This is a genomic window from Gilliamella sp. W8126 (assembly GCF_016102185.1).
Lineage (GTDB): Bacteria > Pseudomonadota > Gammaproteobacteria > Enterobacterales > Orbaceae > Gilliamella > Gilliamella apis_A.
Genome location: NZ_JACFPE010000004.1, coordinates 1 through 57,671 on the forward strand (window position 1 = coordinate 1; position 57,671 = coordinate 57,671).

At 33.7% G+C, this 57,671-nt stretch carries 55 protein-coding genes and 1 pseudogene (1 of these 56 running past the window's edge); 18 read left to right on the plus strand and 38 right to left on the minus strand.

Translation table 11 applies throughout. From position 1 onward, the window contains the following. Positions 1-183: 183 nt before the first annotated feature. The 10 genes and pseudogenes from purT to tsaE form a co-directional block, all read right to left on the minus strand. The gene (purT, locus tag H3S74_RS08340) at positions 184-1,365 is read right to left on the minus strand and encodes a formate-dependent phosphoribosylglycinamide formyltransferase (RefSeq protein ID WP_198201472.1); all 1,182 of its coding nucleotides are present in this window, start codon (positions 1,363-1,365) and stop codon (positions 184-186) included. 90 nt (positions 1,366-1,455) lie between these two features. Continuing rightward, positions 1,456-2,754: an adenylosuccinate synthase gene (locus tag H3S74_RS08345; RefSeq protein WP_198247659.1), complete on the minus strand. Its 1,299-nt coding sequence runs from the start codon at positions 2,752-2,754 to the stop codon at positions 1,456-1,458. Positions 2,755-2,773: 19 nt separating this feature from the next. Further along, a complete protein-coding gene (gene hflC / locus H3S74_RS08350) occupies positions 2,774-3,736 on the minus strand; it encodes a protease modulator HflC (RefSeq protein WP_110446881.1) in 963 nt (320 codons plus the stop codon). Positions 3,737-3,750: 14 nt separating this feature from the next. Continuing rightward, the gene (gene hflK / locus H3S74_RS08355) at positions 3,751-4,962 is read right to left on the minus strand and encodes an FtsH protease activity modulator HflK (protein ID WP_110446880.1); all 1,212 of its coding nucleotides are present in this window, start codon (positions 4,960-4,962) and stop codon (positions 3,751-3,753) included. A 23-nt stretch (positions 4,963-4,985) separates the two neighbouring features. Continuing rightward, positions 4,986-6,281 carry a ribosome rescue GTPase HflX gene (gene hflX, locus H3S74_RS08360; protein WP_110446879.1) on the minus strand — a complete coding sequence of 432 codons (1,296 nt, stop codon included), beginning with the start codon at positions 6,279-6,281 and terminating at the stop codon, positions 4,986-4,988. Positions 6,282-6,302: 21 nt separating this feature from the next. After that, positions 6,303-6,548 carry an RNA chaperone Hfq gene (gene hfq / locus H3S74_RS08365; protein ID WP_065555596.1) on the minus strand — a complete coding sequence of 82 codons (246 nt, stop codon included), beginning with the start codon at positions 6,546-6,548 and terminating at the stop codon, positions 6,303-6,305. Between the two features lie 317 nt (positions 6,549-6,865). Continuing rightward, positions 6,866-7,777, minus strand: coding sequence for a tRNA (adenosine(37)-N6)-dimethylallyltransferase MiaA (gene miaA, locus H3S74_RS08370; RefSeq protein WP_198222526.1), 912 nt, complete (start codon positions 7,775-7,777; stop codon positions 6,866-6,868). Continuing rightward, positions 7,774-9,633 carry a DNA mismatch repair endonuclease MutL gene (gene mutL, locus H3S74_RS08375; RefSeq protein WP_198247660.1) on the minus strand — a complete coding sequence of 620 codons (1,860 nt, stop codon included), beginning with the start codon at positions 9,631-9,633 and terminating at the stop codon, positions 7,774-7,776. The genes miaA and mutL overlap by 4 nt, the downstream gene beginning before the upstream one ends. A gap of 20 nt (positions 9,634-9,653) precedes the next feature. After that, positions 9,654-10,358 (minus strand): annotated as a pseudogene (locus H3S74_RS08380) (N-acetylmuramoyl-L-alanine amidase); the annotation flags it as partial. Between the two features lie 59 nt (positions 10,359-10,417). Continuing rightward, a complete protein-coding gene (gene tsaE, locus H3S74_RS08385) occupies positions 10,418-10,891 on the minus strand; it encodes a tRNA (adenosine(37)-N6)-threonylcarbamoyltransferase complex ATPase subunit type 1 TsaE (RefSeq protein WP_198201478.1) in 474 nt (157 codons plus the stop codon). Positions 10,892-11,036: 145 nt separating this feature from the next. Between tsaE and tusB the strand changes: the two genes are divergently transcribed. From tusB to H3S74_RS08400, 3 genes are all read left to right on the plus strand, one after another. Beyond that, complete coding sequence (tusB, locus tag H3S74_RS08390; protein WP_198222518.1) at positions 11,037-11,318, plus strand: sulfurtransferase complex subunit TusB; 282 nt, start codon at positions 11,037-11,039, stop codon at positions 11,316-11,318. A 154-nt stretch (positions 11,319-11,472) separates the two neighbouring features. After that, complete coding sequence (locus H3S74_RS08395; protein ID WP_198247661.1) at positions 11,473-12,036, plus strand: Sua5/YciO/YrdC/YwlC family protein; 564 nt, start codon at positions 11,473-11,475, stop codon at positions 12,034-12,036. A gap of 4 nt (positions 12,037-12,040) precedes the next feature. Continuing rightward, a complete protein-coding gene (locus tag H3S74_RS08400; RefSeq protein ID WP_110446873.1) occupies positions 12,041-13,147 on the plus strand; it encodes an anhydro-N-acetylmuramic acid kinase in 1,107 nt (368 codons plus the stop codon). 6 nt (positions 13,148-13,153) lie between these two features. On the opposite strand, the gene kdgR is transcribed toward H3S74_RS08400, so the two are convergent. The 4 genes from kdgR to H3S74_RS08420 form a co-directional block, all read right to left on the minus strand. Then, positions 13,154-13,948, minus strand: a complete 795-nt coding sequence (gene kdgR / locus H3S74_RS08405; RefSeq protein ID WP_110446872.1) for a DNA-binding transcriptional regulator KdgR — start codon at positions 13,946-13,948, stop codon at positions 13,154-13,156. Between the two features lie 117 nt (positions 13,949-14,065). Next, the gene (locus H3S74_RS08410) at positions 14,066-14,386 is read right to left on the minus strand and encodes a cupin domain-containing protein (protein WP_110446871.1); all 321 of its coding nucleotides are present in this window, start codon (positions 14,384-14,386) and stop codon (positions 14,066-14,068) included. 95 nt (positions 14,387-14,481) lie between these two features. Continuing rightward, positions 14,482-15,276 (minus strand): gluconate 5-dehydrogenase, encoded by a 795-nt coding sequence (locus tag H3S74_RS08415; protein WP_110446884.1) that lies wholly within the window; start codon positions 15,274-15,276, stop codon positions 14,482-14,484. A gap of 49 nt (positions 15,277-15,325) precedes the next feature. After that, positions 15,326-16,498, minus strand: a complete 1,173-nt coding sequence (locus tag H3S74_RS08420) for an oligogalacturonate lyase family protein (RefSeq protein ID WP_198222514.1) — start codon at positions 16,496-16,498, stop codon at positions 15,326-15,328. Positions 16,499-16,748: 250 nt separating this feature from the next. Between H3S74_RS08420 and H3S74_RS08425 the strand changes: the two genes are divergently transcribed. Continuing rightward, on the plus strand, positions 16,749-17,384 hold the full coding sequence (locus H3S74_RS08425; RefSeq protein WP_198247662.1) for an RpiB/LacA/LacB family sugar-phosphate isomerase: 636 nt from the start codon (positions 16,749-16,751) through the stop codon (positions 17,382-17,384). A gap of 281 nt (positions 17,385-17,665) precedes the next feature. On the opposite strand, the gene H3S74_RS08430 is transcribed toward H3S74_RS08425, so the two are convergent. The 4 genes from H3S74_RS08430 to H3S74_RS08445 are packed head-to-tail and all read right to left on the minus strand — an operon-like array spanning position 17,666 to position 24,315. Further along, positions 17,666-19,909: a hypothetical protein gene (locus H3S74_RS08430; RefSeq protein ID WP_198247663.1), complete on the minus strand. Its 2,244-nt coding sequence runs from the start codon at positions 19,907-19,909 to the stop codon at positions 17,666-17,668. Positions 19,910-19,944: 35 nt separating this feature from the next. After that, positions 19,945-21,111: a polysaccharide lyase family 1 protein gene (locus H3S74_RS08435; RefSeq protein ID WP_198247664.1), complete on the minus strand. Its 1,167-nt coding sequence runs from the start codon at positions 21,109-21,111 to the stop codon at positions 19,945-19,947. Between the two features lie 14 nt (positions 21,112-21,125). Beyond that, positions 21,126-22,694: an SGNH/GDSL hydrolase family protein gene (locus H3S74_RS08440; protein ID WP_198247665.1), complete on the minus strand. Its 1,569-nt coding sequence runs from the start codon at positions 22,692-22,694 to the stop codon at positions 21,126-21,128. Positions 22,695-22,746: 52 nt separating this feature from the next. After that, positions 22,747-24,315 (minus strand): oligogalacturonate-specific porin KdgM family protein, encoded by a 1,569-nt coding sequence (locus H3S74_RS08445; RefSeq protein WP_198247666.1) that lies wholly within the window; start codon positions 24,313-24,315, stop codon positions 22,747-22,749. Positions 24,316-24,613: 298 nt separating this feature from the next. Between H3S74_RS08445 and H3S74_RS08450 the strand changes: the two genes are divergently transcribed. Further along, positions 24,614-26,125, plus strand: a complete 1,512-nt coding sequence (locus H3S74_RS08450; protein WP_110446868.1) for an MFS transporter — start codon at positions 24,614-24,616, stop codon at positions 26,123-26,125. A gap of 65 nt (positions 26,126-26,190) precedes the next feature. Here H3S74_RS08450 and H3S74_RS08455 read toward each other — a convergent pair whose 3' ends face one another. The 3 genes from H3S74_RS08455 to H3S74_RS08465 all read right to left on the minus strand — a co-directional run bounded on the left by H3S74_RS08455 (position 26,191) and on the right by H3S74_RS08465 (position 28,878). Next, positions 26,191-26,970 carry a Cof-type HAD-IIB family hydrolase gene (locus H3S74_RS08455; protein ID WP_198201482.1) on the minus strand — a complete coding sequence of 260 codons (780 nt, stop codon included), beginning with the start codon at positions 26,968-26,970 and terminating at the stop codon, positions 26,191-26,193. A 2-nt stretch (positions 26,971-26,972) separates the two neighbouring features. After that, positions 26,973-27,656 (minus strand): DnaA inactivator Hda, encoded by a 684-nt coding sequence (hda, locus tag H3S74_RS08460; RefSeq protein ID WP_065651976.1) that lies wholly within the window; start codon positions 27,654-27,656, stop codon positions 26,973-26,975. A gap of 202 nt (positions 27,657-27,858) precedes the next feature. Continuing rightward, on the minus strand, positions 27,859-28,878 hold the full coding sequence (locus H3S74_RS08465) for a putative type VI secretion system effector (RefSeq protein WP_198247667.1): 1,020 nt from the start codon (positions 28,876-28,878) through the stop codon (positions 27,859-27,861). 512 nt (positions 28,879-29,390) lie between these two features. Between H3S74_RS08465 and mnmG the strand changes: the two genes are divergently transcribed. Continuing rightward, positions 29,391-31,283, plus strand: a complete 1,893-nt coding sequence (gene mnmG, locus H3S74_RS08470; protein ID WP_198247668.1) for a tRNA uridine-5-carboxymethylaminomethyl(34) synthesis enzyme MnmG — start codon at positions 29,391-29,393, stop codon at positions 31,281-31,283. Continuing rightward, complete coding sequence (gene rsmG, locus H3S74_RS08475; RefSeq protein WP_110448842.1) at positions 31,261-31,860, plus strand: 16S rRNA (guanine(527)-N(7))-methyltransferase RsmG; 600 nt, start codon at positions 31,261-31,263, stop codon at positions 31,858-31,860. The genes mnmG and rsmG overlap by 23 nt, the downstream gene beginning before the upstream one ends. 29 nt (positions 31,861-31,889) lie before the next feature. Here the strand turns inward: rsmG and H3S74_RS08480 are convergent, their stop codons facing one another. Next, positions 31,890-33,119: an N-acetylmuramoyl-L-alanine amidase gene (locus tag H3S74_RS08480; RefSeq protein ID WP_198201486.1), complete on the minus strand. Its 1,230-nt coding sequence runs from the start codon at positions 33,117-33,119 to the stop codon at positions 31,890-31,892. 254 nt (positions 33,120-33,373) lie between these two features. Between H3S74_RS08480 and miaB the strand changes: the two genes are divergently transcribed. From miaB to H3S74_RS08510, 6 genes are all read left to right on the plus strand, one after another. Then, a complete protein-coding gene (gene miaB, locus H3S74_RS08485) occupies positions 33,374-34,801 on the plus strand; it encodes a tRNA (N6-isopentenyl adenosine(37)-C2)-methylthiotransferase MiaB (RefSeq protein WP_110448840.1) in 1,428 nt (475 codons plus the stop codon). Between the two features lie 65 nt (positions 34,802-34,866). Further along, positions 34,867-35,340: a hypothetical protein gene (locus H3S74_RS08490; RefSeq protein WP_110448839.1), complete on the plus strand. Its 474-nt coding sequence runs from the start codon at positions 34,867-34,869 to the stop codon at positions 35,338-35,340. 31 nt (positions 35,341-35,371) lie between these two features. Then, the gene (locus H3S74_RS08495; RefSeq protein WP_232354881.1) at positions 35,372-36,385 is read left to right on the plus strand and encodes a PhoH family protein; all 1,014 of its coding nucleotides are present in this window, start codon (positions 35,372-35,374) and stop codon (positions 36,383-36,385) included. A gap of 29 nt (positions 36,386-36,414) precedes the next feature. After that, on the plus strand, positions 36,415-38,355 hold the full coding sequence (gene mrdA / locus H3S74_RS08500) for a penicillin-binding protein 2 (protein ID WP_198201611.1): 1,941 nt from the start codon (positions 36,415-36,417) through the stop codon (positions 38,353-38,355). A gap of 2 nt (positions 38,356-38,357) precedes the next feature. Next, on the plus strand, positions 38,358-39,464 hold the full coding sequence (mrdB, locus tag H3S74_RS08505) for a peptidoglycan glycosyltransferase MrdB (RefSeq protein WP_065579035.1): 1,107 nt from the start codon (positions 38,358-38,360) through the stop codon (positions 39,462-39,464). Positions 39,465-39,478: 14 nt separating this feature from the next. Continuing rightward, the gene (locus H3S74_RS08510; RefSeq protein ID WP_198222506.1) at positions 39,479-40,660 is read left to right on the plus strand and encodes a serine hydrolase; all 1,182 of its coding nucleotides are present in this window, start codon (positions 39,479-39,481) and stop codon (positions 40,658-40,660) included. A gap of 186 nt (positions 40,661-40,846) precedes the next feature. Here the strand turns inward: H3S74_RS08510 and fliR are convergent, their stop codons facing one another. The 13 genes from fliR to fliF form a co-directional block, all read right to left on the minus strand. Further along, a complete protein-coding gene (gene fliR / locus H3S74_RS08515) occupies positions 40,847-41,650 on the minus strand; it encodes a flagellar biosynthetic protein FliR (RefSeq protein WP_198247669.1) in 804 nt (267 codons plus the stop codon). 5 nt (positions 41,651-41,655) lie between these two features. Further along, positions 41,656-41,925: a flagellar biosynthesis protein FliQ gene (fliQ, locus tag H3S74_RS08520; protein ID WP_198247670.1), complete on the minus strand. Its 270-nt coding sequence runs from the start codon at positions 41,923-41,925 to the stop codon at positions 41,656-41,658. 21 nt (positions 41,926-41,946) lie between these two features. Further along, on the minus strand, positions 41,947-42,687 hold the full coding sequence (gene fliP / locus H3S74_RS08525) for a flagellar type III secretion system pore protein FliP (RefSeq protein WP_370547590.1): 741 nt from the start codon (positions 42,685-42,687) through the stop codon (positions 41,947-41,949). Between the two features lie 6 nt (positions 42,688-42,693). Then, positions 42,694-43,095, minus strand: a complete 402-nt coding sequence (locus tag H3S74_RS08530) for a flagellar biosynthetic protein FliO (RefSeq protein ID WP_110448832.1) — start codon at positions 43,093-43,095, stop codon at positions 42,694-42,696. Positions 43,096-43,115: 20 nt separating this feature from the next. Further along, the gene (gene fliN, locus H3S74_RS08535) at positions 43,116-43,496 is read right to left on the minus strand and encodes a flagellar motor switch protein FliN (protein WP_034900937.1); all 381 of its coding nucleotides are present in this window, start codon (positions 43,494-43,496) and stop codon (positions 43,116-43,118) included. Continuing rightward, positions 43,489-44,526 carry a flagellar motor switch protein FliM gene (gene fliM, locus H3S74_RS08540; RefSeq protein WP_198247671.1) on the minus strand — a complete coding sequence of 346 codons (1,038 nt, stop codon included), beginning with the start codon at positions 44,524-44,526 and terminating at the stop codon, positions 43,489-43,491. The genes fliN and fliM overlap by 8 nt, the downstream gene beginning before the upstream one ends. Before the next feature lie 5 nt (positions 44,527-44,531). Further along, positions 44,532-44,999 (minus strand): flagellar basal body-associated FliL family protein, encoded by a 468-nt coding sequence (locus tag H3S74_RS08545; RefSeq protein ID WP_034900941.1) that lies wholly within the window; start codon positions 44,997-44,999, stop codon positions 44,532-44,534. A gap of 214 nt (positions 45,000-45,213) precedes the next feature. Beyond that, positions 45,214-46,392, minus strand: coding sequence for a flagellar hook-length control protein FliK (locus tag H3S74_RS08550; RefSeq protein WP_198247672.1), 1,179 nt, complete (start codon positions 46,390-46,392; stop codon positions 45,214-45,216). After that, a complete protein-coding gene (gene fliJ / locus H3S74_RS08555) occupies positions 46,382-46,846 on the minus strand; it encodes a flagellar export protein FliJ (protein ID WP_110448829.1) in 465 nt (154 codons plus the stop codon). The genes H3S74_RS08550 and fliJ overlap by 11 nt, the downstream gene beginning before the upstream one ends. 17 nt (positions 46,847-46,863) lie before the next feature. Continuing rightward, positions 46,864-48,207, minus strand: coding sequence for a flagellar protein export ATPase FliI (gene fliI, locus H3S74_RS08560; RefSeq protein WP_232354882.1), 1,344 nt, complete (start codon positions 48,205-48,207; stop codon positions 46,864-46,866). Between the two features lie 22 nt (positions 48,208-48,229). Continuing rightward, positions 48,230-49,006: a FliH/SctL family protein gene (locus tag H3S74_RS08565; protein ID WP_198247674.1), complete on the minus strand. Its 777-nt coding sequence runs from the start codon at positions 49,004-49,006 to the stop codon at positions 48,230-48,232. After that, a complete protein-coding gene (gene fliG, locus H3S74_RS08570; protein ID WP_086358416.1) occupies positions 48,999-49,997 on the minus strand; it encodes a flagellar motor switch protein FliG in 999 nt (332 codons plus the stop codon). Before fliG ends, H3S74_RS08565 begins: the two co-directional genes overlap by 8 nt. Further along, the gene (fliF, locus tag H3S74_RS08575; RefSeq protein WP_198247675.1) at positions 49,997-51,697 is read right to left on the minus strand and encodes a flagellar basal-body MS-ring/collar protein FliF; all 1,701 of its coding nucleotides are present in this window, start codon (positions 51,695-51,697) and stop codon (positions 49,997-49,999) included. The genes fliG and fliF overlap by 1 nt, the downstream gene beginning before the upstream one ends. 175 nt (positions 51,698-51,872) lie before the next feature. Here fliF and fliE point away from each other — a divergent pair, with 175 nt between their 5' ends. Continuing rightward, positions 51,873-52,175 carry a flagellar hook-basal body complex protein FliE gene (fliE, locus tag H3S74_RS08580; protein ID WP_034900954.1) on the plus strand — a complete coding sequence of 101 codons (303 nt, stop codon included), beginning with the start codon at positions 51,873-51,875 and terminating at the stop codon, positions 52,173-52,175. Between the two features lie 338 nt (positions 52,176-52,513). Here fliE and fliT read toward each other — a convergent pair whose 3' ends face one another. From fliT to fliD, 3 genes are read right to left on the minus strand one after another with little or no spacing between them, the layout of a single operon-like run. Next, positions 52,514-52,861 carry a flagellar protein FliT gene (fliT, locus tag H3S74_RS08585; RefSeq protein WP_181414715.1) on the minus strand — a complete coding sequence of 116 codons (348 nt, stop codon included), beginning with the start codon at positions 52,859-52,861 and terminating at the stop codon, positions 52,514-52,516. A 17-nt stretch (positions 52,862-52,878) separates the two neighbouring features. Next, entirely contained in the window at positions 52,879-53,256 is a 378-nt protein-coding gene (gene fliS / locus H3S74_RS08590) for a flagellar export chaperone FliS (protein WP_086360376.1), read from the minus strand. Between the two features lie 9 nt (positions 53,257-53,265). Further along, positions 53,266-54,699, minus strand: coding sequence for a flagellar filament capping protein FliD (gene fliD, locus H3S74_RS08595; protein ID WP_198247676.1), 1,434 nt, complete (start codon positions 54,697-54,699; stop codon positions 53,266-53,268). Between the two features lie 557 nt (positions 54,700-55,256). On the opposite strand from fliD, the gene H3S74_RS08600 reads away from it, so the two are divergent. From H3S74_RS08600 to flhC, 4 genes are all read left to right on the plus strand, one after another. Continuing rightward, complete coding sequence (locus H3S74_RS08600) at positions 55,257-56,069, plus strand: flagellin (RefSeq protein ID WP_034900970.1); 813 nt, start codon at positions 55,257-55,259, stop codon at positions 56,067-56,069. A 186-nt stretch (positions 56,070-56,255) separates the two neighbouring features. Beyond that, positions 56,256-56,972 carry an RNA polymerase sigma factor FliA gene (locus H3S74_RS08605; RefSeq protein WP_086358410.1) on the plus strand — a complete coding sequence of 239 codons (717 nt, stop codon included), beginning with the start codon at positions 56,256-56,258 and terminating at the stop codon, positions 56,970-56,972. A gap of 192 nt (positions 56,973-57,164) precedes the next feature. Beyond that, the gene (gene flhD, locus H3S74_RS08610) at positions 57,165-57,485 is read left to right on the plus strand and encodes a flagellar transcriptional regulator FlhD (protein ID WP_034901072.1); all 321 of its coding nucleotides are present in this window, start codon (positions 57,165-57,167) and stop codon (positions 57,483-57,485) included. Positions 57,486-57,498: 13 nt separating this feature from the next. Next, positions 57,499-57,671: the beginning of a flagellar transcriptional regulator FlhC gene (gene flhC, locus H3S74_RS08615; RefSeq protein WP_198201501.1), read on the plus strand. 433 nt of this gene lie beyond the right edge of the window; 173 of the gene's 606 nt are visible here — the first part of the coding sequence; its start codon is at positions 57,499-57,501; its stop codon lies off the right edge, out of view.

A 57,671-nucleotide genomic window follows, 5' to 3' on the forward strand; every position in this document is an offset into this window, starting at 1 on the left:
CAGATTGTCTGTTTCTTCTTTTTAAAGAGCTGACAGCTTTTTAATTTACTTCACAATTTCTTGTTTCAGTTTGCTGTCTCAAGGGTTGCGTATGTTACGCATTTCACTTGCCTACGTCAACCCCTATTTTACAAAATTTGCTTTTTTTTCTTCAACCGATTGCTTTTTAATCAAAAAGGCTATTTAAAAGGTTATTTTTAGCTGTTTAATAGCATTAACAGCTTTTTCAACCGCTTTCTCTACAGTTGGCGCTTTAGCTAATGCAACACCCATTCTTCTTATACCTTTTACTTCAGGTTTACCAAATAAACGTAGATCAGTGTCTGCTTCACTTAATACTTTATCTAAATTCGAGAATGTAACTGTGTCAGAATCACCATTTGCAATTAATACTGCTGATGCACTAGCACCATATTGTTCTATTAAAGGTATTGGTAACCCTAAAATTGCTCTAGCATGTAATGCAAACTCAGAAAGATTTTGCGATATTAATGTTACCATGCCGGTATCATGCGGTCGAGGAGATACTTCGCTAAACCAGACTTGATCACCTTTTACAAACAATTCAACGCCAAATAATCCATAACCACCTAAAGCTTCAGTTATTTTGGTAGCAATATCTTTCGCTAAAGATAATGCATTTGCCGACATCGGCTGAGGTTGCCATGATTCTCGATAATCACCATTTTCTTGTCGATGACCAATAGGCTGACAATATGAAACACCATTAATATGTCTAACGGTTAATAACGTTATTTCATAATCGAAGTCAACAAATCCTTCAATAATAACTTTACCACTTCCGGCACGACCGCCTTCTTGAGCATATTTCCATGAAGATTCAATATCAGCGTCACTTCTTAATAAAGATTGTCCTTTACCAGAAGAACTCATAACCGGTTTAACTAAGCAAGGAAAACCAATTTCTTTAACCGCAAGTTTATATTCACTTTCAGTTGCAGCAAAACGATATGGAGAGGTTGGTAATTTAAGTTCTTCAGCAGCAAGACGACGAATACCTTCACGATTCATCGTTAATTGCGTCGCTTTAGCAGTAGGGATTACAGTAAAACCTTCTTTTTCTAATTCTACTAAGGTGTCAGTAGCAATTGCTTCTATTTCAGGAACAATATAATCAGGCTTTTCTGCTTCAATTATTTTTCTTAACTCATTGCCATCTAGCATGTTGATAATATGATAACGATGGGCTACTTGCATAGCGGGGGCATTGGCATAACGATCAACTGCAATAACTTCGCAGCCAAAACGTTGTAATTCAATAACAACTTCTTTGGCTAATTCACCGGCACCACAAAGTAATACTTTGGTAGCACTTGATGAGAGTGGTGTCCCTATTTTTGCCATAGTATCCTCTTAGAGATTTAATGATTATACTTTATTAACAAGCAAAAAATAAAAAATCGGGATAATTACCCCGATTTTCTGTATGCAAAATTAGACTGAATATGGATCACGTAAGATCATGGTTTCACTTCGATCCGGTCCAGTTGATATAATGTCAATTGGTGTTTCAGTTAATTCTTCAATTCGCTTAATATAGGCTTTAGCTGCTGCCGGTAATGCGTCATAACTTTTGACACCAAAAGTTGACTCACTCCAACCAGGCATAGATTCATATACTGGTTTGACTAAACTCCAATCTTCAGCCGCCGCTGGTGCATTTTGGATAACATCACCATTCGGTAATTGATAACCAACACAGATTTTGACTTCTTTAAGTCCATCTAAAACATCTAGCTTAGTTAAACAAAAACCTGAGACAGAGTTAAGTTGCACTGCTTTACGTACCGCAACAGCATCAAGCCAACCGGTACGACGACGACGACCGGTGGTTGCACCAAATTCGTTACCTTGCTTACAGAGATATTCACCAACATCATCAAACAATTCTGTAGGAAAAGGGCCAGCTCCTACACGGGTAGAATAAGCTTTAACGATTCCTAATACATAACCAACATAACGCGGACCAAATCCTGATCCTGTTGCTACGCCACCAGCAGTAGTATTTGAAGAAGTCACATAAGGATAGGTACCATGATCAATATCGAGTAAAGTACCTTGCGCACCTTCAAACATAATTCTTTCGCCATTTTTGCGCGCATTTTCAAGTAGTGCTGGGATATCAGCAATCATTGCCACTAAAATATCAGCAATCGCTAATGTGTCATCAAGCACTTTCTGATAATCAACAGCTTCTGATTGATAGTAATTGACTAAATGGAAATTATGATATTCCATAACTTCTTTTAATTTTTCAGCAAATGCCTGACGGTCACGTAAATCACCAACACGCAATCCTCGACGAGCAACTTTATCTTCATATGCAGGGCCAATACCGCGACCAGTCGTACCAATCGCATTTTTACCTCGGGCTTTTTCTCGTGCTTGGTCTAATGCAATATGATAAGGCAAAATCAACGGACATGATTCTGAAATAAGTAGCCTTTCTTTCACCGGAATACCGTTATCTTCAAGCTCTTTCATCTCTTTCATAAGTGCATCAGGGCAGAGTACAACACCATTAGCAATAATACTTATGACATCATTACGTAAAATACCTGATGGTATTAAATGTAATACTGTTTTTTCACCATTAATAACTAAAGTATGACCGGCATTATGTCCGCCTTGATAACGTACTACATATTTGGCTTTTTCTGTGAGTAAATCAACAACTTTACCTTTGCCTTCATCACCCCATTGTGTACCTAGCACAACAACATTATTACTCATAGTTTATTTACTCATTGTATTATTTGTTAGACTTTAATTTCATGTATTGGAAAAATTCACTATCAGGGCTAATGACCATAACATCATTACCTGTAAAGCTTTGTTCATAAGCTTTTAAACTACGAATAAAGCTAAAAAACTCAATATCTTTACCAAAAGCGTCAGCATAAAGTTTAGCTGCATTAGCATCACCTTCACCGCGAATTGAGCGAGATTGACGTTCGGCTTCTGATATAATTTTGGTTTTTTCAAATGTAGCTTCAGCTCTTATTTCTTCAGCTTGTTTGATACCATCATAACGTTTGTCACGAGCAATAACTTCACGTTCAGCTCTCATGTTAGCATAAATCGATTCAGAGACTTCAGCAGGGAAGTTAATTTGTTTAATTCGAACGTCAATTACATCAACACCGAAAGCCCTTAAACTGGTTTTACTGTTTTCAGGATCTTTTTTCGCGTCAGTAACTAATTTATCAATCGGTAAATTTTCTTCACCATCTTGTGATGAACCATTTAACGAATCTTTAACTCGCGCCATTAATGAATTTCTTGATTTGGTATCGGCATTAGAATCATTAATGATATCTCGATTACTTAATTTACCAATCTCAGAACGTAAACGACCATTTAACCGAGCCAAAATTAAGTCGTTAACATCGTTACCACCAGCAATAGTTTCATAATAACGGTTAAAATCAACAATTTTCCATTGCACAAAATAGTCCACAATTAGTTCTTTCTTTTGTACATTAAAAAAACGTTGTTCATTATTATTATTTGAACTATTGGTAGTTTGGATTTTAGCATCAATCGTTTTAACGCTATCGATTAGAGGCATTTTAAAATGTAATCCAGGTTCAGATAAACCAATAATTTTATTAAAACGTAAAACGACACCACGAGTACCCTCTTCTATCACATAGATACTTGAAAAAAGTACGCCAATTAAAATTAAAACTATAGGAATCAATAATTTTCGCATATTCTTTTTTCTCCTTATCGACCCATAGTCCGTCTAGTGCGATTATTAGAATTATTATTAGTCGTTGAGCTATGATTTTGCACATCAATACTATTTTGTTGAGCACTTTCTGCATCCAAAGGATTTGGCAGATTAATATTATAATCACTGTCTGAATTTGCTGTGATTGATTCAGATGATTGCTCATTTTTATTTTTTAATAATTGTTCTAACGGTAGTACTAATAAATTACCACTCTTATCATTAACAATAACTTTCTGCGTTTTAGCTAATATTTTTTCCATCGTTTCAATATATAAACGATCTTTAGTAATTTCGGGCGCAGCTTTATATTGTGGTAATAATTTTTCAAACCGAGCAACATCACCAATTGCTTCTAATTCTACTTTTACTTTATAAGCATTTGCATCGGCCAAAATGGTCGCCGAACGACCTTCTGCTTGCTGAACTAATTGAACTTTATCAGCTTTAGCTTGTTTTATTTCGCGTTCACTATCATTCTGAGCTCTAATTGCATCTGCATAAGCATCTTGCACTTCTACAGGTGGACGAGCAACTTGGAAGTTAAGATCGACAATAGTAATCCCCATATCATAATGAGAAATAACATTAATTAATTCATCTTTAGTACTATCTTCTAAATCTGAACGACCATCTGAAATGATAGCATCAATGTTAGAACTACCTACTGAAGTCCTAAGTGCACTATCCGCAGCTTGACGTAAACTATCTTCAACATTAGTCACATTAAATAAGTATTTAACTGGATCACTAATACGATATTGTACGTTCATTTCAACAAAGACTAAGTTTTCACCTTTTTCACTTGTTGTAATGATATCGCCATGCACATTGAAGTTATAAGTACCTTGCGTATCGACTTTATAAACTTTATCAATAAATGATGGATTCCAATTCAAACCAGGTTGAATAATTTCAGGTTGAACTTGCCCAAAACGAGTTATCACACCTCGTTGATTTTGTTTGATAGTATAAAAACCACTTACCGCCCAAATTAGGATAAGAACAACTATCACTGCCAAAATAATTTTCGAACTATTCATTGATAGCTTAATATCAGAAGGTCCTCGATTATTACCTGAACTCCCTTTTTTAAAGAGATCTTTGAGTTGGTTAAATATCCCTCCAGTTGAATTGGAAGGTTTCTTATTATTTCCCCATGGGTCGTTATCTTGTCCGTTATTGCCGGGCTGATTCCACGCCATATTTTATATGCTCCATTTAACAATTAGTTGTTATTTTGCGTATTGATTAAGTATAACAGATCTGGCTCTTGTTTACAGAGGCGATTCCATTCAATTAAAGGCATTCTTATATTTAGCAGAAAACTACCGTCATCATTGATGACTTCATGTTCTACCGCATTTAATTTATATAAACGGCTTCTAAGTTTTGCTAGATGGATAGGCAAGTTTAATTGACAAACTTGAATCTTACCGGCAAGCCTTTCTTTTAATGCAGTAAATAAGAGATCTAATCCTAAACTATTTTGTGCTGAAATCCAAACTCGAATTGGCACGCCATTTTCATCACGATCAATACTTGGTTGCTTACCTTCCATTAAATCAATTTTATTCATTACCAACAAAGTAGGAATATCATGGGCATCAATTTCAAGTAAAACTTCATCAACAGCTTGAATGTTATCTAATAAATTAGGATCAGCAGCATCAACGACATGTAATAGCAGTGATGCTTCTTGTGTTTCAAGTAAAGTCGCTTTAAAAGCAGCAACCAGATCATGGGGTAAATGACGAATAAATCCAACCGTATCAGCTAAAACTACTTCGCCAACATCATCAACTATAATGCGTCTTAAGGTTGGATCCAGCGTAGCAAATAATTGATCGGCAGCATAAACATCAGCGTTAGTTAGTGCATTAAATAGTGTCGATTTGCCAGCATTGGTATAACCAACTAGTGATACTGTTGATAAATCTGCTTTTTGTCTAGATTGACGATTTTGATTGCGTTGTTTTTCAACTTTCGCAAGTCTTGATAAGATTAACTGAATACGATGACGAATTAATCGTCTATCGGTTTCTAGCTGAGTTTCCCCAGGACCTCGTAAGCCTATACCACCTTTTTGACGTTCTAAGTGAGTCCAACCTCGAACTAAACGTGTTGACAGATATTGTAATTGCGCTAATTCAACTTGCAACTTACCTTCATGGGTTCGAGCTCGTTGGGCAAAAATATCCAGAATCAATCCTGTTCTATCCACTACACGACATTCACATAGTTGTTCTAAGTTTCGTTCTTGAGTTGGGGTTAAGGTATGATTGACTAGAATAACTGAAGCATTCAGCTCTTTTACTTTATCGGCGATTTCTAACGCTTTTCCTTCACCAATAAAATATTTAGCTTGCGGAGACTTTCTTGAGGTTGTCACAATATCGAGAATTTCAATTTGAGCTGAAGAAACTAACACTTCAAACTCTTTTAAATCCTCGATATCGCTTTCTTGAGGGAAGAATACATGGACTAATAAAGCGGACTCGCCGCCTTTATATCGCTCAAACAATCACATTCTCCACTCAAATAATTAGCTTTCGCTTTCCTCTTCAGGTTGAGACACCAAACCAGAAATAGGTCTTGAAGGAACAACTGTAGAGATTGCGTGTTTGTATACCATTTGACTAACAGTATTTTTTAATAAAATAACAAACTGATCAAATGATTCAATTTGTCCTTGTAATTTAATACCGTTAACAAGATAAATTGATACTGGAATATGCTCGCGACGAAGCAAATTCAAATAAGGATCTTGTAATGACTGCCCTTTTGACATGAGTTTATCCTTTAAGATGAAATAAAAATATAAAGATAAAGATAAAATAAATTTACAATCAAAATGATGATCTATCCGATTGCAACATAACATACTTATGTAGTAAGTATCAAAATAACATAAAAAACCCAGCTCTTAAACTAATCAACTGCAATTTATGCACAAATAACTAAAAATTTAATAAATTAACGAAATTTATACAAAAAAATACGCATGATAGATATCATAAATTTAGAAAGGCTTTCGAAATGAAAAATTTCTGTTTAGTATTATAATCAATAGAAAAAACACTAATACCTATCGCTGCAATTTATAATTTAAAAAATATGCTTAAAAACGGTATCTTTGTTATCTTGATTTAACCATGTTATCGGTTGTTTCCAACCTCTAAGCCAAGTAATTTGCCGTTTCGCTAATTGACGAGTAGCACAAATACCCTTGAATACCATCTCATCATAACTGATATCACCATTAAGATATTCCCACATTTGACGATAGCCAACACAACGGATAGAAGGTAGATTGGTATGCAGATCAGATCGCAACATAAGTGTTTTTACTTCATCTTCAAAGCCTTGATCTAGCATTTGTAAAAAACGCTGCTCAATACGTTGGTGCAACTCAGCTCTATCTTCCGGCATAATAGCTAGCTGCATGATGTCATAAGGTAATGCTTCGCCACTTTCTTGAGTAAGCTCGGTTAAACTTTTACCAGAAATGAGATAAACCTCTAATGCGCGATTAAGCCGTTGCGGATCATTCGGATGAATTCGCTGAGCTGACACAGGATCAACCTTCTTTAACTCCTCATGAATCGCTTGCCAACCTAATTTATTGGCTTTTTCTTCAATTTGCTGCCGTATATCACTATCCGCAGCAGGAAGAGGTGAAAGTCCTTCAATTAAAGCTTTAAAATACAGCATCGTTCCGCCAACTAGTAATGGTGTTCGACCATTACTTAACGATTTTTCAATTTCTTCAATCGCATCATGCCGAAAATTAGCTGCCGAGTAACTTTCAGCAGGATCACAGATATCAATCAGTTTATGTGGATATTCTTGCTGCTCTTGTTTAGTGGGTTTCGCACTGCCGATATCCATACCCCGATAAATAAGTGCCGAATCAACACTAATAATATCAATCGGATACTTGTTATAAAGTTCCATGGCAAAAGCCGTCTTGCCGGATGCAGTAGGCCCCATTAATGAAATAATTTTTGCTTTATTCATGATAAAATTGATTGTGATAAAGATTGAAGATCAATCGGATATAAAAATGTATCTTGCTGTAATAAATTAATATCTATCTGTTCTAGTTGTGCTAATAACTGAATAACTTTCGTTACGCTCCAACTCTCCGCATAATTATCACTACTATTTTCTGCCAACCACATCGCAATTTGCGTAGGATCGATAACAGCCGATTGATCAGATAAAAGAAAAGCAATTAAACTTGGTAATAATTGTTGCCAATTAGTAGTTCGTAACATTTTCGGCACATTATGCAAATGTAATTTAGCTTTATCAATATAAAAATCAAATCCTAAAAAAATTAATTGCGGACGATAATCACTTAATACCTGTTGTTCTTTTTGATTGACCAAAATTGTTAGTGGAATCAGTAATTTTTCTGACTCTTGAGTTAATAATTTTATTGCTTTTACTTTTTGCTGAGCAATATTTAACTTCATAAGCATAAATGTTTGCTGACTATCTTGTAATTTTTCAAGTAAAGCAATATCAGGTTGAATAACGGTTAATACTCGACCAAACTGTACTAATGAAGAACTATCAAGCTGCTGTTGCAGTGATTGTAATGGTACATTTCGTTTAGGAAACAGCGTCTCAATAACCGCTTGTTGCGGTGCAGTTATTGAACCATTATCACCGGCTAATGGCAATTGATTAGACTGCGTCTTTTCAATTTCAAAGCTTGCTTTAGTATCGATTAACTGACCATAAATTACATTTTCTTTAACATGATTAATCGGTTTTTTGGGTAATATGTTAGTCGCAGAATAGCCTTTAGGCTCCGTAGCTATTTTTTGATTAAAAATATTTTCACCAGCAGCTTGTCGATTTGGTGTTATTACCACTTTTTCATCATCGGTAAGCTGTTGGTTTGATTCGAGAGCCATAACAATAGCTTGATAAACAAAATCATGTACTAATCTTGCTTCATGAAAACGCACTTCGTGTTTAGCTGGATGAACATTAACATCAACCTGTTTGGGATCGATTTGTAGAAAAACCACATAACTTTGTTGTTCATTAGTTCGACTAATATAAGCTTGGCGCAGCGCATGATTAATTAATTTATCTTTTATTACTCGACCATTAACATAAAAATATTGCAGATCACTAATTTCATTACTTGCTACCCACCCTTGAATTAATAAATCATCATGTTGCCAATCTAATTTTACTGCTTTTTGTACAAATGTACGTCCACAAACTAATTCAACGCGTTTTTCAAGTGCAGATGCTCGATACTGTTTAATTAGTTTTCCATTATGTTGCAGATTGAAAGTGACATCAGGCCGAGCCAGAGCTATACGCCTAACAAATTCTTCAATATGCATAAATTCAGTTTTTTCGGTCTTTAGAAAACGACGCCGAGCAGGGGTGTTATAAAATAAATCCAGAACTTCAACCGAAGTACCAACAGGATGTGCCGCAGGTTTAATGGTTGGTTTCATATCTCGACCTTCAGCATAAACTTGCCATGCCTCAGATTGATCGGCAGTACGTGACGTTAAAGTTAACCTAGCAACAGAACTAATACTGGCTAGCGCTTCACCACGAAAACCTAGGCTCATTATGGTATCTAAATCATCCAACGAGCTAATTTTACTAGTCGCATGGCGTGCTAAAGCTAATGCTAATTCGCTTTTAGCAATACCACCACCATTATCACGGATGCGAATTAATTTACTACCGCCTTGTTCAATATCGATATCAATTTGTGTACTACCTGCATCAAGGCTGTTTTCAACTAACTCTTTAATTACCGATACAGGTCGTTCTACCACTTCACCAGCAGCAATTTGATTCGCTAGTTGAGGTGATAGAATTTGAATTGCCATTAATGCTGTTCTCCAAAATTAGGATTTTTTTTGACATAATTTTTTATGCCTTGATAAATCAGTTTAGCGATCTTGTCTTGATGAGCATTACTAGCCAACAAACTTTCTTCAGCTTGATTAGTAATAAATCCAACCTCAATCAATATTGAAGGGATATCAGGTGAACGTAATACGCCTAAACTAGCATGTTCAGGTACACCTTTATGCAATTTAATAACACCTTTCATCTCTTTTAAAACCTGAGTAGCAAGTTCATAACCAACACGCTGCGAATAAGAGAATTGTAAATCGAGTACTGCTTGGCTTAAATTTTGGTCGTGATCATCACTTAATGCATCACCAGCGCCACCTAATAACTGTGACTGTTTTTCATCTTGTTCCAACCAACGACCCAATTCAGTATCAGCTCGTTTGGTAGATAATACCCAAATTGATGCACCAGAAGCATTACGATTCGGTGCGGCATCAGCATGGATAGAAATTAGCAAGTTCGCTTTATTTTTACGCGCAATATCAGAACGCTGAGGGACTGAAATAAAATTGTCGGTATTACGGGTTAATACCCCTTTAAAATTAGGATCTTTATTTAATAAATTAGTTAATTTTTTCGCTATCGATAAAGTTACATTTTTTTCATATAACTTATTCTTACCAACAGCACCAGAATCCTTACCACCATGCCCAGCATCGACGGCAATAACAACTTTTGCAGCATAAGCTGAACTACATAGTAGTAATAATATAAAAAAAGTTAATATTTTCTTCATTGTTTTTTCACTAATTTTTATAGTAATGGGTTGATAATAGCTCGACCTTTTTCACTATTAGCTTGCACACAAACCGTACGTTCAAGCGCTAAATATGCCAAATGAATTTCAATATCGGCAGCAGGTAACATACCTCTTGCCTGCATAGGCCATTCAATTAAACAAATAGATCTTGAGGAAAAATATTCGCGAATGCCCATAAACTCTAACTCTTCTGGATCACCAAGGCGATATAAGTCAAAATGATAAACTGAAAATGTATCAAATTGATAAGGTTCAACTAATGTATAAGTTGGACTTTTAACATTACCTTGATGACCCAATTGTTGCAAAAAACCACGACTAAAAGTGGTTTTACCAGCGCCAAGATCACCAATCAGATAAATGACAATTGTACTATCATGATTAGATAAATAATTTAAACACTGTTTTGCCAACTGTTTACCAAACAATATTGTCTCTTGCTCGTTAGCTAAAATAATGGGTTTCATAACGAATTCTTTGCTCAATAAATAGCCCTTATTATATACTAATAACCATTAAAGATGTACCAACTAAGATTAAGTTGAATTTTTACCAAAAAAATTTTGAGGAACGGGGTTTTTTGAGGGTAAATTTAACGCTAAAAGAGGAAAAATGTTACATACCATTGCAACACCGAACCAATCAACAATCGATACAACGTTAATTTCAGCGCAAGATGCCGTACTATTTTGGCAAAATGGTGTAATTATGTGTTGTCAAGATAACTCTACATTAAATGCTATTTTGCAAAACACCCATCATTGTTATGTACTTGATAACGACATTAATGCTCGAGGCTTAGGCGACTTAATCGATTCACGAGTTAAAATTATCAACCTGCAACAGGTTATTGATTTAACAGTTAACTATTTTCCGCAAATGAATTGGGAATAATTTTGCTATTTTCGATAAATGCTAATTTATCTATCACAGCAAATAAGCGATATTCATTGTAATAACATTATTAATTCTTTTGTTGCCAATTTGCAAATAGTCTTACCTCAGTTTAATATAAATTTTAATGATATTGGGTAAACATAAAAATTTGATGGCAAACTTATTAACTCTACTAGAAATTAATCAACTGTTACAAAAAGGTGAAGTTGTTGCTTATCCAACTGAAGCCGTTTTTGGTTTAGGTTGTGATCCTGACAGTGAATCAGCTGTGTATAAACTGTTAAATCTAAAACAACGTTCAGTTGATAAAGGATTGATTTTAATTGCCAGTCATTATCAACAACTGATCCCTTATATTGATCAATCGGCAGTAACGAAAGAACAAATACAAATGGCGTTTAACAGTTGGCCGGGACCAAATACTTGGATTTTTCCCAAGAATCCTAACACTCCTGATTTTTTAAGTGGAAAATATCAGTCCATTGCTGTTCGTGTTACCGATCATCCTTTAGTTTGTAAATTGTGTGATTTATTTGCTAAGCCATTAGTTTCAACCAGTGCCAATCTTTCTGGCCATCCAGCTTGTAAAACAGCGTTAGAAGTGGCGAACCAATTCGGTAATAATTTCCCCATTTTAGCTGGTCAAACAGGCAATCGTTCACAACCATCAATCATTCGCGATGTGCAAACTGGCACTATCATTCGGCAGGGGTAATATTATGCAAAATTTATATATTGGTGTCATGTCGGGTACCAGTATGGATGGAGTAGATATCGCATTAGTTGATATCAGCAATGGAAAAATTACCGCTATTGCTAGTGATTGCTATCCAATGCCAAACGAAATTAAAACTCGATTATTAACGCTTTGTAATAGTAAACAAACAACATTACAAGATTTAGGCGAACTTGATCATCAACTTGGCATAATTTACGCTAAAAGTATTAATCAATTTTTAAAACAAAATAATATTGATAACAAACAAGTTAAAGCGATTGGCTGTCATGGACAGACTATTTATCATTCGCCGAATGGTGATAATCCATTTACCATGCAAATAGGTGATGCCAATATCATCGCCGCCCAAACAGGTATTACGACTATTGCCGATTTTCGTCGTAAAGATATGGCTTATGGAGGTCAAGGTGCGCCATTAGTTCCTGCTTTTCATAAAGCAATATTTTTAAACTCGGCAATTAACTGTGTAGTCTTAAATATTGGCGGTATCAGTAATATTTCTGTGTTAATACCTGACCAACCAGTAATTGGCTACGATACCGGCCCTGGTAATGTATTACTTGATGGCTGGATAAATAAAAGCCTCGGAACAAGCTATGATAAAGATGGTTTATGGGCAAAATCAGGTAAAGTAAATCAAAACTTATTAAGTGCGTTATGTAATGAAGATTATTTCCAATTACCAGCGCCAAAAAGTACTGGCAGAGAATTATTTAATTTAGCTTGGCTGATGCAAAAATTAACTGACTTTGCTTTAAATGGCCAAGATATTCAAGCGACATTGGTTGAATTTACCGCCATTACAATTGCCAATGAAATTGATAAATTACCGATAAAAAATAACTTGCCATGCCAGTTATTAGTCTGTGGTGGTGGCGCCAAAAATCCACTTATTATGCAACAATTATCAGCATTACTACCGAAATGGCAAGTTTCTGCTACAGATAAAAAAGGAGTAAACAGTGATGATATGGAAGCGATCGCTTTTGCTTGGCTTGCTTATTGTAGAATGAATAATATTCCTTCTAATATTCCAGAAGTTACTGGAGCAAGCCAATCTGTATGTTTAGGGGTTATTTATCAATAACCACCTTTAGTCCGTTGATTTTGATTGCTTAACATAACCAATTAATTCAGATATTTTAGCTGCACATTGGCTAATTTCACTGACTAAATTAGCTTCATCTTCAGCTGTACTACATCTAAAGATAGAAGTTGATAAACTTAAAGCAGCAATAATATTACCTAAACGATTGTAAATTGGTACAGCAAAGCAACGTAAACCTAGTTCAGACTCTTCATCATCTTTACCATAACCAACACGTTTTACTTCATCAAGTTCAGCTAAAAATGCGTCTTTATTAGTAATGGTGTTAGCTGTATATTGAACAAAATCGATGTTGTTTATTAAGCTTTTTTTGCTTTCATCATCTAACCATGCCAATAAAACTTTACCTAGACCGCTAGCATGAACCGTCGCTTGATTACCTATTTTAGATGTCAAACAAAGACTATATTGTTCTGATGCCACTTTATTAATATAGATAATTTGATCACCTTCACGAACAGCTAAATGGATTGTTTCTTTCGTTTTGTCCCTTAGCTTTCTCATTTCTAAATCAGCAATAGCCAAAAAGTTTTGGTGATAAAGCACTCGATTACCTAAATCAAGTAATTTTAAATTAAGAGAATATTTATCTGAATCTTCTTCTTGATTAACATAACCTAATGATTTCATGGTTTGTAAAAAGCGATAAGCAGTGCTTTTTGGCATCATTACTTTTTGCGATAATTCCGAAATAGCAATGTCTTTAGATTCAGATAAAGCTTCTAAAATTCCGAAAACTTTTAAAACCGAAGCAACCGATTCTGGTGAGCTATCATTCATGATTAGCACATCTCCTTACTAAAAAATAGTCATTATTCTATTATTTAATGATCAATTAGAACAACACAAAATTATCGAAAGTATATCATAATTAATAATGACTAGTTACTAGCTATTTTATAAAAAGTCCAATCTCTGCGGAGTAAACATATCAAGTAGCACACCAGCTTGTTTACAAATACAACCATGTTCAATATTTGGTTTTTTATACAAAGTATCACCAGCACGAACAATTTTGGTCTCAGTGCCAATAGTAAATTCAAATTCACCCGATAAAACATAAGTTAATTGTTCATGTGGGTGATGATGCATGGCTCCAATAGCGCCAGTTTCAAAATGAACTTCAACAGCCATCATATTACCATCATGAGCTAAAACTTTACGTTTAACACCATTTCCTAAATCAATTAATTCAATATCTGAATTAAAACAAAACATCGCATTACTCCTAAATTTATAAAATAAACAGAGATAATAAAAACTTCCCTTTAATTTATTATCTCTTAAATCAATTAATTTTCAATGTTATGGCATTAAGGTTGTTTACCAATATAGGCTAAGATACCACCATCAACATAAAGAATATGACCATTTACAAAGTTTGAAGCTTCCGATGCTAAAAATACTGCTGCACCCGCTAAATCATCTGGAGTTCCCCAGCGTCCAGCTGGTGTTTTAGCAATAATAAACTGATCAAAAGGATGACGAGAACCATCAGCCTGTTTTTCGCGTAATGGTGCCGTTTGTGGAGTTGCAATATAACCAGGACCAATACCATTACATTGAATATTGGCATGACCAAATTCAGAACAAATATTTTTAGTTAACATTTTTAAGCCGCCCTTAGCTGATGCATAACCAACAACGGTTTCACGGCCAAGCTCACTCATCATTGAGCAGATGTTAATAATTTTACCACTGCCTTTTTTGATCATGGAAGGAAGCACTGCTTTTGCCATAATGAATTGACCTGTAAGATCAATATCGATAATTTTTCGATAATCGGCAGCACTTGTTTCAAGCATTGATTTGCGTTGAATAATGCCGGCATTATTCACTAAAATATCAATCACACCATGTTCTTTTTCAATTTGCGCAATTGATTTTTCAACCGCAGCTTCATCGGTTATATCAAATAAATAGCCATGTGCATCAATGCCTGCTTCTTTATAAGCTTCAAGACCTTTTTGTAAATTTTCAGGTACCACATCATTAAATACGATTTTCGCTCCGGCACCAGCTAATGATTTTGCTATTTCAAAACCGATACCATAAGAAGCGCCGGTAACCAGCGCTATTTTATTATTGAGTGAAAATTTATTTAAAATCGACATAATCATATTCTCCGTTATAGTTGTGACAGACAAAATCGCTCTATCACATTTCTTCTAATATGTTAGCTGGCACTTTGGTTAAATAAAGTGCAGGTTTATCTTGTGCATCACAAGAATATAAAACGTATTTATTATCAGGTGAAAACGATGGATGAGGGTGAGTAACTTGACGGTCACCATCTAAAACTCGCCATGTACTATTATGTTTAACGAGTTTATGTGCTGTTTTGGTTTTAGGCGCTAAAATATAAAGCCATGGATCATTTTCAATTTTATAACCACTAGTATCAATAACATCAACAGGGCTTCCTGTTCCATCACCGATATAAAGCGTGCCATCAAAATTGCTCATTAAATGTGAACAGGCAGGCATTTCCATAATCTCTTTATCTTCATTGGTTACTGGGTTATAAAGACGAATATAGCGCTCTTGTTGTCCTTTCATATAAGATACATAAGCTAATCCTGAACCATCTGGTACCCAAAACTCATGCGTACAACTTTCACCAGGTAAATTATCATGAGCTTTTCGTTCATTTTTACCATCACGATCAACTAACCAAATTCGTGCATCAACTAAATCATGCGGCCCTTCATGACAAAATGCGATAGTTTTATCATCAAAAGGTCTAAAGATTGGATGGCCCAACCATACATTTTGATCAATAACCGTTTTAGCAACACCAGTTTCAATATCAATTTTGATTAAACGGCAGTGTGGGTTTTTATCGTAAAACGCTTTAAATATTGTCCAGTCAGTGAGTGGTGTCCAATCTTTTTTATCAATTTCAATGCCAACAATTTCATTACAATCGCTATTAGCAACCCATGTACCATAACCAACCCATTCATCGGGTACTGTATAAACATTTTTTTCTTCTAAAGTTTCAAGATTGACTTGTTGTAAGTTACGTTCATTTTTGACATAGTATAAAAATTTATCATCTGGTGATAAAAAACCACCAAAGGTATTATCGCCAGGTCCTTCAGTAAGTTGTTTTGCTGTTTGATTTTCAATATCAAGCAAATAGTAGTTGCGATTAGAGTCAAATTCACCGGCAAAGAGTAACTTTTGACCATCATTGGTAAAGCATTTTTGATAAAAATAGTTACGATGGCATAAAACACCTTCTGGCGTTAACCGGATAATTTCATTTTTTGAATCTTCATCAGTAAATGATGAATATGATAGCTTTACGATATTTCCCTTAGCCATATAAACTCCCTGAATATAAGTATAATAAAAAGTTCAAAATATTATGATTTGTTAAATATAGTAATATAAAAACTATGATGGTTTTGTGACTTTCATCACATTGCAATAAATTTATTAAAACATCGTTTTATTTTAGTTAAAAAAATTGATATATTTTTTTGCGAGCTTATAATTAAAGCGTAAGTACTAATAACAAATGACAAAATTGTTAGGTGGTTTGTTATTATTTCAATGAAAATAGAGGGAAATCATGAAAATAGCACTAATGAACGAGTTTAGCCAAGCAGCTAAAAATCCAATTATTTTAAATGAATTAAAAAATGCAACTGAGAAATATGGACATACTGTTTTTAATGTTGGCATGGATGGCGACAATGATAAAAAATTAACTTATGTTCATTTAGGTATAATTAGCGCTATTTTATTAAACAGTAAAGCAGTTGATTTTGTTATCACCGGATGTGGCACAGGCCAAGGCGCATTAATGGCATTAAATGCATTTCCTGGTGTTAATTGTGGTTATTGTATCGAACCTACTGATGCTTATTTATTTGCACAAGTGAATAATGGTAATGCATTATCACTTGCTTTTGCTAAAGGCTTTGGTTGGGGTGCAGAACTTAATGCTCGTTATATTTTTGAAAAAGCATTTGATGGCGAAAAAGGTTTAGGTTATCCACCTGAACGCCGTGAATCTCAAAATGCTAATGCGGTAATTTTAAATGATATGAAAAATGCTGCAGGAAAAAGTTTAATCGAAGCATTGAAATCAATTGATCAATCATTACTTAAAGATGCAATCAAAGGCGAACGTTTCCAAAAATGTTTATTTGAAAACAGCCAAGATCCTGAAATAACAACTTATATCAAAAGCCTATTAGCTTAATTGATATTAATTATTTACTACATCCTATAATGTCAGTGTCATTTCAACTCAATTGATGAAATGACACTTTTTTATTTCTACATTTCTTCATAACAATTAAATTAATATTTAAGCTAAGATTAGCAATAAACTTAAATATCCTTATTAATAATAGCTTATTGAACAAGATTAAAAACTAACTGACGAATAGAAATAAGTAAAATTGAATTGATAATAAAAAGAATAAAAACGCTAAATCTGATTATTAGACTTAGCGTTCTTATAGATTGATAACTCTTTAATTATTTAGCTTTATTCTTTTCAATTAAGATTTTTAACTCTTTTGGTAAAACTATATTACCATTTTGATCACGAGTTATTTTAAAATCAACATTGTCTTTCCATAATTCACTGCTGGTCACAGATTTAAAATCTTTACTTTTAATCTGTGGTCCAAATGAGTCTTTTATTGCGGCTTGCCAACTATCACGAATAGAGTAATTATGTTCAAACGTGACCTCTGGTTTAAGAAATTCATAAGGGTTAGCTCGTAGAATATAATTATATCTGGCACTGTTAATTGAAATATTATTGTTCATAATATAAGAACCAGTATTAAAATTATCAGTAAACCCATCCATATTGTTATTTAACGAAATTGAATTAATAATTTTATGATTTACTGGCTGGCCTTCAGCACCTAATTTAAAGCCGTTACCAATACTACCTTTAGCAATATTTGGCTTTGAGAAAGGAAACCCATTCGAATAAGTAACAGAACTATCAATTAATACCGGATCATTTGGACCATCTTCAATTTTATTATAAAGATCAAATCCATCATCGGTATTATTATGAGCAATACATCCTCTAAAGACATTACCTTTACCTACACCTAACTTAGCGGCAAATCCATCTGCATTTTTTCCTGATTTATCCATATTATTATAAGAATCAGAATTAATGATTAAGTTATAGGATGGCCAATAAATTCTGTTTTGATTTTTAGTTTTTGCTGATATTGCTAGTCCAGTATCACTATTATTACGAGTAATCACTTGATCAATCACATTATGACTACCTGAAATTCTTAAATAAGCGGGCTTATTATCTTTATTATCAATATTTCCATCAAAGATAACATGTTTAATAGACCAATAATGACTATCCAAATTAAAGGTACTATTGATAAAAATTGCTTTATGCTTATTAATGGCTTGTATCGTTTTTAATTTATCAGGTAATCCACTTAATTGAGCAGGAAGTGTAACACCATTATAATAGCCATCCATTAAATAAATAACACCACCCGGCTCAACACTATTAATTGCGGTTATAAAATCAACAGGGGATTGATTAGTACCTTTATTATCCTTTTTACCTTCTGGTGAAACGACAATATTAGATAAATTTTCAATCGATGATTTATTTAGATTAACGGTAAACGTTTGGGTATTAGTTTTTGCCTTATCTTTAAACTCAACAGTAAAAGTATTACTTCCATCTTTTAATTGAGTTGAAAACTGTAATAATTTACCTACTTCCGCCTTCAATGTTTTATTAATTTCCTTAACTAAAACAGTACCTGAAGTATTTGGGAAAAATTGTAATGTATAATTTTTACTATAAGCATCTTGTGGTGATGATAAAATTAACGTTGGCTTAATATCAATAACTACTACTGGTTTAGTAGGTAATTTATCATAATTAACTTTTTCATCATGGAGAGTTAATATAGAATTTTTAAATTCAACTTTTGCATTTCTAGAAGCAAAAAAACCAACATAAATATTTTTGCTATCTTGTTGATTTAAAAAACCGGCATAATCATTGGTTGTCCACTGTTTCTCTTCACCTGTTGCATTATTTTTCATCGATAAAATAAATTGATTGGCTGTTCTTGTCATTGTCAAATGCATACTTTTAACATCTACATAATTAACATTTTCAACATAACCAACTTTTTCTATTGAAATGCCTTCATTACCCCATGCCTTGTTAACCCCATCACGTACTAAGCCAGTTACTTTTACTAAATTATCATTTTTCTGATTTTGAGTAATTAACGCATTCATAATAACGTTGGAAGCATTTGGAAATTCTTCATAACCAGCTGGCTGAGGTTCACTTCTAGCAACACCTATAGTATCGCGAGCAAATAAACCAACAGCTTCTTGAGCTGCAGGTGTTTTACCGTCGACTTCCGGCCCTATTTGTTCCAAAGTAACATCACTTTCTAAAGTAAAAGTCTGATTTACCGGTAATTGGGTATAAAACACCACCATTCCATCATGAGAGTTAGCGATTTTACCTCCACGACTTTCTAGGTAAAAATCTGATGGTAATTGATAAGGTTGATTTGGAACTAAATAATCTTTTTGACCAGCAATCCAAGCATTATTGGTCCCTACTTTCTCCGGCTTAATCAGTGAAGCAAAATTTAAATCTGTTGATTGACCAAAAGCTATCGCTTTCCATTCTTGTGCTGAAGCAGCATTAACATAAAGCGTAGACAAACAAAGTATTGAAGTTAATATTTTTTTCATTATGGATCCTAACATATTTGTTTAATTCAATAATTTTAAAGATTTCCAGCACCGACTAGTCGGCTATAATTTTTGCTAAACTGCTTAATATCATCCATGCTGTATTGATAAGGTACTGACCAATTCAAATGCTCATCAAAACCACAAGAGGATAATTTCAATTTAGATTGATTAAATAGAGAGTTGTTATCTTGTAGACTAGATCCTTTAAATTGTTTTACCACTTTGCAGTTATCTTTCAGACCATCAATCATAAATAGGTTATTTTCTGAAAGAACACTACCTTTATAGCCTAAGCCAATAGAATATTGATATGGATATACTGTTTTAGATTTATTAACTGACCCTTTAAAAAGGTTGTTATAGAGGTGGATTTTACCAAATCTTACACGCGGAGCCCGTTGAGTAATATCACTAAAAACATTATGATGAAGCGTGATATTCAACTTACCTTCATCTTGCTCAGCATTTTTATCACTATGACCAATTAACATAGTTTTATCATGGTTTTCAAATAAACAATAAGAGATAGTAATAAAATCACTACCACGCTTAATGTCTAACAAACCATCATGTTGTACATATTTCCAGCCATCTTTTTCATGGTACATATCATCGGTAAAATTACCATCAGTTAAAGTAACATGATCAACCCAAACATAAGTAGAGGAAATAATATTTATACCATCCCATTCAGCATTCCAACCATCACCATCCTCAAATTTAGGTTCAACATCTATCGGGGCTTCAATTTTTAAATTTCGAATAATGACATTATTTACTTTCGATAACATAATTGAGCCATTGATAAAACCTGCGTTATCACCAACACCAATTAACGTTGTGTTACTAGGAATTTTGATCAAGGAGCGAGCTTTCTGGTCATCAAAATTTTTATAAGGTTTATTTTCACTAATATCAATTATCCCTGATATTTGAATAATCCGCGGTTGATCTTTATTGATCGCAATGGCATCTAAAAGATCCTTCTTATTGTTAACCAAAAAGATCATGTTTTTTTTAGCTTTAGATCCCCCCGTTGTACCACTATTATTAGCTATATCAACTCCAGCAAAACCATTTTGTGGAGCAACATCCAGAGCCTGTGAAACTTTCACCGGAGCAGGCGATAAAGCATGACAAGTTAAACTATATGAGTTAATAGTCAGTGGAATTAACATTGCGATTAGTAATTTTTTCATTTTAATTTAATACCTTAATTTTTATTGATAAATTTTTTTACATCAACAAGATTCTGTTTTAATTGCGGATGGTTGCTAATTGCTGTCGCAATAATTTTAGCTATCGCATGCGCACCCTTTTCTTGAAAATGCGTAGCATCAGGATTGCCAATCACACCAGATGATTGGGTTTTGTAATAGGGATAGTTAGGATCATTAGGATCAACTACCAACCAATAAGACTGCCAGTCATCTTTATGTTGATTAGCGAAATCAATACTTAATGATTCCAAATCAATTAAAGCGACTTGGTTAACTTTAGCTGTATGTTTAATGGTACTAGAATAATCGCCCCAATAAGCAAAACCTGATTTATTGGTGGTGTAATGCAGATGACTAACAGGATTTTTATTCTGATCTTGATAAGCTATTTTATTATTTTTATCTTTATAACGAGTGACAGGAGTCATTAAAATTGGCGTCATATCTAACTCTTTCGCCACAGCAAGGTAACTTTCTAATGAAGCTTGAAACGACATATTTTCTTGATTTGATGGATACTGTTTTTGGTTATTAGCATCATTAGGATAAGTACACAAATTAGCAACATCCACTTTACCTCGTTTAGGGTTGCTACTGTCACATTTTTCATCATTATGACCAAAAGCGATGATCATATAATCACCGTTTTTCATAAAAGGTTTAATTAAATCAAACCAACCTTCGGTTTTAAAACTACGACTTGAACGACCTGATTGTGCACCATTAATAACAATGGTATCTGTTTTATCATCAATATACTGATCAAAAACTTGTCCCCACCCCATTCGCGGATAAACTTTTTTATCATAATTAGAAGCTGTCGAGTCACCTAAGATAAAAATACGCTTTTTAGCATTTATATTTTTTTCTTTTTGCTTAGCTGCTTGATAGTAATCTAAAGGGGCGTCTTGGCTAATTGGTACTAAACGCATATCGAACAATATTGTTTCAGTTACTTTACCTGTTGCCGAACTATATCCTCGATTAAATAACAGCACATCCAGTAGTTTAGTAATATCTTGATTTATATTCGTAATAGGATCAAAAGATTTATCTTCAATACCTATTTGATGTAATGCTTTATCAAATAATAGATTAAATTTATTATAAGTAGAGCTTAATGCAGCATCATCTATTGGAAAAGATGATTGATTATTAACCAAATCTTCTGAACCTAAAAGATTTACTTTTTTAGCTAATTCACTAGCTAAAAAATCAGTTAATGGATTAATATTAACCGTATTTTTCCGATCTTTTTGTAAACTATGGACATATGAAACTAAACAATTACCACTACAAATTAGGTTGTCATCCGCTTTTCGGGCAAGAGAGTTTTCATTAGTAAAAACAATTAGTGGTGGCGTTAGATTTGATACATCCTGCTGATAAAATCCTGCTTTATTACTGGTTGTTTGCAAAATTTTATTATTAGCATCACGAATAATTACCGATGAACTAATTGGTTTATTCACATAAATATAACCTTGTATTTCAGTACTTGCTAACACTTGGCTGATTGAAGTTGTAATCAATAACAGTCCAAAAAAGGTTTTCTTTATCATCTTTTCACCACTAACCGTTTTTTTAACACATCGCTTTATTAACTAGCTAAAATTAAAACAAATATGATAATCCTAGTGCTAATTTAGCTTCCCTTGCGTCAGAATGAACACTTTTTGCTACGTCTTCAGCAGCAAAATTCACTTGCCAAGCTTTAGTTGCTTGCCAGTTTATATCCAATTCTTGTTGATAATCGTGCCGTTTATCATTGTGTAGTACATAATTTCCTTTTAAGTATGAAAAGCGATAGCCAATATTCCAATCATCAGACAAGTTGATATCGGTACCTATATCAAAACGGTTACGTGATCGGTTATCAACATAGCCTTGGACACTATCTTCACGTTTACTTCTTGAAACCTTTCGATATTCAAACCGATATTGGCTATAAAACGATACATCATCACTTTGTAACCAAGTCAATTTTAAAGCAGGGGAATAACGAACACCTGGTCGTTGTGAGTCACTTACATCACCTAATTGATAATAAGGTAAGTTTTCTTTACTTTTAGCTTTATAACCACCACCAGAATAGAACCTAACTTCCATATTTGGAGTCAGTACCCACTGATCAGCTAAATAAAAATTGTAACCGCCATATATTTGATAATGGCTTGAAACAACATCATCAAAGAATAATCTATTTTTTAATTGGTTATAGGTATTTACACTAAGACCAACATAGCCTTTTTTATCAAAATCAGTATATAAACCAAAGCTATCACCATGATAATGCGAACTTAAACCATAATGATGTGCATATTTAAAATAGGTGTTGTAAGCAAAATCAGAGTTTTTACTATTTGATTGACCAAAAGCATAATTGAAACCAACTTTAAACTTAGCTTGTCTAGTATCAGTTGTTTTATTTTTTGATACATCAGAAATAGAAAAATAAGGACGGAATAATTTTGAATAATTATAGGTAATTTTAAATTCTTGCTCATAATCTGTTTTTTTATTGTTATAAACTTTATATTTATTTTTAACAAAAACTTTTTTTTCTACTTTATAAGAATTGTTAGTAAAATCACCAATATAATAGTTGAATGTATAAGCAAAATTAAATGCCTTAATGCCTGAGTACATTAATGCCCAATCTATACGGTTCCGCCCAGAATTACTGCTAGCAACATATTTAACTTGTTCACCAGATACTTTAGCTGTTTTATAACGTTCAGCATGAGATATTTTTTTCCATTCATAGCGATAACGTAAACTAGTTGCCCAATCACTATTAATTTTATAACTATATTTTAAACCCGGTTGGTAAAGCGTTGAATCTTTGGAAAAACCTAATTCTAATGACGGAATAATTGCTCCCCAGTTGTTATCAAGGGTATAAGTTTTTTGAATAACTACACCACCGGAACCACCATACATATCATCATATAAAACATCACGTTTATTTCCACCTCCTTCATTGACACCAAATTTAAATTCATACTGCCAATTATCATCAGTTTTATGAATTAACTTAATAGTATCACCGTGAATTCGATCCATTGATTTCCAGTTATGTTCATATTGAAAGGTTGTTTGACTTGAACCAGCAAAAGAATAGATAGGAAAGGTGGATAGAAACATTAAAAGCGGTATTTTTTTTAATTTAAAATGACTCATTATTGTTTTCCTATTTTTAATATATTTTTTGAAATACTGTTTTATATTTTTTATTATTTTTTTAATATTTTCTGTTAATAAGATCACAATTTCAGGAAACAATTTCAGAAAAACAATAACACTATGATATTTATCAATTTAATTTAAAATAATATCAACATATTAACTTTTCAAATTAAATAAATTGTTACCAACGTCACATTTCTTAAAAAATTTTGAAATAAATTTGTATAAATTTAGTATCATTCTAATAATATTTTTAAAACGGTATTTCATAATTATTAAAGGAAATAAATTTATGGCTGACAATCAAAAGAAAATAACCACACTAACTCGATTTTCGTATGGTAGTGGTAATTTGATAGGAAGTGGGGCGCTAGCAATTAGTGCTGCTTGGTTACTATATTTTTATACAACATTCTGTGGTCTTTCTGCATTTCAAGCAACATTAATTTTTTCAATCGCTACTTATTTAGATGTCATTCTAAATCCATTAATGGGATTTATTACTGATAATTTTAACCACACAAAACTTGGCCGTCGATTTGGCCGTCGCCGATTTTTCATTTTATTTGCCGTTCCATGTATGATTATTTACCCATTACTTTGGGTTGATGGCATGAATTTTTGGTACTACTTAACTACCTATATTTTATTTGAATTCATCTATACCATGATTATGATTCCATATAATACTTTACCGGTAGAGATGACCAAAAACTTTGATCAAAGAACTTACTTAGCCGGTTCTAAAGCAATGTTTGGTAAAGTTGCTAATTTCTTAGCTGCAGCAATTCCAGGGGTATTTTTCTATCTATTTGATGGTAAAGACTCCCCATTACCGTTCTTACTAACAGGTATTACTTATGCAACTATTATGGCTATTGCATTAATCTTGCTTTACCTAAATAGTTGGGAAAAATCAATTGATGAAATTGAAGATGAAACAACTTCTGGTCTTTGGGAAAGCATTGTTAAATTATTCTCAGATGTGTTTTCAACCTTCCGTTTAAAAACATTTAGAAACCATTTAGGTATGTATCTATTTGGTTTTGGTGCTGAATGGCTATTCGCGGCAACATTTACCTATTTTGTAGTATTTAACTTAGGCCAACCTAAAACTTTTGTTTCACAAATGAATAGTTTAAGTAGTATATGTCAGTTAATTTCAACGGCATTCTTTATGGCTTGGTGTGTAAAACGAGGATTCAAAAGACCATTTGTTATTGCAATACTAATCGTAATATCTTCAGTAATTGGTTATATCGGAGTCTATTATTTTAACATGCCTCATGTTACTTGGATTGTTATTGGTATTACAATTTGGTTTGGCTTAGGAACTGGTGGGGTTTATTACATTCCGTGGAGTGTATACACCTTCTTAGCTGATATCGATGAAGTATTAACCGGAAGACGTCGTGAAGGTATCTATGCAGGTGCAATGACCATGGCTGGAAAACTAATGCGAGCGACCATTGTATTTATTCTAGGGATTGTATTGAAATACTCAGGTTTTGTCTCTGGTGTAAATACCGTTCAACCAGATAGTGCAGTGACTGCAATCAACTTAGTTCTTATCTTTGGTGTGTGTGGAATGGCATTATTAGGTATTTTCTTTACTTACCGAATGAAATTAGACAAATCTACTCATGCACTTATTATTCAAGAACTTGATAGATTAAAAACTGGTGGTAAAAAAGAAGATGCAACACCAGAAATAAGAAGCTTAGTTAAAGAACTAACTGGCTTTGATTATGATAACTGTTTTGGTAACAATAATGTTGGTTTTAAACAACATCATCCAAAATAACGATTTATAATTAAATAAAAAATCATCTAATTGATAAGATTAGATGATTTTTTTTATATCTAAATTTAAATTAAACCAAATTTTTGCAGCGCTTTAGCAATACCATCATTATCATTATTATCGGTTATATACTCAGCTTTATCTTTCAAATCATCAACTGCATTAGCCATAGCAATTGGATGATCAACGGTTAAGAACATTTCTAAATCATTCATGCCATCACCAAATGCATAAGTAGGCACATTATCAAAACCTTTGGTTTTTAATAATTCATTAATGCCGTTACCTTTCGATCCACCATGGTTAAAGACATCAACACAATAATGAGTATTACGAATAAAAGTTAATTCAGGAAAAGCTTCTCGATAAGGCGATTCGCCTTGCTCACAAAGCAATAACAACATCTGAATCTGTTCTTTTAAATAAATTTGATCATCAACCGGAGGAATTTCTAGTTTTAAAGAACGATAAAACTGTTCGGTAGCTTGATTAATTTCACTGACTCTCATCTTATTATAATTATAAAAAGACAAAGGAATATTCATTTTTTCCCTTGAAAATTCATATAATCTAGTAATAACATTTTTATCAATATTATTGGTAAATACGACTTCTTTTTCATAAATAACAGCTTGGCCATTCATTGCTATAATCGAATTTATGCCCGTCTCTTTCATCAATTTAGCGGCTTCCATAGGGGTTCGGCCTGTTGCTAGCATAGGTATAATATTATTTTGCTTTAATCTTTCAATTGCAGCATAAGAACTTGGCAACACTTCTATATTACTATCAAATAAAGTACCATCTAAATCGAAAAAAACGATAGCATCAGGTTTTTTAGTCATTTTTACAAATCCAAAATATTTTTAATAAAAGGAATAGTTAATTTGCGTTGTTGAGCTAATGTTGCAACCTCAAATTTTTCCATTAAAGAAAACAATGTTCGCATATCGCGATTAACACGTTTTAACAAAAACAAACCAACTTCAGTTGATAACTCAAAGCCACTTAATTGCGCTCTAAGTTGCAGAGCTTTTAGTTTATCTTCATCACTTAATTCTTTTAGCTGATAAACCTGTCCCCAAGTTAATCTTGAAGCTAAATCAGGCAAGATAAAAGGAATTTGTTTAGGCGGAGCACAAGCAGTAATTAAAAGTTTACTAACATTTTTTTCAGTTAAACGGTTAAATAAATCAAATATTGCCTCTTCCCAATCTCGATGACCAGCTATGGCATCAATGTCATCTAAACAAACCAAATCATAATTATCTAAACCTTGTAAAATTTCAGGAACCAATAAAACATGTTGCTTTAATGGAATATAACTAGCTAATTTATTTTGGCTTGAAGCATGCAATAGATGCGTACGACCAGCTGCGCTTGCTGACCATATATAAAAGACATTAAAACCTTCCCTATCAAGTAAGGTTTGCAAAGAATCAAACAATAGCTGATTATCACCCACATAGAAACTATCAAATGTTTCGTTATTAGGTAATATAAAAGGTAAAGGCAACTGTGAAAGAGTAATAAAATGACCTCACAATAAAAATACAATCATACTAAGTATAAATTTGCTTTCACAAAAATCAATTACTTTTATAGAGAACAAAATAAGTTAGCAAAAGCAGCTATTAAAAATCGATATACAAAAACTAGTTAACCTACAAAAAAACAAATAATAACATAACTAAAATGCTATTTAGTTATAAACTTTAACTTATTATTATTCATTAATAATAAAATAAATTATTTTCATTTTTTCCAAGAAAGAACCTTTTAGAAGGTTTCACACTATTATGCTGCTTTTTTTGTTTTAATTTAGCGACTTTTTTATTAGTAAAACGTCTTAAATCCATTCTAGCTATTTTCGGCAGATTTAAAGTTTTAAAAATTTTCTCGGCTATTTTTGCTTTTTTATTAACATTAGGTATAGATTCAATAATCATACCAATACTGCAAAAAATACTACTACCAAAGAATATAGGTTTCATAAAAGAGATATATTCAGCTGTTAAATGAAGTAATTGATAGAGACTACCCCAAACTAAAATATAAAAAACATTAAAAAGAATCATAAAAAAAAGGATCAGAAATAATGTCGCTTTAGCTTGATGTATTAAATAAGCTATTCGTCCTTTACTGCAATTAGGACATATACTAATAATCCTTTCGTCAGGTTTAGTTAAAGCATAAAGTTCATAATGATCTTCTTGCCACTGCGCTATAACAGCAACTTTTTCACCCGCTTGAAAAGGGCAATCACCTATCCAACCTCGATAAATAACACCATCAATTTGAACATTAACAAAATTAGCCTTAATTAAAAAAGGATTAACTTTTTCTGCTAAGAAGCTTTTTTTAAATTTCTCAAAATCAAATTCAAGAGATGCAGCATTAATAGAAGGCTCTTTTGCTAATAAGCTTTTTTTAAATTCCTTAAAATCAAACTCAAGAGATGCTGTATCAATAGAAGAATTAACTTCTTTTGCTAAGAAATCTTTTTTTAATTCCTCAAAATTATACTCAGGAGATAAATCATTAATATAAGTATTAATGATCCTATTTTTAAGTTCGCTTTTAGGTACGAATTCGAAATAATTATACTCTTCTTCTAAATCTATACGCTCAATTATTCCTTTAATGCAGACAAATTCAGTCTCCCAGCTCGGTAGAACAGGATAAGTGGGTTGATGGCGCCAAGAACGACTGACGATCTTATTTTGAATTTTGTAGAACTGTTTAATACTCATAACAACATATTTATCTATACAACTTCTGCTATTATAAATTGTTTTTAACTAAAATCCTCTAATTAACTTAAATTAGCTGGCTTAATTTATGAGCAATAAAAGATAAAAATTTAAGCAAACAAATTTATTTTTTGTGGATAACTCTGTGACAAACAACGATCATAAGCTGTTATGATCGCATTAATAACCTTAATTGAAGTCAATGTTGTGGATAAATAAGAGAGTTATAAACAAGTTTAATTAAAAAAAGATCCGATCAATTAACAGAATTAACTGATCAATAAGATCATATAAAATAAACATAAAAACCAGTTATCAACAAAAAGGATCCAAGCTAATAATAGTAAAAATAAAAAGATCATATAAAAGATCTTATTTAATTTAGATCGCGATCAAAATAGATCATTTGACGTAATAAAAAAGATGCGTAAAATTCGTAACACTAAATAAAACCAAATCATCTGATCAAAAATAGTGATCATCTATCAGTAATATAAAAAACGAGGCTTTATATGTTTTATCCAGATCTTTTTGATGTCATCATTGTTGGTGGAGGTCATGCCGGAACTGAAGCTGCAATGGCATCAGCAAGAATGGGCCGAAAAACATTACTTTTAACGCATAATATCAATACATTAGGACAAATGTCTTGTAATCCAGCTATTGGTGGTATTGGTAAAGGTCACTTAGTAAAAGAGATTGATGCTATGGGCGGATTAATGGCGCAAGCTATAGATCTTGCAGGGATCCAGTTTCGGATCTTAAATAGCAGTAAGGGGCCAGCGGTAAGAGCAACACGTGCTCAAGCGGATCGATCCTTATATCGTAAAGTAATAAGAACTACACTGGAAAACCAAGAAAACCTAATGTTGTTTCAACAATCTGTTGAAGATGTGATCATTGAAAACGATCAGATCACAGGTGTTGTTACCCAAATGGGTGTCTCTTTTAAAGCAAAAGCTGTAGTACTTACAACTGGTACCTTTTTAGATGGTAAGATCCATATAGGTTTAGATAATTATAGTGGTGGTAGAACTGGCGATCCCGCTTCTATCGGTTTGTCTAAATCTTTACATCAATATCCATTTAGAATGGGACGATTAAAGACAGGAACACCACCACGTATTGATGCCAGAACAATAGACTTTTCTAAATTAGGCACTCAATATGGCGATGATCCAGTGCCAGTATTTTCATTTTTAGGCGATGCGAAACAGCATCCTAGACAGATCCCTTGTTATATAACAAGTACTAATGAAACAACCCATGAGATCATTCGCAATAGCTTAGATCGAAGTCCTATGTACACAGGTGTGATTGAAGGTGTTGGCCCGCGATATTGTCCGTCTATTGAAGATAAAATAATGCGTTTTGCTGATCGTAATTCTCATCAGATCTATTTAGAACCAGAAGGGTTAGATAGTAATGAGATTTATCCTAATGGGATCTCGACCAGTTTACCTTTTGACACACAATTAGCTTTTGTTCGTAGTATGAAAGGACTAGAAAACGCGAATATCGTAAGACCGGGTTATGCGATTGAATATGATTATTTTGATCCGCGTGATCTTAAACCAACTTTAGAAAGTAAAGTGATCAAAGGTTTATTTTTAGCTGGTCAAATAAATGGTACTACCGGCTATGAAGAAGCAGCTGCTCAAGGTATGTTAGCAGGTTTAAATGCAGCAAGATTTGTATATGATCAAGATCAATGGTTCCCTACTCGTGATCAAGCTTATCTAGGAGTATTAGTTGATGATCTTTGTACTTTAGGCACTAACGAACCTTACCGTATGTTTACTTCGCGTGCTGAATATCGCTTAATGTTACGTGAAGATAATGCCGATATTCGTTTGACTGAAATCGGCCGACAATTAGGCATGGTTGATGATTATCGTTGGCAACGATTTAATGAAAAATTTGAAGCTATTGAACAAGAAAGAGCCCGTCTTCGTGATATCTGGGTTCATCCTCATATTGAAACCATTGACGAAGTGAATGCTGTTTTAAGTGCTAATCTCACCAAAGAGGCCAATGGTGAAGAGTTGCTTAAACGCCCTGAAATGAGCTATAAAACACTACAATCATTATCGCTTTTTGCGCCTGGTTTAACTGATACTCAAGCTGCTGAACAAGTTGAGATACAAGTAAAATATGATGGTTATATAAAATTACAGATTGAAGAAATTGAAAGACAAAAAAGAAATGAAGAAACCCTTATTCCTGAGCACATTGATTATGGTGAAATATCAGGGTTATCTAATGAAGTCGTTGCTAAATTAAAACAGCATAAACCTGTTTCAATTGGCCAAGCTTCACGTATTTCTGGCATTACACCAGCGGCAATTTCAATGTTATTAGTTTATTTAAAAAAGAAAAACTATGTTAAAAAAGAAACTCATTAATCTTATTGATCAAACGGATCTTTCGATCACTTCTCAACAAATTGATCTATTGATCCATTATGTTGAAATGCTTAATAAATGGAATAAAGCTTACAATTTAACCGCAGTGCGCGATCCTAGTGAAATGTTAATTAAACATATTATGGATAGTTTAGTTGTTTCGCCTTATTTAGTTGGCAATACTTTTATTGATGTGGGAACAGGCCCTGGATTACCAGGGATCCCTTTAGCAATAATAAATCCTGATAAACAATTTGATCTGGTGGATAGTTTAGGTAAAAGAATTCGTTTTTTAAAACAAGTTCAATTTGAATTAAAATTAACTAATATTCAACCTATTCAAAGTCGTATAGAAGAATATAATGAGAAAAAATTTGATGGAGTCATTAGCCGAGCATTTGCTTCTTTGCAAGATATGCTAACTTGGTGTAAACATCTTCCTAATCAGCAAGGATCATTTTACGCATTAAAAGGTAGCGATCTTGATGTGATCCCTGAAGGGTTTACTCTTAAACAAAATATTAAACTGACTATTCCGGAGTTAAATGCTGAACGACGATTAATGATCATTCAGTAAAGGTAAAATTGATCTAAAAAATGATTAGATCAATTTTTACGACGTTTTAAATAATCTTTAATACCATCAACTATTGCTTTAGATACTTGATTTTGGAAGGAAGCAGTCTTAAGTTTTTGTTCTTCATTGATATTACTAATAAAGGCTGTTTCAACTAAAACTGATGGAATATCTGGTGCTTTTAATACTGCAAAACCAGCTTTTTCAATTGATGGTCTATGTAGTTTATTTACTTTCTTCATTCGGTTTAAAATAGCTGTACCTAATAATACCCCATTAGACAACGTTGTTTTTTGTACTAAATCTAAAATCGTATTATCTAAATATTTATCACCACTTCTACTCACCCCACCTATTTGATCGGCATTATTTTGGGTTTGAGCTAAATAACTGGCTGCTGAACTACTAGCTCCACGGGTAGATAACGCAAATACTGATGATCCTTTAACTGAGCGATTAGCAAAAGCATCAGCATGGATAGAAATAAATAGATCTGCATGTAAAGATCGTGCTTTCGCCACACGAACATTTAAAGGTATAAACACATCTTCCTTACGAGTCATATAGACTTTTACATTAGGTTCTTTTTTGAGCAAATTGTAAGTGCGGCGTGCAATTTGCAACACTATATCTTTTTCCCGAGTTTTTTTATAACCAATAGCGCCAGGATCTTCACCTCCATGGCCAGGATCAAGCATAACGATAATAGGTGAATTTTTCTTCTTATTAGATGATTTTATTTGTGATTGTTTTTTATTTAGCTCGCCTTTTTGATACTCTTCTAAGAGTGCTAAAAGCGGATCATCATCAGTTACAGCTGGTTTAGAAGGATAAAGATCAACGACTAATCGATGTTTGAATTCAGCAATCGGTGGTAATGTAAATGTATTTGGATCGATACCTTGTTTTAATTCAATCATCAAACGAACAGTTTTGGGATCTAACTGCAATGTCCGAATAGATTTAATAAAAGGATCTCGACTTAGTACTTTTGTTGAAATCGTTTTTAGTGTTGGATTTAAATTGAGATTATCAATATCAATAACAATACGATCGGGGTTGTGTAACTTTGCATGTTTATAGTTAAGTTTTGCGTTCGATTCTAACGTTATTCGTGTATAAGTTGATGATGGCCAAACACGCACAGCAATAATCTGAGCCATTGATGCAGCAAAACCAACCCGCGTGACAGACAATAAACAAGTTGCCATAATGCCTTTAATCAAAAAGCGTTTTGTTGGACTAAATGTTTTTGACATACTTAAACACTTATATTGTTAATAATATTAATAGGCTAAGAATAATAACATAAAATAAATAGAATGATTATTATAATTAGTTGTTTTTTCGATAAATTAATTACTAATTGTTTATTTTTTATATATAAAGTAATAAATATAGTTTTTTATATTTATTATAGACCCTACAATCACAAAGGATTACAATATGGCTCGCTAAAATCGCGGATTTAAACCCGTTTTCATTTTAACAATTAAATATAGCTGAGTTATTGATGAGCAAAAAATTACATATCAAAACTTGGGGCTGCCAAATGAACGAATATGATTCAACTAAAATGGCAGATCTCCTTGAATCCACCCATGGTTTAACCTTAACAGAAAATGCCGAAGAAGCAGATATTTTATTATTAAATACCTGTTCTATTCGAGAAAAAGCCCAAGAAAAAGTTTTTCACCAACTAGGTCGTTGGAAAAATTTAAAACAACATAATCCTAATATTATTATAGGTGTTGGTGGTTGTGTAGCGTCACAAGAAGGTGCCCATATTCGTAAACGAGCGCCTTTTGTTGATATTATTTTTGGACCACAAACTTTTCACCGTTTGCCAGATATGATTGAACAGATCCGCAGTGGTAATGGTCAGCATGTTGTTGATGTTAGTTTTCCTGAAATTGAAAAATTTGACCGTCTACCTGAACCACGTAGTGAAGGCCCAACGGCATTTGTATCCATAATGGAAGGATGTAACAAATACTGTACTTATTGTGTGGTACCTTACACTCGTGGTGAAGAGGTAAGTAGACCTTGTGATGATGTAATTTATGAAATTGCTCAGTTAGCAGAACAAGGTGTTCGTGAAGTGAATTTATTAGGGCAAAACGTAAATGCCTATCGCGGACCAACCTTTGATGGTGATATCTGTTCTTTTGCTGAATTATTACGTTTAGTTGCTGCTATTGATGGTATTGATCGTATTCGTTTTACCACTAGCCATCCAATTGAATTTACAGATGACATTATCGATGTTTATCGTGATACGCCTGAACTGGTTAATTTTTTACATTTACCTGTACAAAGTGGTTCTGATCGCGTATTGAATTTGATGAAACGAACTCATACTGCAATTGAATATAAATCAATTATTCGTAAATTACGTAAAGTTCGCCCAGATATTCAAATCAGTTCTGATTTTATTGTTGGTTTCCCTGGTGAAACTCAAGAAGATTTTGAACAAACTATGAAATTAATCGCTGATGTTAATTTTGACTTAAGTTATAGTTTTGTCTATTCAGCTCGTCCAGGTACGCCTGCTGCAGAAATGGAAGATAATGTTTCTGAAGAAGAGAAAAAACAACGGCTCTATATTCTTCAAGAGCGAATCAATCAACAAGCTATGCAATTTAGTCGTCGCATGTTAAATACCGTACAACGTATTTTAGTTGAAGGTCCATCTAAAAAGGATCTTATGGAATTAACCGGCCGAACTGAAAACAATCGAATTGTTAATTTTGCTGGACATCCAGATATGATTGGTAAATTTGTTGATGTTGAAATTACCGATGTTTATCCTAACTCATTGCGTGGTAAAGTAGTGAGAACTGAAGATCAGATGGATCTACGGGTTAGTGAATCACCAATATCAGTTATTTCCCGAACTCGTAAAGAAAATAATTTAGGCGTTGGTATTTATCAACCATAATTATACAAATAGTGGTGTAATTTAATTAATAATAAAGATGGTAATTTATAAATAAGGAATATTAAGTGTTTATTATATTTGGTACAAAAGGACGTGAAGTTAATGAACATACAGGACCATTTAATTGCCCGAACTGTTGTGCACAGCAAAATATTGCTGGTGATAAAAAACAACATCAGTATACGCAAATAAAGGTAGCCAAATATTTTACGCTATTTTTTATTCCTATTTTTAGTTTTCAAACTTTAGGTCGATATATTAAATGCCAACACTGTAATTCTGATTTTAATGAAAATGTTTTAACTTATATTCCACCTACATTTGAACAGCAAGTAGCATCTTATGTCGAGCAAGAGTTAAAAAGTGGTACACCTATCACGATGGTTATCAATAAGTTGAAAAGCCAAGGGCTCGATAATAATCAAGCAACTAGTGCTGTGAATAATGTAGTTGGTGACAACATAGTGACTTGTCATCATTGCCATATGGATTTTTTAAAAGGTGTTGAAAAATGTTCTTTATGTGAAGAGCGTATTTGATCATTAACCTGAATAATTAGAGGACTTATCATTGAATATTACGACCCATGAAACCGTGCTAGAGCCAGCAGATAATCAGCGACTTAATAGTCTTTGTGGTCCTTATGATGACAATATTAAACAACTTGAACGTCGTTTAGGGATTGAAATAAATCACCGTGGTAATCTCTTTGCCATCACTGGTGATACCATTTGTGTAAAAGCTGCATCAGAAATATTACAATCGCTTTATAAGCAAACTAAACAAAAAGATAATATTATCGATATTGAGCCAGAGCAGATACATTTAGCTATTAAAGAATCTGGTGCTTTAGAAAAAGCTAAAGAGCATCTTCCTGCGTATGTTGATCTGCATGGTAGTAAGCAAGTCATGATAAAAACCAAACGTGGAGTAATAAAACCACGTACACCTAATCAGGCTCAATATATTGCTCATGTATTAGATTATGATATTTCTTTTGGTATTGGTCCGGCTGGTACCGGAAAAACCTATTTAGCGGTAGCCGCAGCGGTTGATGCACTAGAAAAACAGCAAATTAGACGTATCGTTTTAACTCGCCCTGCGGTTGAAGCCGGCGAAAAACTAGGTTTTTTACCTGGTGATTTAAGTCAAAAAGTCGATCCTTATTTACGTCCACTTTATGATGCATTGTTTGAAATGCTTGGTTTTGAAAAAGTTGAAAAACTAATCGAAAAAAGTGTTATTGAAGTTGCTCCATTAGCCTATATGCGTGGGCGTACTCTTAATGATGCCTTTATTATTCTTGATGAAAGCCAAAATACCACAATAGAGCAAATGAAGATGTTTTTAACGCGTATTGGTTTTAATTCTAAAGCGGTCATCACTGGTGATATTACGCAAATTGATTTACCTCGTCACCAAAAATCAGGATTACGCCATGCCATCGAAGTATTAAGCGAAGTTGATGATATTAGTTTTAATTTTTTCAAGAGTGAAGATGTCGTTCGCCATCCTGTCGTAGCTAGAATTGTTAATGCTTATGAAAAATGGGAACAACAAGAACACAAGCAACAACAGTTATAAACAGAATTTAGAGGAGCTATATTATCTCTATTTCAGGTAAAACAAAAAAGGGCAATATTCGCGATCACTCAGCAGAAACAAACTTATTTTTGCGTAGGGCGTTGTTTGCATTTGTGGTAATTATTCTATTAATTTTTGTGTTATTAGCCAATTTAGCTGATCTACAAATTTCAAACTTTAGTTATTACAGTACCAAATCAAACAACAATCGTATTGAAATTATCCCTATTCCTCCTAGTCGCGGTATGATTTATGATCGTAATGGTACACCATTGGCGATAAATAATATTACCTATCAACTTAATATTGTTCCTGATAAAACCAAAAACCTTAATGAACAGTTTGAACAGTTAAAAATGATTGTTGATTTAACTGATGAAGATATTGAGAATTTCCAAAAGGAACGCCGTAATTATCGGGCTCATCGACCTGTGCCACTAAAAGAAAATCTAACCGAAAAACAAATAGCACGTTTTATTGTTGATCAGCATCGTTTTCCATTTGTGTCGATTGTTAAAATTCAACATCGATATTATCCATATGGCGCTTCACTTACCCATATTCTTGGCTATATCTCTAAAATAAATACTCAAGATAAACAACGTTTAGAAGAAGAAAATAAAGCCAGCGATTATGTGGCTACTTTCAATATTGGTAAAATGGGGATTGAACGGTATTACGAAGATGTCTTACATGGTACGGCTGGTAATGAAAAAGTTGAAGTAAATAGCCGAGGTCGTATTGTTCGCTTACTTGAACAACATCCACCACAAGCTGGTGAAGATATCTATTTATCCATCAACCTTAAATTACAACTCTATATTGAATCACTACTTACTGGACGAAAAGCATCAGTTGTTGCTATTGATCCCAATAATGGTGAAGTATTAGCAATGGTGTCTAGCCCTAGTTATGACTCAAATGATTTTGTTGGTGGTATTTCCAGTAAAAAATATAGTGAGTTACTTAATGATCCAAGTAAACCACTATTTAACCGAGCTTTACTTGGTGCTTACCCTCCTGCTTCAACGGTAAAACCATTTATTTCGATAGCCGCTTTAAGTGAAGGTGTCGTTTCACCGAAAAGTGTGGTTAATGATCCTGGCTGGTGGCAATTACCCGGTACAGAAAGACGTTATCGAGATTGGCTAAAATGGGGGCACGGCCATGTTGATGTATTACGAGCAATTGAAGAATCGGTAGATACCTATTTTTACCAAGTTGCTTATGATATGGGTATTGATCGCCTAAATTTATGGATGACTAAGTTTGGTTATGGTGAGCGTACCGGCATTGATATTTCGGCTAATGAAGAGACTCGTGCGGTTATGCCAAGTCGGGAATGGAAATTGAAGCGCCATAAAAAATCTTGGTTACAAGGTGACACCATTCCAGTTGGTATAGGTCAAGGTTATTGGACTGCCACACCTATGCAAATGGCTAAAGCCTTAACCACATTAATTAATAATGGTAAAACTTTTACGCCGCACTTTTTACTCTATAAAAAAAGTGACATTATTAATACTAATCAGAATCAGCCAACTATTGATCCCGAAAAATATGTTGAACCTAATAGCCTAGTTGATGTTAATCCAGCCTATTGGGCATTAGCTAAAGAAGGTATGCATCGAGTTATGTTTGGTGCTCGAGGTACTGCACGTAAAGTTTATGCTGGTGCTAAATATCAAGCGGCAGGTAAGTCAGGTACCGCTCAAGTTTATGGTTTAAAAGAAAACGAAACTTATAATGCCCATAAAATACCCGAACATTTACGTGACCATGCCTTATTTATCGCTTATGCACCTTATGATAAACCGAAAATAGCGCTAGCTATAGTCCTTGAAAATGGTGGCGGTGGTAGCTCCAATGGCGGTGCAGTAGCCCGTAAAATATTGGATTATTATCTTGAGGGTGATAACTCAACAGAATTAGATGATGCATCATCATCGACGACAGGACATGAAGATTAATTATGAACAATATTAAGAAATCTTTTTGGCAAAAGATACATATCGATCCCCTTTTTTGCTTATTTATAACCTTACTACTTGGTTATAGCCTTTATATTTTATGGAGTGCTAGTGGCCAAAATGTAGATATGATGCAAAAACGAGTAATCCAAATAATTCTTGGTTTTTTTGTGATGATTGTTTTTGCCCAAATTTCACCGCGAAGCTATGAACAGTGGGCACCTTATCTCTATATTGCCTGTATTATTATATTACTATTAGTTGATATTTTCGGTTATACCAGTAAAGGTGCTCAACGTTGGTTAGATTTAGGCGTCATTCGTTTTCAACCGTCAGAAATTGCTAAAATTGCTGTACCATTAATGGTAGCTAAGTTTATTCATCGTGACGGCTGCCCACCACCGCTTAAAACAACTTTGCAAACTTTAGCTATTATTGGTGTACCTACCTTATTAGTAGCAATGCAACCCGATTTAGGAACGGCTATTTTAATTATTATGTCGGGTATTTTTATTATATTTTTAGCTGGGATTAACTGGCGATTTATTCTTGTTGCTTTGATATTGATAGCCATATTTTTACCGATTATGTGGTTTTATTTAATGCATGATTATCAACGTGAACGAGTATTAACATTATTTAATCCTGAGCGTGATCCTAATGGTGCTGGCTATCATATCTTGCAATCGAAAACCGCGATAGGATCGGGGGGAATATGGGGTAAAGGTTGGCTTGAAGGTACGCAATCTCAGCTAGAATTTTTACCGGAAAGACATACTGACTTTATCTTTTCAGTTATCGCTGAAGAGTTTGGCTTTATTGGCTCTATTGTTTTGTTAGTCTTGTTTTTATGCTTAATTATACGTGGATTAATTATTGCTGCTCAGGCACAAACGACGTTTGGACGAATACTGTCTGGTGGTTTGATTTTGGTATTTTTTGTCTATGTATTTATTAATATCGGTATGGTCAGTGGAATCTTACCAGTAGTTGGTGTACCATTACCTCTAATAAGTTATGGTGGCTCTTCTCTGGTCGTTTTAATGGCAAGTTTTGGCATTATGATGTCTATTCACACTCATCGATACATGTTATCTAAAAACATTTAACGGAATTTTTATAAATGAAAAAGAAATTAAAATTATCTTTTGGCTTATTGGCGCTTGCAATATGTTCTTCTGCCTCTGCAGAGATGGCTTTTCCTATTCCAGCTATCCCTCAATTAGATGCAGAAGCCTATATTTTAATCGATGCCAAATCAGGCGAAATCCTAGCGCAATATAATGCTGAACAACAACGCGATCCAGCAAGCTTAACTAAAATGATGACAAGTTATGTTGTTGGTCAAGCATTAGAATCAGGCCGTATTAAAAATGATGATATGGTACTGGTGAGTAAAGATGCATGGGCAACCGGTAATCCTGTTTTAAAAGGTTCATCATTGATGTTTTTAGAGGTTGGTAAAACAGTTTCGGTTGCTGATTTGAATAAAGGTATCATTATTCAATCGGGTAATGATGCATGTATCGCTATGGCTGAACATGTTGCTGGTAGTCAGGGTGCTTTCGTTAATTTAATGAATGAATATGCCAAAAAAATAGGTTTGCAACATACCCATTTTGAAACGGTACATGGTCTTGATGCGCCAGGACAGTATACAACAGCTAAAGATATGGCACTATTAGGTCAAGCTTTGATTCGTGACTTACCAACTGAATATGCTATCTATAAAGAAAAAGAGTTCACCTATAACCTGTCTAAACCACAATTGAATCGCAATGGTTTACTTTGGGATACAACTTTAAACGTAGATGGTATTAAAACCGGTCATACGAATGCTGCTGGTTATAACCTTGTTGCATCAGCGGTTGATGGTAATACCCGTTTAATTTCAGCCGTGCTTGGTGGCCGAACCTTTAAAGGTCGTGAAGAAGAGAGTAAAAAATTACTCACTTGGGGATTCCGATTCTTTGAAACGGCTAATCCAGTTAAGCCTAATGCGCCATTAGTGACAGAGTCAGTTTGGTATGGCGATCAAAACAAAGTAAATTTAGGGACTATTAATGGTGCTTATATTACTGTGCCAAAAGGCCGTTCAGCTGATGTTAAAGTACAATACACCATTGATGATTACATCTATGCGCCAATTATCAAAGGTGCTGCGGTTGGTAAAATTCAATTTTTATTAGATGATAAAGTGATCAACGAACAACCTTTAGTTGCCCTTGAAAATGTTGAAGAAGCAGGCTTCTTTGGAAATATTTGGGATTGGATAAGCTTACAATTCCATAAATTATTTAATTAATTTTTAAGTTATAATTAACTTGAACCGTTGTGTAACGCAAAGCTACACAGCGGTTTTTTTATTATCTCGTATAAGCAACTATTAGTTATATACATGATTAATAACCTTTAATGTTAAGGCTAAAAAACCCCGTTCCTCAAAATTTTTGTTAAAAGATACCCCTGAATTTTATTAAGCTTAATTGGCTTAATTATTGGTGGTTGCAAGATAGATTAAAATTTGCGAAGTGGTTGAAAATATCTGTTCTAAAATAAATTCAATAAATGAAGGCAAGGTGGAAAATAAATAACTTAACATCATTAAGCCACATAATAAGGTGAGTGGATAGCCAACTACAAAAATTGATAACTGAGGGGTAATTCTATTTAATAGCCCTAATGACAAATTAATAATCAGCAATAACGTCATTAATGGTAATGCCAACATAACGCCATTACTAAATAATAGACCGGTTGTTTCGATTAAGGCTAAGTGACCGTTGGCCTTTAAAGGTGAAACGCTAATAGGAATAATCTCAAAGCTGTTAGCTAATCCATACAGTAACCATAGATGGCCATCTAAGCTGAGAAATATCAACAAGGCAATAATGTTAATTAAACGTGACAGTACAGAAGTAGATGGTCCACCAATAGGATCATAAAAGGTCGCCATGCCTAACCCCATTTGCATACCAATTAATTCACCGGCAAATCTTACCGTTAAAAAAGTAAGTTGTATGGTAAAACCGATTATGATGCCAATCATGATTTGCTGGGCAATAACCCAGATACCGAGTAATGAATAAAGAGTAAGGTTGTCGTCTAACTTTGGTAACGGTAATAAAATGACGATCAGCACTGCTAAACCAATTTTTAACCGATTTGGCACCTCTTTTTCACCGACAATAGGTGCGACCATAATTAGCGCTAAAATACGGGTAAAAGGCAGAAAACTTGATCGAACCCAAGCAAAAAAATCAATATTAAACAGATCGTGAATCGAGGAGTACATTAAGGTTAACTAGTTAAGTTAGGAATATCAGTAATAACCAGACGGATATAATCGATCATAGTTGTCAGCATTGAGGGGCCTAAAATGATTAATACTAACACCACCGCTAAAATCTTAGGAATAAAAGATAAGGTCATTTCATTAATTTGGGTTGCAGCTTGTAACAAACTGATAATTAACCCAGTGACTAAGGCTGCGAGTAATAAAGGGCCTGCAAGTGATGCGGCAATTTTGATTGCTTGAATGGCAAAATGGCTAATATATTCAGAAGGCATATAATCCCTTTACTGTTGGCGTTAATTAAAAAAGCTTTGTGCTAATGAACCTAACAATAAATGCCAGCCATCAGCTAATACAAACAACATAATTTTAAAAGGTAGTGATACTGTTGCTGGTGGTACCATCATCATCCCTAATGCCATTAATGTACTGGCAACAACTAAATCAATGACTAAAAAAGGAATAAACAGAGTAAAGCCAATTTGAAAAGCGGTTTTAAGTTCACTAACCACAAAAGCGGGGACTAAAACTCGTAGCGGGGTATCTTCACGGGTTTGAATATCATCAGTATGGGACATATTAACAAATAGCGTTAAATCACTTTCACGAGTTTGACTCAACATAAATTCACGCAGTGGTTTGCTTGCCTGCGTCAAACTTTGTTGCATAGTGATTTGTTGTTGTGAATAGGGAAGATAAGCATCTTGATATATTTTATCCAATGTTGGTGACATAATAAAAAATGTCATAAATAGTGCAATACCCAAAATTAATTGATTAGGTGGTGCTGATTGGGTACCAAGAGCACTACGTAATAGCCCTAACACAATAATAATACGAGTAAAACTCGTCATTAATAATAATATAATTGGGATAAAAGTTAGTAGGGTTAAAAAAACTAAAGTTTCAACTGGTAATGACCAAGTTTGCCCTTCTGGTAGTGAGGTTTGAGTAACAATTGTTAACGGTGATAATTCAGCATAACTATATTGGCTGGCCAGCAATAAGCTAAATAAAATAACAAGTTTTAACCGCACAATTAATCACACCTTTTTACTGTTTAACACAGATCTTAATATCTGATTGAACAGATTATTTTTTGACTGTTGTTCAACGTCAGCTGGCTCTGCGAATAACATTTCAGTACGTTGTTCATTGATAGTATGGAGTAAAGTCATTTGTTGTGCTGTAACCCCGACCACCAGTAATTGATGATCAACATAAACCAGCATAATGCGATCTTTGGCATTTATATTGTAAGTTGCTTTAACATCAATGAATTGCTTAGTAGATTTTTGCCAACCTAACCGTTTTATTAGCCAGATTAAAACGAAAATAATGGTGATGACACTAAAAAAGGCTATTCCTATTTGGCTATATAAACTTGATTCAGCAGGAATAGACGAAAAGTTTTGTATACCGGAGTTGATAGTTGATTCGCTCATGGTTATCTCATTAATGTTTATTAACGACTTAATCTACGTACCCGTTCTGATGGGGTAATAATATCGGTAATTCGTACACCATAATTGTCACCCACCACCACGATCTCGCCTTGCGCAATTAAGTAACCGTTAATTAAAATATCTAATGGCTCACCAGCTAAACCATCTAAGGCGATAACTGAGCCTTGAGTTAAATTTAATAGATCTTTAATGGCCATTTTGGTGCGGCCAAGTTCAACACTTAAATTAACCGGAATATCTAAAATAAGATTAATATCTTGTTCTTTTACATTTGACGGTTGGGGAGAAAGGGTTTCAAAAATAGCTTCTGTCGTTACCGATTCTTCATCAGTTAAGTTAGTTGCTTGGCTATCATCACTGTTATTTGGCATATCACTCATTGAACACTCCTTCATTCAATTGTTCTAATACAGGGTTGCTTATTTGCTCTACTTGAATTGCATATTGTTTATTTACACTACCATATTGGCCTTTTAAAACCGGTACGCCACCAATAGTGGCATCTAGGCTGGTTGGTTTTTCAATATCTAAAATGTCGTTTACTTTTAATGCTAATAATTTGGCAACAGTTGTTTGAATATTTGTAAAATTAGCGACTAACTCAACCGTTGATTGTTTAATACCGCTAGTGAGGGAACTCATCCAGACATTATCATCTTGATGGGTTTGACTTTCGATCGGTGGTTTAATTAATAGCTCTTTGATAGGTTCAACCATTGTATATGGAATGCATATGCAGAAAGTTGCTTTAAAGCTTCCAATTTCAATTAAAAAGGTGGACGTTAACACAACATCATCGGGAGAGCTGGTGATATTAGTAAATTTACTCTCAACTTCAGAACGAATATATTCAGTTTCAATACTGTATACGTCAATCCATGAATTTTGATATGTAGTTAAAGCAAGATCTAATACTCGTCTAATAATTTCTTGTTCGGTATGAGTAAATTCACGTCCTTCCGTTTCCATATTGGTGGTATGTCCATCACCGCCAAAAAGCGTATCAACAACAATAAATACCAGTTCTGGTGAAAAAGAAAATAAGCAGCTTCCCCGTAAAGGATTAAGATGAACTAAATTTAAATGGTACGTTGCCGAAATATGCGAAAACTCTTTAAATGTTTTTGGCTCAATTGGCGAGGTAATAACATCCGTGTTACGACGTAATAAATTAAATAAACCAATTCGAAATTGACGAGCAAAGCGTTCATTAATGATTTCTAATGCTGTTAGTCTTTCAGGGATAAAACTATGTTTAACTGATATATCATAAGGTTTTACTTCAGTCCGTTTGCTTTGCTGTGATTGATAATTTTGCACAATATTTTTTTCAATACTGGCAGCATTATTCGGTGAATGTTTAGTTAAAGATTCACTTTTATCGCTAGTAGATTGAAGCTTATCAGACATGATAATTACCTTATAATGAAATCAGTGAATAATACTTCATCAATTTTTACTGAATGTTTGGCATCGTATTGACGTGATAATGCTGTTTTTATTTGCTCTTGTAATTCGAGTTTGCCAGACTCTTTTTTCAAATTATTGACATATTGTTTTGAGGTTAACAGCAATACATCACTTCTTACTTCAGGCAAATATTCTAATAATACCGTTTTTTGATCTTCATCTTCGACACGTAACACCATACCAACATATAGAATTTTATTGATATCTAAATTATCTTCAGAAGGTGGTAATGTAATGGTAAATGGTTTTAAGGTTAAAAAAACTGGTGATGAAACTTGAGGTTCTTGATGAGTGTGCGTCGTATTTTTAGCTTGATTTTCGAACCATAAATAAGCTGCTGAACCTATTGCGAGTAAGGTAATTAGAATAAGTATTAGGTTTAAAATTCTTACTTTTTTATTGGTGGTTTGCATATTTATTATTGTCTCAATGAAAATTAACGAAAGATTTGTAGCTATTTAAATAACCAAAAATTACCAAAATAATAAATCATGCCGTAAGAATTAATCGGAAGAATAGGCAATAAAAATATTATCTATTCAACCTTTTTAATATTAAGTTATCAAAGTTAAACACAGCGATAAGCCTAGATATCAATCATTTTATAAACATTGTCATAACCGTTATTTAGGCAAAAATACTTAATCCTGATTGAACAACCTCAGTATGATGATCAATTTTTTGTTGAATTGGATTGATATCATCTAATAGTTGTTCTGTTTCAAATTGTTGTGGTTGTTGATAAGAAGATGACTGTTTAGAATCATTCATCATTGAAAAATCACTAATGTTAGTGTGTTGTAAAGTGATACCTTGTTGTTCCAATGAGGTTCTTAACATGGGGAGTGCTGATTCTAACACACCCTTAACCATATTATGCGCAACCGCCATGTGCAGATCGATTTTGTCATCAATCATGGCTAATTTAATATGTAATGAACCTAGTTCTTGTGGATTTAATTTTATTTCGGCATTTTGAATACCTTGTCTACTGATCAAACAAATTTGTTCGTTTAAAGACGCTTGCCACTTACTAATATCCATGGGCATCGGTAAATTTAAGTTTAAGATGGTTGGATTTGTTGTAGAGGTTGGCGGATTAAATAACGATGATTGGCCATTTAGATCTATTGATAAAGCCATTTCTGATGGTGTATTAGTCAAATTAGTAGTAAACAATTTATCTGTCAGAGTTGACGCTAAATCAGTTTGATGATCATTGCTATGATTATTTATCAGCGTATCTGTTGACTGTGTTTGATTAATACTCAAATGTGCATTTTTTATCGTTTGTGGCTGATTATTTTCCCAAGCTAATAAATGACTAGGATTTGGTTTATTGGTTTTGTTGATTAATTGCTCACTGTAATTAATTGAGGCAATAATTTCGGCAGCTTTTTCATCAATATTGATGCGCTGTTTGATATCATCAGTACATTGTGTATCCAACTTTGGATCAATCATGGTTGGATTAGCTTCTAATAATAGTTTAGTTTCATATATTGGTTGATTTTTCGGTTGAGCATCCGATTGTCTATTTTGCTGTATATCCTCTTGCTGATTGAGTGGCATAGAAAATAGTATGAACAACTCTTCACTTTCCATTCGTTCTTTCTGCTCTAACTCATTGTCTTTTAAGCTTGCAGCATTAACGTGATTATTATTATCACTTCGCCATTGCTGTTTTTCGGTAAGTTGTAATAATTTTTGGAAAAAATCATCATCAAGAATAGATAACTGGTTGTCGTTCAATTCAAATTGTTGAGATGAGATTAATGGAATATCGCTAAACTGATTAATATTCATTCAATGTTCTCCTTGCTATCTGCTGCTGAGCAAATTCATCGGTTAATTTTTGTTGTAAACGACTCTGTTGTAGTAACAGTTTTTTATGTTGTTTATCTAATAATGTAGTATAAGTATTTAGGCTTTTTTGTGATTGATTAAGCTCATTGGTGATCTGCTTTTGTTTTATATCTAAAGTTAATAGTAGTTTTTTTTGTTGAGCTATACCTTGTTCAATAGCTGTAATAAAAGCATTAAAATTATTTAATTCCGATCCCTTAATGCCACTGGATAAAGCATTATTTAGCCGTTGTTGGTACTCGTGATAATAATCATTTAATACATTTAGTTGTGATTGTGCATTACGTTTATTTTCGTGTGCATGTTTTAATTTAATCAATTTTTCATCAACTGCTTTTTCAGCGAGCTTTTTTAACGTTATAAATGCAAATTTACCATGATGTTGATTGGCCATAATTCTTTCCTAATTTATCAGCGAGCAGCAACAATATTGATTAATTGTTGATAAGCGTCTTGATAACTACAATGCTCATTGATTCCTTGTTGTAAAAATTGCTGCATAGCTGGAAAAAGTGAGATAGCTTTATCTAATAATGGATCGGTTCCAGCTACGTAAGCACCAACATTAATCAAGTCCCGATTGCGCTGGAAACTTGAAAATAATTGTTTAAATAACCGTGATTTTTTTTCATTTTCTGGCGGGGTAAGATCGGTCATTACACGACTGATTGACGCTTCGATATCAATGGCTGGATAATGCCCCGATTCAGCTAGTGAACGTGATAACACTATATGACCATCAAGAATTGCCCTTGCTGAATCAGCAATAGGATCTTGTTGGTCGTCACCTTCGGTTAATACAGTATAAAAAGCAGTAATTGCACCTTTTCCTTTGGCATCATTACCTGCTCTTTCAACTAATGCTGGCAATTTTGCAAATACTGATGGTGGATAACCTTTGGTTGCCGGCGGTTCACCGATGGCTAAGGCTATTTCCCGTTGTGCCATGGCATAACGGGTTAGTGAATCCATGATCAGTAATACATTAAACCCTTGATCACGAAAATTTTCGGCAATTTTTGTGGCATAAGCTGCACCTTGTAGACGTAATAATGGCGATACATCGGCTGGTGCCGCGACAACTACTGAACGCGCTAAGCCTTCTTCACCAAGGATATTTTCGATAAAATCTTTTACTTCCCTGCCTCGTTCGCCAATCAGACCAACTACAATAATATCAGCTTTGGTATACCTAGCCATCATGCCAAGTAGTACACTTTTACCAACACCAGAACCGGCAAAAAGCCCCATTCGTTGACCTTGGCCAACGGTTAATAATGCATTGATAGCACGAATGCCGACATCTAATACTTGATGAATAGGTGTGCGAGTCAGAGGGTTTAGTGATTTATTGATTAATCCTTCATATTCAATATTTTCTGGTAAAGGTTTGCCATCCAATGGTTTGCCCATTGCATCAACTATTCGTCCTAATAACCCTGTACCAATAGGTAAAACTTTATGGCTAAAATGGGTTAAATCATATTGTGAGGTATATACTCTGGCATCAAGTAATATGCCATCGGTTGATTCAAATGGCATCAAATATAAGGTTTTACCATTAAAACCAATAACTTCACACTCAACGGCTTGTACTTTTCCATCTAATTGCCGTTCGACAAAGCAGTTAGAACCTAAAGGTAATTTTAAGCCCACGGCCTCTAAAACCAAGCCCGAAGCTTTAACTAAGCGACCATATTGACGGATTAACGATGTTGACTGTAATTTTTGTTGCGCACAATCAATTTTAGTCATCCATTGCCTACAAAAGTCCACCTTAATGTTCAACTCCATGTACATTATCTGAGATGATTTGCCAATGATGGGTTACACTGGCGTCGATCTCATTGGTTTGGGTAAATATTTTGCAACCCCCTAATTCGATATTGGCATCGGCTATAAACTGCCATTGCTGTGGTTGCAACTCATTATTCAGTTGTGGTTCAAGCCATAACAAGTCTGTTGGATTGATTCGTACTACAATTGGTGGGTTAACAATTGTATTTTGTTCAATTAATGATTTTATAATATGTAATAATTGTTTTTGTTTTACTTTTGATAATGAACCAACTGTTTTTTCGGCAGCAAGTAAAGCTAAGTCAAATAGCTTTGGTACAATTTTCTCATCAATTTGGCTAATCGATTGTTGAAAGCTGATTGCTAAATTTTTGATGGCATTTATGCTAGTTAGTTTTTCTGCCGTTAACTGGTGTTCTATTGTGTCCAGCCCTTCTTGGTGACCGAGAGTGAATCCTTGCTCATAGCCAGTCTGTTTGCCAATATTGAAACCTTCTTCTTTACCTAAATTAAAGCCTTCTTGGTATGCTTCATCTCTTGCTTGTTGTTTAATATTTTCGAGTTCTAGCAATATTGTCGGGCTATTAATATCAAAAGAGTCTTCATCTTGATCATCGTGGCTATCTGGCTCTAATGGTGGCGCAAATTCTTCCAACTCTTCTGGCTGTTGCTGGCTGGTTAATGGTGATAATTCGCTAAGTGCCAAATCTTGGAAATGAAATGGTTTCCAACTTACACTATTAGTATGATTATACATATTCATCATCACCACTTGTTAAGATCATCTCACCAGTTTCTGCTAAGCGCCGTGCAATAACCAAAATTTTCTTCTGTTCGGTTTCGACTTGCGACAAGCGAACTGGTGGTCTGTTTTCTAAATCTTCTCGTAATATTGAGGCAGCTCGTTGTGACATATTTGCTAATAGCTTGTCGCGTAGCGTTTCTGTTGCCCCTTTCATGGCGATGATTAAGGTTTCATTATCCACCTCTTTGAGTAGACGTTGGATACTTCTATCATCGACATCAATCAGATTTTCAAATAGGAACATTTCATCAATGATTTTTTGAGCAAGCTCATTGTCATAATCTCGTAATGCATTGATAACCAATTCTTCTTGTTGTGATTTCATCAGATTGATAATTTCTGCTGCGGTGCGGATGCCACCCATGTTATTAAGTTTAATATTTTGTCCATGTAGTAAGGTTGATAATGATGTCGATAACACTTCTAATGCTGATGGCTCTACACCACCGAAAGTTGCAATACGTAGCATGACGTCATTACGTAATTGGTCATCAAATAAATTTAAAATCTCAGCAGCTAAATCGCGATTTAAATGTACTAAAATGGTGGCGATAATTTGTGGATGTTCTTTTTTAACTAAATCAACCGCGCGTGCAGCATCGACAAAGTTAAGCATTTTTAAACCATCAGTGGTATCTTCGATATCGGTATCTAATAGTTCATCAAGTAATCGGTTAGCTTTATCACTACCAATTGATTTTTCTAGAACTTTTCTTAAATAGCCATTGGTATCTGTATTTAATACTGCACAATCATCAAGAGTATTTTGACACTCATTAAGAATATTTTTCAGTTGTTCTTGAGTTAATTGTGGCAATCCCATCATGGCACTACTAATTTTTTGTACCTCTTTGTGGTTTAAAAATTGCATTACTTTGGCTGCTAATTCTTCACCTAAAATCATTAAAATTGTCGCTGCTTTTTGCGCTTCAGTTAAATTCATTACTCGGTGTCCTTTTTGTTCATCCAACCACGTATAATCAGAGCCATTACACGAGGATCTTTCTCGACAATTTTGCGGATGTATTGCTGTTGTTGCATATTATCTTCAAAAATCTTCTGTTGCAGTTTACTGTGTGCTTTGTAATCAAGCTTATCTTCACTAGCCATTGTGCCATCAGATGATCTGTTATCAGTATTAAGATATTGTCTTTGAATTTTAATCCATATCGAGCGTAATACTTTGCGCCATGCAAACCAGATTATTAAAATATAAATCAGATATTTAATTGCGACTTTCAGCATGTCGAAAACTTCATGTTTTTGTAAAAAGACAATGGCGGCATTTTCATCTTCAATTTGATCGGTAAATTTCAAATTAGCCACTGTTAATGAATCACCACGCAAGTCAGAAAACCCCATTGCTTGACGGGCAAGCGCTTCAATATGGGTCAGTTCCTCTTGATCTAGTTTTACCCATTTTTCAACAGCTTCCTGTTCTGAATTTTCTTCATTTGCCGATGTGATTTCATCGGCTGAAATAAATTTATAATTAACTAAAACAGCGACAGATAAACGCTTGATACGACCTTCAGGGATTTTGCTATGAATAACTTGACGATTAACTTCAAAGTTCAATGTTTTATTTGACTGTAAATGATACATTTTTTGTTTATCGTCTTTATCTTTGCTATCGCTCTCACCATCAATTGGTGCACTAGGCGTTGGTACCGGTTGATTAGATAATGCGCCCGGCACACCACCGATAATATTGCTTGATGCTAATTGGCTATTTTCAATTTGTTGCTTACTACGAATAGTTTGGTTGCTGGCATCGCTATTGGGATCATAAATTTCTGATGTTGACTCTTGCCGACTAAAATCGATATCCGCATTCACTTGTACCTTAACATTTTGTTGTCCCAAAATAGGGATAATAATTTTTTCTACTCGTTCTCGAACTAGATTTTCAATGCGTTCACTATATTCTAATTGGGCAATATTAACGTTACTGTCACGGTATCTTTCACCGGTTAATAAATTGCCTTTTTGATCAATAATCGTCACCTTATCCGCTTGTAATTCTGGCACACTACTAGAAATTAAATGAATGATGGCGTCAATTTGACCTTGAGATAAAGCTCGACCTGGTAATAAAGTTAGTGCAACAGAGGCGGAAGGGAATTTTCTTTCTCGAACAAATAAAGAGGGTTTAGGCATTGCTAAATGCACTCTGGCATCATCTACACTACTAATAATTGCAATGGTTCTCGATAGTTCGCCTTCTAATGCTCGTTGATAGTTGATTTGTTCATTAAACTGACTCATGCCAAAACTTTCTTTGTCGAGTAGTTCAAAACCAATTGCGCCACCTTTAGGCAAACCCTGCTGGGCTATTCGTAAACGAGTATGATAAATTTGATTTTGGGGAATTAAGATAGTTGTGCCAGAGGATGAAAATTTGTAGGGAATATTTAACTTATCAAGTTGGCTAATGATTTCACCGCCATCCTTATCATTCAAATTACTAAATAATACGCCATAATTATCGTCTTTAAGCCATAAGTAAGTAATACTACTAATTGCTATTACAATTACTCCTACAATAAGGAGTAGCATTTTACGATTTATTTTTAATTGATTAATAAAAGGTAACTTACTCAATATTGATTCGCCTTTGTTACCAACTGCCTGGCTATCCATATGTATCCTAACACTAAACTGACTAGATTAATTCTAGGGTTTATTATCTGTGTATTTAAAAAAATCAATAGCTAAAAAAGCATATGCTTTACCCTTTAGTTATCGCTTTTAGATTGTTATCTTTATGATAATTTACGTTATAACTTGATTAAGACGAATAACCGTGACCTTTATTATGAATAGTATTGATGCCTTTAATAGCACAACATTAACCCAACTTGATTTTTCACATAAGCAATCTATTAATCATAGTGAACAAAATTTTATGGCTGAATTAAAAATGGCATTAGATAAAATCAGTCAAACACAAATAGACGCTAGCCAGCAAGCCAAAGCATTTGAGATGGGTGAAGCCAATATCGCATTAAATGAGGTGATGGTTAGCATGCAAAAGTCTTCAGTTTCTTTACAATTTGGTATTCAAGTTCGCAATAAATTAGTCGCAGCATATCAAGAAATTATGAATATGAATGTTTAAACCTTTATCGGATGGTTACTTATCGACTAGATGATAATATTTTGGTTTAAAAAATAGTATTAATTAATCACCAATTTTTATCCTAAATTGGCTTAACCTCACCACTATTGTTATTACAACGACTATCGAGATACTCGCTATAAGATTATTTTTGAAGTTAAAAATGCTTTAGTTATTGCGAAGTGAGCTAGTCACCAGTACAAGCAAAGTGTATACATTAACGATGTAAAATTAATCAAAAAAAGTTTGCGGAGTGGGGTTTTTGGCAGATAAAGATAGCTAAAAAACCCCGTTCCTCAATTATTTTTATTCTTTTTTTTAACTACTCTGTGAATAATCTAAACTAAATTGGCGATTGTTTGGTAGCTATCTATTTTGGCTTGATAATCAACCTGCTCACCAATTAATTGGCTTAATTCATTATGTCGAAGATGGATTAATTGCTTTAATTGCTCATGATAACTAAGAATATTATTGATATACATTTGAAGAATATCTTGTTGTGATAATGGTATATTATCAATAGTAGTTAACCCATTTTTGAGTTGAATATCACGTGCTAACTGCTGATATTTAGTTTGCCAACTAATTAATAATTCCCAATTTTCTTGTTGTGCATTAATTAGCATTTGCTCAACAACATAATTAAGTTGCTCGTATTGTTCTAGTACTAGACTGGTATTCAATGTTGCTACATCCATAACTATGCTATCTCTCGCCAAGCTTGGGCAATATTATTAAGCAGATCAAAACAAGTTTGCAGTATTTGCGTATCATTATGTAGATTAGCGAAAACCAGTTGCTGACTGATGTATTGATATAACTGATCTAAATTTTCAGCAATTTCACCGCCTTGCTCTAAATCAAGGCAACTTTTAAGCCCATTATCAATGATATTAATAGCTTTAGAAATGGCTTTTCCTTTACCAGCAATATTACCCTTTTGTATATATAACTCAGCTAAGCGAATAGCATTTAATGCGCCATCAAATAACAAAACAATAAGCTGATGAGGTGAAGCCTGACTAACGCTGGTTTCTAAATTAACTTGTTTATAAGCTTGAGATCCCATTTTATACATTGTTATGCCTTATTTTTTCAAATTCGCCATCATTTCAAATTGGGTGGTAAGATAATTACTCATACCATTTAATTCATTGATTAAGATATCTAGTTTTGTGAATTGTACCCGATAACGCTCGATAGTTTGGTCAATAGAGTTATTAACTTGGTCATAGCGTTTATCTAATGATTTTAAGGTAGAATTTAAACCGTTAGTTGCCGTATCAATCATGCCGTCGCTATCAATAAAGCTACTTACTTTGGCAAAGACTTCGTTGGCAATGCCAGTTGTTTCACCATCACCAGTAAATAAAATGGCGACTGCTTCACTGTTTTCTTTAAGGTTTTTTTCTAATTCGTTTTCTTTAATTACCAGCTTGCCATTACTATCCATATTGATACCAATTTGTGCTAATACCGATAATTCTCCTGTTTGACCTTTAGAAAATATAGAGCGAATACTTTGATCAATATTACGTAGAGTTGAATCACCAATCAGTGGGCCATTACTATTATTTAATTCATCTGAATTGGCATCACCAGCGGTAAATTGCGTTAAGCTTGATATGGTTGATTGTAATTGATTAAAGGCATCAACCCACTCTTTAAGGGCTTCTTGAGCTTTGTCATTGTCAGCGCTGATGGTTAAATTTTGCGCTGTTGTAGTGACTGCTTTTAATGTGATATCGACACCAGGAATAACCTCTTTAACGGTATTTGATGAGCTATTAATCGTTATACCATTAAAGCTAAATTTAGCATCTTGCGCTTTAGCTACTTCACTCATAGCTGATGAATCAGCTTGATTAGCATTAAAACCAATTAGTGAATTAAGTTTATCATCATCGGATGAAATAGAAGTAATGGCTTGTTGTTCACCAGTTTCTTTCGATGTGATAACCAGTTGATAGCTATCAGTTCCAGAACGGACAATAGTGGCATTTACCGTTGTGTCACTTGTTGAACCATCTTCATTAATCACCTTAGCTTGATTGATTGCATTAGCAATCGATTCGAGCGATGTATCATCTTTGCCTAACGTGATGTTTAATTTTTGGCCATTAGCTTGTTCTATTGTGAGGGTACGGGTTTCATTATCATTACCTAACGTTGATGTTTTATCATTTATAGCATTCGTGGCAACACTATGCGCAGTGGCAAGTTGTTCGACGCTAACCGCATAATTACCTAATTGGGCCTTGCTATTTACATTAGTGGTAAAATAGTTGTCATTACCAGATGCAAAACGCGCTTGAAACAGCTCTTTTTTTTGCAGTTTTGCTGTTGCGCTGTTGAATGTTGATAATGCACTTTTTAATTTACCAAAACCGCTTATTTTATTATTAACTGCTTTTTGTTGGGCTTTTATCGGTGTAAGACGATTTTTCTCAACGGCTTCTAATTGATCTAATACTTCATTTAAATCAATACCAGAACCAATTCCTAATATACTCATTGCCATGATTGATTATCCTAATATAAATTCTTTCATCCCTTGTTTTATCGACCAATACCGTAAAAAGTTTAGCTGTTTTTAGTTTTTTATCTTTACTAATAAATAAGTCGGTTTTGGCAATGAGAATATTGATAATCAGTTTTATCTATTAAAAAATGAGTTAGTTATCTCAATCAATAGTGTTGTTAGCTGTCCTTTATGTTGCCTAACATTAAAATTGTGTAGTGAAACTTTCAATATCATTACTATTGATTGATTAGAAAATATATTGCTATGAATTAAACGGGGACAAACTTAAGTTTTGTTGCCACAAATTAAGGCTATCAACCAGTCGATTCAGCGATACATAACTTCAATTACTACACATATAAACATCTATGATGCCCTTTAATCATGTTCATCAAACAACTTAGTTATTCCGCTTTATTTAACCTCAATAAATAAAAATTCAAAAAAATATTAAAGTTTCCTTTTTTAATACCGATAACTAAACCATCAGCATATATATTGAATTGTTTTTCAATATCTCGTTGATCTAACTAATCATATTAAAGGAGATAAAAATGGCACAAGTAATTAATACTAATACTATGTCTTTAATGGCAAGAAACAACCTTAATCATTCTCAAAGCGTGCTTGGAACTGCAATTGAGCGTCTATCATCTGGTATGCGTATCAACAGTGCTAAAGACGATGCCGCTGGTCAAGCAATCGCTAACCGTTTTTCTTCTAGTATTCGTGGTTTAACTCAAGCTGCACGTAATGCCAATGACGGTATTTCAATTGCACAAACTACAGAAGGTGCGTTAAACGAAATCAATAATAACGTACAACGTATTCGTGAATTAACTGTTCAAGCAGCAAACGGTACTAACTCTGAAAGCGATCTTGTATCAATCCAAAATGAAATCGATCAACGTTTACAAGAGATCGACCGTGTATCAGCACAAACTGACTTCAATGGTACTAAAGTATTATCAGAAGACAAAACCCTTAACATTCAAGTTGGTGCAAATGATGGTGAAATCATTGCTATCAATTTAAAACAAATTGACAGCGACAAATTAGGTTTAGCTAGTTTTAATGTATCAGATGCGCCAACCGCAGATCCATTAAAAACAATTGATGCGGCATTATCAAAAATTGATGAATTACGTGGTGAGCTTGGTGCGGTACAAAATCGTTTTGAGTCAACTGTAACTAACATCAACAATACTGTAAATAACTTAAGTTCAGCACGTAGCCGTATTGAAGATGCAGATTATGCTGAAGAAGTATCAAATATGACTCGTGGTCAAATCTTACAACAAGCAGGTACTTCAGTATTAGCACAAGCTAACCAAGTACCACAATCAGTATTGTCTTTATTACAATAAAACAATACAAGTACATAACTAGAATTTCGGTCACTCTAATTTTGTACGATAACAATAGTGGTATTTTTTAATACCACTATTGTTAATAATGTTAATTACCTATTTTTTAATATCTTATTCTTGCCATTAATTCAATCAATTATCGTCATAATAATCATTAGCATTTTTTTACATTGGTTCAGAAAAATGAGTGATAGCCTGTATAACTCTCAAGGTGTAGTGAATCAAATCGATTGGCAACAATATCTATATTTAGTTCGTAATGAAGCGTTGAAATTAGCTGTTCGATTGCCAACAACGATTGAACTTGATGACTTACTGCAAGTTGGTTATATAGGTTTATTAGAGTCTATAAAACGCTATGATGCATCTCAAGGTTATACTTTTACTACCTTTGCTACTCCGAGAATAAAAGGGGCTATGCTAGATGAATTGCGTAGTCGAGATTGGTTACCACGGCAAACACGGAAAAAAATTAAAGATGTCACTAATGCTATTAATGAATTAGAACAAAAATTAGGCATACCTCCCAATGATCAGCAGATTGCTGCTCATCTGCAATTATCTCTGACTGAATATCACAAAGTATTATTAGATTCAAATTATAGCCAAATCTGTTCTTATGATGAGATTCACAAAAAACTCGGCGATAATTTGGATGCGTTAATTGAGCCTGACGCCGATAACAATCCTTTCGCTTCCATTATTAATGATGAAATTCGCAATATTATTGTTCAACAAATTGGTAACTTACCAGAAAAAGAAAAAATGGTTTTAGCTCTCTATTATCAAGAAGAATTAAATTTAAAAGAGATTGGAAAAGTGTTGGATATTAGCGAATCTCGAGTAAGTCAATTACATAGCCAAGCAATTAAACGAATACAAAGTAAAATTGTTTTATAAAAAAAAGAATTAAAACAGTAAAACATGGAAAAATAAATCGAAAATAAATTGAAATGATTTTTTTATTGACCTTTCGAGTTTAAAAATGTAACTTTAAGTTTAAAAAAGTAGTGTTAGTTGTATTTTATTAATTTTGCGTTTTTTTTATGCGAGCGCAAACAGATATGGATTGTGGTGGTTAAATTGGGAAATATACAAGATGACGATATTTTGAAATGTATTCATCATTTAAATCTTTCAACGCTTTTATTAAGTCAAAAGATGCTTGAAAAAGATAAAGTGATGGCGATGTATCGATTAGGAATTGATGAAAAAACAGCTGATATCTTGAGTAATTTAAGTGCTTCTCAAATGTTGGTTCTATCTGAAACCAATCAATTAACATTTCAATTTAGATTTAAAAATTCGGCAATGATGGAAAAATTAACTGAGGAATCTCGCGTTAGTGATATAAAGCAGATGCATACAGGGATCCTTCTATCAAGCTTACTTTTAGATTCAATTAATAAGTAGGTAGATGATAAAGATGAGTAGCACAAGTATTATTCAAAAGTATAAAGAAGTTCAATTAGCTATTCGATTAATTTCACTCGGCGCTAGAATCCAAATGTTAGAAAGTGAAACCAATTTAAGCCGTGGTAAATTAATTAAATTATATAAAGAAATTCAAGGATGTCCTCCTCCTAAAGGTTTACTTCC

Coding starts and splice junctions, on each gene's coding strand:
- purT (WP_198201472.1), bottom strand. CDS start 1,365: ATGGCAAAAATAGGGACACCACTCTCATCAAGTGCTACCAAAGTATTA.
- H3S74_RS08345 (WP_198247659.1), bottom strand. CDS start 2,754: ATGAGTAATAATGTTGTTGTGCTAGGTACACAATGGGGTGATGAAGGC.
- hflC (WP_110446881.1), bottom strand. CDS start 3,736: ATGCGAAAATTATTGATTCCTATAGTTTTAATTTTAATTGGCGTACTT.
- hflK (WP_110446880.1), bottom strand. CDS start 4,962: ATGGCGTGGAATCAGCCCGGCAATAACGGACAAGATAACGACCCATGG.
- hfq (WP_065555596.1), bottom strand. CDS start 6,548: ATGTCAAAAGGGCAGTCATTACAAGATCCTTATTTGAATTTGCTTCGT.
- miaA (WP_198222526.1), bottom strand. CDS start 7,777: ATGAATAAAGCAAAAATTATTTCATTAATGGGGCCTACTGCATCCGGC.
- mutL (WP_198247660.1), bottom strand. CDS start 9,633: ATGGCAATTCAAATTCTATCACCTCAACTAGCGAATCAAATTGCTGCT.
- tsaE (WP_198201478.1), bottom strand. CDS start 10,891: ATGAAACCCATTATTTTAGCTAACGAGCAAGAGACAATATTGTTTGGT.
- tusB (WP_198222518.1), top strand. CDS start 11,037: ATGTTACATACCATTGCAACACCGAACCAATCAACAATCGATACAACG.
- H3S74_RS08395 (WP_198247661.1), top strand. CDS start 11,473: ATGGCAAACTTATTAACTCTACTAGAAATTAATCAACTGTTACAAAAA.
- H3S74_RS08400 (WP_110446873.1), top strand. CDS start 12,041: ATGCAAAATTTATATATTGGTGTCATGTCGGGTACCAGTATGGATGGA.
- kdgR (WP_110446872.1), bottom strand. CDS start 13,948: ATGAATGATAGCTCACCAGAATCGGTTGCTTCGGTTTTAAAAGTTTTC.
- H3S74_RS08410 (WP_110446871.1), bottom strand. CDS start 14,386: ATGTTTTGTTTTAATTCAGATATTGAATTAATTGATTTAGGAAATGGT.
- H3S74_RS08420 (WP_198222514.1), bottom strand. CDS start 16,498: ATGGCTAAGGGAAATATCGTAAAGCTATCATATTCATCATTTACTGAT.
- H3S74_RS08425 (WP_198247662.1), top strand. CDS start 16,749: ATGAAAATAGCACTAATGAACGAGTTTAGCCAAGCAGCTAAAAATCCA.
- H3S74_RS08430 (WP_198247663.1), bottom strand. CDS start 19,909: ATGAAAAAAATATTAACTTCAATACTTTGTTTGTCTACGCTTTATGTT.
- H3S74_RS08435 (WP_198247664.1), bottom strand. CDS start 21,111: ATGAAAAAATTACTAATCGCAATGTTAATTCCACTGACTATTAACTCA.
- H3S74_RS08440 (WP_198247665.1), bottom strand. CDS start 22,694: ATGATAAAGAAAACCTTTTTTGGACTGTTATTGATTACAACTTCAATC.
- H3S74_RS08445 (WP_198247666.1), bottom strand. CDS start 24,315: ATGAGTCATTTTAAATTAAAAAAAATACCGCTTTTAATGTTTCTATCC.
- H3S74_RS08450 (WP_110446868.1), top strand. CDS start 24,614: ATGGCTGACAATCAAAAGAAAATAACCACACTAACTCGATTTTCGTAT.
- H3S74_RS08455 (WP_198201482.1), bottom strand. CDS start 26,970: ATGACTAAAAAACCTGATGCTATCGTTTTTTTCGATTTAGATGGTACT.
- H3S74_RS08465 (WP_198247667.1), bottom strand. CDS start 28,878: ATGAGTATTAAACAGTTCTACAAAATTCAAAATAAGATCGTCAGTCGT.
- mnmG (WP_198247668.1), top strand. CDS start 29,391: ATGTTTTATCCAGATCTTTTTGATGTCATCATTGTTGGTGGAGGTCAT.
- rsmG (WP_110448842.1), top strand. CDS start 31,261: ATGTTAAAAAAGAAACTCATTAATCTTATTGATCAAACGGATCTTTCG.
- H3S74_RS08480 (WP_198201486.1), bottom strand. CDS start 33,119: ATGTCAAAAACATTTAGTCCAACAAAACGCTTTTTGATTAAAGGCATT.
- miaB (WP_110448840.1), top strand. CDS start 33,374: ATGAGCAAAAAATTACATATCAAAACTTGGGGCTGCCAAATGAACGAA.
- mrdB (WP_065579035.1), top strand. CDS start 38,358: ATGAACAATATTAAGAAATCTTTTTGGCAAAAGATACATATCGATCCC.
- H3S74_RS08510 (WP_198222506.1), top strand. CDS start 39,479: ATGAAAAAGAAATTAAAATTATCTTTTGGCTTATTGGCGCTTGCAATA.
- fliR (WP_198247669.1), bottom strand. CDS start 41,650: ATGTACTCCTCGATTCACGATCTGTTTAATATTGATTTTTTTGCTTGG.
- fliQ (WP_198247670.1), bottom strand. CDS start 41,925: ATGCCTTCTGAATATATTAGCCATTTTGCCATTCAAGCAATCAAAATT.
- H3S74_RS08530 (WP_110448832.1), bottom strand. CDS start 43,095: ATGAGCGAATCAACTATCAACTCCGGTATACAAAACTTTTCGTCTATT.
- fliN (WP_034900937.1), bottom strand. CDS start 43,496: ATGAGTGATATGCCAAATAACAGTGATGATAGCCAAGCAACTAACTTA.
- fliM (WP_198247671.1), bottom strand. CDS start 44,526: ATGTCTGATAAGCTTCAATCTACTAGCGATAAAAGTGAATCTTTAACT.
- H3S74_RS08545 (WP_034900941.1), bottom strand. CDS start 44,999: ATGCAAACCACCAATAAAAAAGTAAGAATTTTAAACCTAATACTTATT.
- H3S74_RS08550 (WP_198247672.1), bottom strand. CDS start 46,392: ATGAATATTAATCAGTTTAGCGATATTCCATTAATCTCATCTCAACAA.
- fliJ (WP_110448829.1), bottom strand. CDS start 46,846: ATGGCCAATCAACATCATGGTAAATTTGCATTTATAACGTTAAAAAAG.
- fliI (WP_232354882.1), bottom strand. CDS start 48,207: ATGACTAAAATTGATTGTGCGCAACAAAAATTACAGTCAACATCGTTA.
- H3S74_RS08565 (WP_198247674.1), bottom strand. CDS start 49,006: ATGTATAATCATACTAATAGTGTAAGTTGGAAACCATTTCATTTCCAA.
- fliG (WP_086358416.1), bottom strand. CDS start 49,997: ATGAATTTAACTGAAGCGCAAAAAGCAGCGACAATTTTAATGATTTTA.
- fliF (WP_198247675.1), bottom strand. CDS start 51,697: ATGGATAGCCAGGCAGTTGGTAACAAAGGCGAATCAATATTGAGTAAG.
- fliE (WP_034900954.1), top strand. CDS start 51,873: ATGAATAGTATTGATGCCTTTAATAGCACAACATTAACCCAACTTGAT.
- fliS (WP_086360376.1), bottom strand. CDS start 53,256: ATGTATAAAATGGGATCTCAAGCTTATAAACAAGTTAATTTAGAAACC.
- fliD (WP_198247676.1), bottom strand. CDS start 54,699: ATGGCAATGAGTATATTAGGAATTGGTTCTGGTATTGATTTAAATGAA.
- H3S74_RS08600 (WP_034900970.1), top strand. CDS start 55,257: ATGGCACAAGTAATTAATACTAATACTATGTCTTTAATGGCAAGAAAC.
- H3S74_RS08605 (WP_086358410.1), top strand. CDS start 56,256: ATGAGTGATAGCCTGTATAACTCTCAAGGTGTAGTGAATCAAATCGAT.